The 57671-nt window shown below is 60.1% G+C and carries 55 protein-coding genes, 1 tRNA gene and 1 pseudogene (1 of these 57 running past the window's edge); 19 read left to right on the top strand and 38 right to left on the bottom strand.

From position 1 onward, the window contains the following. The 3 genes in view from MCB86_RS17945 to MCB86_RS17935 are tightly spaced (each overlapping or abutting the next) and all read left to right on the top strand, a layout consistent with a single transcriptional unit that may run on beyond the window. Positions 1 to 448: the 3' portion of a molybdenum cofactor biosynthesis F family protein gene (locus tag MCB86_RS17945; protein ID WP_239611733.1), read on the top strand. Its footprint begins 371 nt before the window's first position; 448 of the gene's 819 nt are visible here — the last part of the coding sequence; the start codon falls outside the window, past its left edge; the stop codon is at positions 446 to 448. Then, positions 445 to 1239, top strand: coding sequence for an SDR family oxidoreductase (locus MCB86_RS17940; RefSeq protein WP_239611732.1), 795 nt, complete (start codon positions 445 to 447; stop codon positions 1237 to 1239). Before MCB86_RS17945 ends, MCB86_RS17940 begins: the two co-directional genes overlap by 4 nt. Further along, on the top strand, positions 1236 to 2003 hold the full coding sequence (locus MCB86_RS17935; RefSeq protein ID WP_045163122.1) for an SDR family oxidoreductase: 768 nt from the start codon (positions 1236 to 1238) through the stop codon (positions 2001 to 2003). The genes MCB86_RS17940 and MCB86_RS17935 overlap by 4 nt, the downstream gene beginning before the upstream one ends. Positions 2004 to 2229: 226 nt before the next feature. Here MCB86_RS17935 and MCB86_RS17930 read toward each other — a convergent pair whose 3' ends face one another. The 7 genes from MCB86_RS17930 to MCB86_RS17900 form a co-directional block, all read right to left on the bottom strand. After that, entirely contained in the window at positions 2230 to 2373 is a 144-nt protein-coding gene (locus MCB86_RS17930) for a hypothetical protein (RefSeq protein WP_155397659.1), read from the bottom strand. A 251-nt stretch (positions 2374 to 2624) separates the two neighbouring features. Next, entirely contained in the window at positions 2625 to 3968 is a 1344-nt protein-coding gene (locus MCB86_RS17925) for an alginate export family protein (RefSeq protein WP_239611730.1), read from the bottom strand. 383 nt (positions 3969 to 4351) lie between these two features. Further along, the gene (locus MCB86_RS17920) at positions 4352 to 4570 is read right to left on the bottom strand and encodes a hypothetical protein (protein WP_239611728.1); all 219 of its coding nucleotides are present in this window, start codon (positions 4568 to 4570) and stop codon (positions 4352 to 4354) included. A 366-nt stretch (positions 4571 to 4936) separates the two neighbouring features. Next, a complete protein-coding gene (locus tag MCB86_RS17915; RefSeq protein ID WP_239611727.1) occupies positions 4937 to 9559 on the bottom strand; it encodes an ATP-binding protein in 4623 nt (1540 codons plus the stop codon). A 144-nt stretch (positions 9560 to 9703) separates the two neighbouring features. Continuing rightward, positions 9704 to 11284 carry a glutamine-hydrolyzing GMP synthase gene (guaA, locus tag MCB86_RS17910; RefSeq protein WP_045163124.1) on the bottom strand — a complete coding sequence of 527 codons (1581 nt, stop codon included), beginning with the start codon at positions 11282 to 11284 and terminating at the stop codon, positions 9704 to 9706. A gap of 111 nt (positions 11285 to 11395) precedes the next feature. Next, on the bottom strand, positions 11396 to 12865 hold the full coding sequence (gene guaB, locus MCB86_RS17905) for an IMP dehydrogenase (RefSeq protein ID WP_045163125.1): 1470 nt from the start codon (positions 12863 to 12865) through the stop codon (positions 11396 to 11398). A 121-nt stretch (positions 12866 to 12986) separates the two neighbouring features. Beyond that, positions 12987 to 13544: a sugar ABC transporter ATPase gene (locus tag MCB86_RS17900; protein ID WP_239611725.1), complete on the bottom strand. Its 558-nt coding sequence runs from the start codon at positions 13542 to 13544 to the stop codon at positions 12987 to 12989. A gap of 147 nt (positions 13545 to 13691) precedes the next feature. Between MCB86_RS17900 and xseA the strand changes: the two genes are divergently transcribed. From xseA to MCB86_RS17880, 4 genes are all read left to right on the top strand, one after another. Further along, the gene (gene xseA / locus MCB86_RS17895) at positions 13692 to 15071 is read left to right on the top strand and encodes an exodeoxyribonuclease VII large subunit (RefSeq protein ID WP_239611723.1); all 1380 of its coding nucleotides are present in this window, start codon (positions 13692 to 13694) and stop codon (positions 15069 to 15071) included. A gap of 36 nt (positions 15072 to 15107) precedes the next feature. Next, positions 15108 to 15926, top strand: coding sequence for a M23 family metallopeptidase (locus MCB86_RS17890; RefSeq protein ID WP_239611721.1), 819 nt, complete (start codon positions 15108 to 15110; stop codon positions 15924 to 15926). A gap of 22 nt (positions 15927 to 15948) precedes the next feature. Next, positions 15949 to 16491 (top strand): hydrolase, encoded by a 543-nt coding sequence (locus MCB86_RS17885; protein WP_239611719.1) that lies wholly within the window; start codon positions 15949 to 15951, stop codon positions 16489 to 16491. A 62-nt stretch (positions 16492 to 16553) separates the two neighbouring features. Then, positions 16554 to 17858, top strand: a complete 1305-nt coding sequence (locus MCB86_RS17880) for a mechanosensitive ion channel family protein (protein WP_239611718.1) — start codon at positions 16554 to 16556, stop codon at positions 17856 to 17858. A 48-nt stretch (positions 17859 to 17906) separates the two neighbouring features. On the opposite strand, the gene MCB86_RS17875 is transcribed toward MCB86_RS17880, so the two are convergent. Beyond that, positions 17907 to 20039 carry a TonB-dependent copper receptor gene (locus MCB86_RS17875; protein WP_239611716.1) on the bottom strand — a complete coding sequence of 711 codons (2133 nt, stop codon included), beginning with the start codon at positions 20037 to 20039 and terminating at the stop codon, positions 17907 to 17909. A 53-nt stretch (positions 20040 to 20092) separates the two neighbouring features. Further along, the gene (locus MCB86_RS17870) at positions 20093 to 20482 is read right to left on the bottom strand and encodes a DUF2946 domain-containing protein (protein ID WP_268988829.1); all 390 of its coding nucleotides are present in this window, start codon (positions 20480 to 20482) and stop codon (positions 20093 to 20095) included. A gap of 297 nt (positions 20483 to 20779) precedes the next feature. On the opposite strand from MCB86_RS17870, the gene leuA reads away from it, so the two are divergent. The 6 genes from leuA (at position 20780) to MCB86_RS17840 (ending at position 26660) form a co-directional block, all read left to right on the top strand. Next, the gene (gene leuA / locus MCB86_RS17865; RefSeq protein ID WP_045163132.1) at positions 20780 to 22450 is read left to right on the top strand and encodes a 2-isopropylmalate synthase; all 1671 of its coding nucleotides are present in this window, start codon (positions 20780 to 20782) and stop codon (positions 22448 to 22450) included. A 220-nt stretch (positions 22451 to 22670) separates the two neighbouring features. Next, positions 22671 to 23729: an NAD(P)-dependent alcohol dehydrogenase gene (locus MCB86_RS17860; protein ID WP_239611714.1), complete on the top strand. Its 1059-nt coding sequence runs from the start codon at positions 22671 to 22673 to the stop codon at positions 23727 to 23729. 105 nt (positions 23730 to 23834) lie between these two features. Continuing rightward, positions 23835 to 24692: a carboxylate/amino acid/amine transporter gene (locus tag MCB86_RS17855; RefSeq protein WP_239611712.1), complete on the top strand. Its 858-nt coding sequence runs from the start codon at positions 23835 to 23837 to the stop codon at positions 24690 to 24692. 98 nt (positions 24693 to 24790) lie between these two features. Then, the gene (locus MCB86_RS17850) at positions 24791 to 25522 is read left to right on the top strand and encodes an endonuclease (protein WP_045163135.1); all 732 of its coding nucleotides are present in this window, start codon (positions 24791 to 24793) and stop codon (positions 25520 to 25522) included. Positions 25523 to 25647: 125 nt separating this feature from the next. Then, complete coding sequence (locus MCB86_RS17845; protein WP_239611711.1) at positions 25648 to 26274, top strand: DUF2238 domain-containing protein; 627 nt, start codon at positions 25648 to 25650, stop codon at positions 26272 to 26274. 5 nt (positions 26275 to 26279) lie between these two features. Next, entirely contained in the window at positions 26280 to 26660 is a 381-nt protein-coding gene (locus MCB86_RS17840) for a DUF2784 domain-containing protein (protein WP_045163137.1), read from the top strand. Between the two features lie 16 nt (positions 26661 to 26676). Here the strand turns inward: MCB86_RS17840 and MCB86_RS17835 are convergent, their stop codons facing one another. The 21 genes from MCB86_RS17835 to trmJ form a co-directional block, all read right to left on the bottom strand. Then, the gene (locus MCB86_RS17835; RefSeq protein ID WP_045163138.1) at positions 26677 to 27471 is read right to left on the bottom strand and encodes an amidohydrolase; all 795 of its coding nucleotides are present in this window, start codon (positions 27469 to 27471) and stop codon (positions 26677 to 26679) included. Then, positions 27459 to 28607: a pyridoxal phosphate-dependent aminotransferase gene (locus tag MCB86_RS17830; protein ID WP_239611709.1), complete on the bottom strand. Its 1149-nt coding sequence runs from the start codon at positions 28605 to 28607 to the stop codon at positions 27459 to 27461. The genes MCB86_RS17835 and MCB86_RS17830 overlap by 13 nt, the downstream gene beginning before the upstream one ends. A 78-nt stretch (positions 28608 to 28685) precedes the next feature. Then, positions 28686 to 30170 (bottom strand): ribosome biogenesis GTPase Der, encoded by a 1485-nt coding sequence (gene der, locus MCB86_RS17825; RefSeq protein WP_045163140.1) that lies wholly within the window; start codon positions 30168 to 30170, stop codon positions 28686 to 28688. Between the two features lie 107 nt (positions 30171 to 30277). Next, entirely contained in the window at positions 30278 to 31426 is a 1149-nt protein-coding gene (bamB, locus tag MCB86_RS17820) for an outer membrane protein assembly factor BamB (protein WP_045163284.1), read from the bottom strand. 4 nt (positions 31427 to 31430) lie between these two features. Then, positions 31431 to 32072, bottom strand: a complete 642-nt coding sequence (locus MCB86_RS17815; protein ID WP_045163141.1) for a tetratricopeptide repeat protein — start codon at positions 32070 to 32072, stop codon at positions 31431 to 31433. Positions 32073 to 32112: 40 nt separating this feature from the next. Further along, the gene (gene hisS / locus MCB86_RS17810) at positions 32113 to 33396 is read right to left on the bottom strand and encodes a histidine--tRNA ligase (protein WP_239611707.1); all 1284 of its coding nucleotides are present in this window, start codon (positions 33394 to 33396) and stop codon (positions 32113 to 32115) included. A gap of 14 nt (positions 33397 to 33410) precedes the next feature. Next, a complete protein-coding gene (gene ispG, locus MCB86_RS17805; RefSeq protein ID WP_239611706.1) occupies positions 33411 to 34523 on the bottom strand; it encodes a flavodoxin-dependent (E)-4-hydroxy-3-methylbut-2-enyl-diphosphate synthase in 1113 nt (370 codons plus the stop codon). Between the two features lies 1 nt (position 34524). Next, positions 34525 to 35514, bottom strand: a complete 990-nt coding sequence (locus tag MCB86_RS17800; RefSeq protein WP_239611704.1) for a RodZ family helix-turn-helix domain-containing protein — start codon at positions 35512 to 35514, stop codon at positions 34525 to 34527. Further along, positions 35514 to 36269 carry a type IV pilus biogenesis/stability protein PilW gene (pilW, locus tag MCB86_RS17795; protein WP_045163285.1) on the bottom strand — a complete coding sequence of 252 codons (756 nt, stop codon included), beginning with the start codon at positions 36267 to 36269 and terminating at the stop codon, positions 35514 to 35516. The genes MCB86_RS17800 and pilW overlap by 1 nt, the downstream gene beginning before the upstream one ends. Positions 36270 to 36280: 11 nt before the next feature. Beyond that, positions 36281 to 37429, bottom strand: coding sequence for a 23S rRNA (adenine(2503)-C(2))-methyltransferase RlmN (gene rlmN / locus MCB86_RS17790; RefSeq protein WP_239611702.1), 1149 nt, complete (start codon positions 37427 to 37429; stop codon positions 36281 to 36283). A gap of 20 nt (positions 37430 to 37449) precedes the next feature. Continuing rightward, the gene (gene ndk, locus MCB86_RS17785; RefSeq protein WP_021209485.1) at positions 37450 to 37881 is read right to left on the bottom strand and encodes a nucleoside-diphosphate kinase; all 432 of its coding nucleotides are present in this window, start codon (positions 37879 to 37881) and stop codon (positions 37450 to 37452) included. A gap of 162 nt (positions 37882 to 38043) precedes the next feature. After that, positions 38044 to 38241, bottom strand: a complete 198-nt coding sequence (gene iscX, locus MCB86_RS17780; protein WP_045163146.1) for a Fe-S cluster assembly protein IscX — start codon at positions 38239 to 38241, stop codon at positions 38044 to 38046. Positions 38242 to 38255: 14 nt separating this feature from the next. Beyond that, positions 38256 to 38594, bottom strand: coding sequence for an ISC system 2Fe-2S type ferredoxin (gene fdx / locus MCB86_RS17775; RefSeq protein ID WP_045163286.1), 339 nt, complete (start codon positions 38592 to 38594; stop codon positions 38256 to 38258). Between the two features lie 5 nt (positions 38595 to 38599). Further along, entirely contained in the window at positions 38600 to 40462 is a 1863-nt protein-coding gene (gene hscA / locus MCB86_RS17770; protein WP_239611700.1) for a Fe-S protein assembly chaperone HscA, read from the bottom strand. 41 nt (positions 40463 to 40503) lie between these two features. Then, entirely contained in the window at positions 40504 to 41025 is a 522-nt protein-coding gene (gene hscB / locus MCB86_RS17765; protein WP_239611699.1) for a co-chaperone HscB, read from the bottom strand. Between the two features lie 7 nt (positions 41026 to 41032). Further along, positions 41033 to 41356: an iron-sulfur cluster assembly protein IscA gene (iscA, locus tag MCB86_RS17760; protein ID WP_021209490.1), complete on the bottom strand. Its 324-nt coding sequence runs from the start codon at positions 41354 to 41356 to the stop codon at positions 41033 to 41035. Between the two features lie 10 nt (positions 41357 to 41366). Continuing rightward, a complete protein-coding gene (gene iscU / locus MCB86_RS17755; RefSeq protein WP_045163149.1) occupies positions 41367 to 41759 on the bottom strand; it encodes a Fe-S cluster assembly scaffold IscU in 393 nt (130 codons plus the stop codon). Positions 41760 to 41806: 47 nt separating this feature from the next. After that, positions 41807 to 43021 carry an IscS subfamily cysteine desulfurase gene (locus MCB86_RS17750; protein WP_045163150.1) on the bottom strand — a complete coding sequence of 405 codons (1215 nt, stop codon included), beginning with the start codon at positions 43019 to 43021 and terminating at the stop codon, positions 41807 to 41809. Positions 43022 to 43051: 30 nt separating this feature from the next. Beyond that, complete coding sequence (gene iscR / locus MCB86_RS17745) at positions 43052 to 43543, bottom strand: Fe-S cluster assembly transcriptional regulator IscR (RefSeq protein ID WP_045163151.1); 492 nt, start codon at positions 43541 to 43543, stop codon at positions 43052 to 43054. Positions 43544 to 43724: 181 nt separating this feature from the next. Next, positions 43725 to 44501, bottom strand: a complete 777-nt coding sequence (gene cysE / locus MCB86_RS17740; protein WP_239611697.1) for a serine O-acetyltransferase — start codon at positions 44499 to 44501, stop codon at positions 43725 to 43727. Beyond that, entirely contained in the window at positions 44501 to 45277 is a 777-nt protein-coding gene (gene trmJ, locus MCB86_RS17735) for a tRNA (cytosine(32)/uridine(32)-2'-O)-methyltransferase TrmJ (protein WP_045163153.1), read from the bottom strand. The genes cysE and trmJ overlap by 1 nt, the downstream gene beginning before the upstream one ends. Positions 45278 to 45427: 150 nt before the next feature. On the opposite strand from trmJ, the gene suhB reads away from it, so the two are divergent. After that, the gene (suhB, locus tag MCB86_RS17730) at positions 45428 to 46243 is read left to right on the top strand and encodes an inositol-phosphate phosphatase (protein ID WP_025242617.1); all 816 of its coding nucleotides are present in this window, start codon (positions 45428 to 45430) and stop codon (positions 46241 to 46243) included. 53 nt (positions 46244 to 46296) lie between these two features. On the opposite strand, the gene MCB86_RS17725 is transcribed toward suhB, so the two are convergent. From MCB86_RS17725 to queA, 6 genes are all read right to left on the bottom strand, one after another. Continuing rightward, positions 46297 to 46830, bottom strand: a complete 534-nt coding sequence (locus MCB86_RS17725) for a glycine zipper 2TM domain-containing protein (protein ID WP_045163154.1) — start codon at positions 46828 to 46830, stop codon at positions 46297 to 46299. A gap of 79 nt (positions 46831 to 46909) precedes the next feature. Further along, positions 46910 to 47818: a protein translocase subunit SecF gene (gene secF / locus MCB86_RS17720; protein ID WP_239611695.1), complete on the bottom strand. Its 909-nt coding sequence runs from the start codon at positions 47816 to 47818 to the stop codon at positions 46910 to 46912. 12 nt (positions 47819 to 47830) lie between these two features. Beyond that, positions 47831 to 49699 (bottom strand): protein translocase subunit SecD, encoded by a 1869-nt coding sequence (gene secD, locus MCB86_RS17715; protein WP_045163156.1) that lies wholly within the window; start codon positions 49697 to 49699, stop codon positions 47831 to 47833. A 67-nt stretch (positions 49700 to 49766) separates the two neighbouring features. Next, the gene (yajC, locus tag MCB86_RS17710; RefSeq protein ID WP_021209500.1) at positions 49767 to 50096 is read right to left on the bottom strand and encodes a preprotein translocase subunit YajC; all 330 of its coding nucleotides are present in this window, start codon (positions 50094 to 50096) and stop codon (positions 49767 to 49769) included. Between the two features lie 41 nt (positions 50097 to 50137). Continuing rightward, the gene (tgt, locus tag MCB86_RS17705) at positions 50138 to 51253 is read right to left on the bottom strand and encodes a tRNA guanosine(34) transglycosylase Tgt (RefSeq protein WP_196298686.1); all 1116 of its coding nucleotides are present in this window, start codon (positions 51251 to 51253) and stop codon (positions 50138 to 50140) included. Between the two features lie 14 nt (positions 51254 to 51267). After that, positions 51268 to 52317: a tRNA preQ1(34) S-adenosylmethionine ribosyltransferase-isomerase QueA gene (gene queA / locus MCB86_RS17700; protein WP_239611694.1), complete on the bottom strand. Its 1050-nt coding sequence runs from the start codon at positions 52315 to 52317 to the stop codon at positions 51268 to 51270. A gap of 116 nt (positions 52318 to 52433) precedes the next feature. Here queA and MCB86_RS17695 point away from each other — a divergent pair. The 3 genes from MCB86_RS17695 (at position 52434) to MCB86_RS17685 (ending at position 53767) form a co-directional block, all read left to right on the top strand. Beyond that, positions 52434 to 52520, top strand: a tRNA-Leu gene (locus tag MCB86_RS17695). A gap of 440 nt (positions 52521 to 52960) precedes the next feature. Then, positions 52961 to 53173 (top strand): cold-shock protein, encoded by a 213-nt coding sequence (locus MCB86_RS17690; RefSeq protein WP_003284681.1) that lies wholly within the window; start codon positions 52961 to 52963, stop codon positions 53171 to 53173. 96 nt (positions 53174 to 53269) lie between these two features. Next, positions 53270 to 53767 carry an RDD family protein gene (locus MCB86_RS17685; protein WP_045163158.1) on the top strand — a complete coding sequence of 166 codons (498 nt, stop codon included), beginning with the start codon at positions 53270 to 53272 and terminating at the stop codon, positions 53765 to 53767. Between the two features lie 143 nt (positions 53768 to 53910). Here MCB86_RS17685 and lptG read toward each other — a convergent pair whose 3' ends face one another. Both lptG and lptF read right to left on the bottom strand, forming a co-directional pair. Continuing rightward, a complete protein-coding gene (lptG, locus tag MCB86_RS17680) occupies positions 53911 to 54972 on the bottom strand; it encodes an LPS export ABC transporter permease LptG (protein WP_239611692.1) in 1062 nt (353 codons plus the stop codon). Further along, positions 54965 to 56086, bottom strand: a complete 1122-nt coding sequence (lptF, locus tag MCB86_RS17675; protein ID WP_239611691.1) for an LPS export ABC transporter permease LptF — start codon at positions 56084 to 56086, stop codon at positions 54965 to 54967. The genes lptG and lptF overlap by 8 nt, the downstream gene beginning before the upstream one ends. Before the next feature lie 352 nt (positions 56087 to 56438). Here lptF and MCB86_RS17670 point away from each other — a divergent pair, with 352 nt between their 5' ends. Continuing rightward, a complete protein-coding gene (locus MCB86_RS17670; RefSeq protein WP_239611689.1) occupies positions 56439 to 57140 on the top strand; it encodes an SOS response-associated peptidase family protein in 702 nt (233 codons plus the stop codon). Between the two features lie 132 nt (positions 57141 to 57272). Next, positions 57273 to 57671 (top strand): annotated as a pseudogene (locus MCB86_RS17665) (hypothetical protein); the annotation flags it as partial.

Raw genomic sequence — 57671 nt, 5'->3', positions numbered from 1 at the left:
ACGTGCGCTCGCCGGCGAGCCTCTGACAGGCGTGGAGGTGCAAATCCTGCACGGCAGCCTCAACGACGCCAGCCGTGCCAGCCAGTGCCATCACCAACCAACCGATCAACTGGTGGGCCTGCGCAACCGTTACCGCTACAGCCCCACCGAGGTCTATGACCATATCTACCTCAACGAGCAGTTCTACACCTGGATGTGCCTGAAGGGCGTTGAGAAAGGTCTGTGCGACACCGACCGCTGCCATTACATCGCGATTGCACCGGAGCTGTTCCTGTTCGTATGGCGCGAAAAGATCGTACCGACCCTGGGGCTGGTGCTGATTGACCTGAAAGCCCATCGCAGCGACGGCAAAATCTTCGGTTATGCCGGGGAAGACTTCACCCAGGTGTCCAACTTCCCTGTCGCGTCCCACTGCCAGGTGGTCAGCCGCCTGGAGGCGTCTGAATGAGCCAGCGCACCCTCCTGATTACCGGGGCCGGCACCGGCATTGGCGAAGCCTGCGCGCGGCTGTTCGCGCAGGATGGCGCTAATGTGGTGCTGGTCGGCCGTCGGCGCGAACCGCTGGAACGGCTTGCAGCGGAAATCGGCGGCCTGGTCCTGGCCGGCGATGCCGCCAGCAGCCAGGGCTGGCAAGCGTTCATAGCGCAGATCCGTGAGCGCTTCGGTGGCCTGGACGGTGTCGTCGCCTGCGCCGGCGGGCTCGGCCCGGGCAGCGCCACCCAGACCAGCGACGAGGTCTGGCACATGGCCATGCGCAGCAACCTGGACAGCGCCTTCCAGACCGCACGGGCTTGCATGCCCTTGCTGGCCGAGCGACGCGGCAGCCTGGTGCTGCTTGGCTCCATCGCTTCCTTGGCGGCGGGTCCGGAAGTGTGCGGCTACACCACGGCCAAGCACGCCCTGCTGGGGCTGAACCGTTCGCTGGCCCGCGACTTCGGTCCGCAGGGCGTGCGGGTCAACTGCGTCTGCCCGGGCTGGGTGCGCACGCCGATGGCGGACGAGGAAATGCAGCCGCTGATGGACCACTACGGTGAGGATCTCGACGCCGCCTATGCCCGCGTCACAGCGGACGTGCCGCTGCGCAGGCCAGCGACCTCGGAGGAGATCGCCCGGGTCTGCCGCTTCTTGCTCGGCGAGGACGCCTCGATCATTACCGGTGCCACGCTGGTGGCCGATGGCGGCTCCACCATCGTCGACGTGCCCACTCTCGCTTACGACCGCATGGGGATTGCGCAATGACCGGGAATCAGACCTTCGCCAACCGCATCGTCTTGGTCACCGGCGGCGCACAGGGGATCGGCCGTGGCATCGTCGAAGCCTTCGCGCGCCGCGGTGCCGAGGTGGTGATCGCCGACCGCCAGGCCGACGCCGCCGAGGCGCTGGCCGAGACGCTACGTCAGGAAGGGTTGGCGGTCCGCGCGCATGCCGTCGATCTGGCCGATCTCGCCGCCATCGATGCCCTGTTCAAGGTGCTCGACGGGCTGGATGTGCTGGTGCACAACGCCGCGTACTTCCCATTGGTCAACTTCACCGACATCACCCCAGAGGTGCTGCAACGAACCCTGGATGTGAATCTGGCCGCGCCCTTCTGGCTGACGCAACGCGCGCTGCCGCTGATGCAAGCGCGTGGCGGCGGCAGCGTACTGATGACCTCCTCGGTGACCGGACCGCGCATGGCCTATCCGGGGCTCGCGCACTACGCGGCCTCCAAGGCAGGCGTCAACGGCTTCATCCGCGCCGCGGCGCTGGAGCTGGCGCCCTACAACGTGCGGGTCAACGGCGTCGAGCCGGGCATGATCCAGACGCCAGCGATGGACAACCTCGGCGACACGGCGCTGGCCGAGCACATCGCCGCTGGCGTGCCGCTGGGCCGTCTCGGCCGCCCAGCCGACATTGCCGAGGCGATGGTATTCCTCGCATCCGAGGGCGCCGGCTACATCACCGGCCAGACCATCGTGGTCGATGGCGGCGCCACGCTGCCGGAGGTACGGCCGGCGGGCTGAGCGTCCGGCTGGCGACCTCAGACAAGCGGGAGCAGCAGGTCGCATTGCCCCGTACCTAGCTTTCGAAGTACGGGGTGATGATTTCCCAGCGCCCGCCTGGCGGTCCCAGGCCCGCAGACCGAAGATCGAGCCTGCCGCCCTTCCCATCGCAGTCCTGCGTGTACTGCCCCGCATCTCCGGGAACGGTGGCGCATCGCATCAATCGTCAGGGCGGGTTCCAGCCCCTTCAGCGCACGCCCAAAATCTGCGGACGGACGCTGTAACCGTGGGCTCCGTAATGCGAGTAGTGGAACAGCCGCTGCATCTCGTTCGGCACCAGCCAGCCCACATCGCCCGGCGCATAGAACAACCGCCCCACTGCCGAACGCATATCTCACGGCCACCGTTGCCTTGGGCTGGAAGGCACCGTGCGTGCCGATGGACTTGAGCAATGCGACGGGTCATTGATTCAGATCGAAACGGCGGCGGATTACCACGGCAAGGCCCCTGATGTAGCTTTGCGCCAGCCAAAGAAAAAGGCGCTGGCTAACCAGCCAGCGCCTTTTGGGGTCCGTCAAGCGGTGTTCAGCCGCATCGGGACGACGTGGCGATGCCTTCGCGCCACACCTGGTGACTCGCCGATCAGAACATGGTCACGACCAGCAACTGTCCATACAGGTTGGTGTCGTCATTGCCGATCTGGCTGCCGCCGTTGGCCAGGCTTTCGTTCGGCTTGTAGAAGCCCACCACCGGAATGATGAACAGATTGTCCCTGGCTGCCCACTCGGCATACAGGTCGATTTCCTTGCCGCCCAGGTCGGCGAACGCACCGGCATTCGAATCGATCGTTTCGAAGCGGTACATCAAGGCGCCAACCGTCAGGTTTTCCGCAGGGGCGGCCTTCAAGCCGATGTGGTGAACGCGCGTGTTGCTATTGAACGGGCCGGCATAGTTGGAGGCGACTTCGCCTTGGAACCAGGTGCCCAGTGCACGGCCGTTGCCGTAGAACAGCGGGTCGTAAGCGTCGGAGAAGCGGCTGTAGCGGTAGTTGACGCTCGGTGACCAGGTCACGTCGGAGAAGGTCCAGCCGGCTTCCAGATACCAGGCGTTCTCGTTGCCGGCATTCTTGTCCTGATAGGCGTATTCGCCAGACAGGAACAGATTTTCGATGCCGGCGTTGCCCTGCGCCCGCAGGCTGTAGGTCTTGATGCCCTTGCGGTCGACGAAGTCGAAGTCCTCGTCGGTATCCAGCACGTCGAGGTAGGTAAGGCCCACGGTGCCCTTATCGGTGACATTTTCCAGCGTAGCCACCGCCATTTCTGGCCGCCCCTGGGAGCGATTGTCGGATTTGAGCCACATCAGATCGCCGCGCAGGCCCTGCTCCCCTCCAAGCCGCAACACTGCCGTCTTGTCGAAGGCTTTACGCGGGGTGATGTAATAAGCACCGCCTCGGTCGAGCATCCCGTCCGCCACTTCCCGGCCGAAATTGAGCGCATCACCGGAAACCAGAAAGCCGTCACCGATCACGATATTCTGCCGGCCGAAAGAGACATCCACACCGTTTTCGCCCAAGGCCGCGAACCGATTGCCCGAGCGCCAACCGAGGTAGGCGTCCTCGATCTTGGTGGTGCGCTCGCTACCGTTGGACCAGCCCGCCGCATCACCGTCACCGAAGGTACCGGAGCTGACCCAGTTGAGCGCGCCGTATGCCTGATCCCCGGAACCGCTCAGCCCCTGCGAGAAGCTGAAGCCGTACTTGAGATAGGCCTCCTGCCAGGATGAAGAACCTTCTGCCAAGGTGCCGGATTGGCCATAGTTCTCGCCGCTGTGGAACAGCCCGACCATGGCTTCCAGGTCAGCGTTGATTTGCGTGTCGCCCTGGTTGTACAGCTCGTAAGCCCAACCCTGGCCGCTGGCGCAAACCAGCAGCGCTGCACTGCCCGCGCGAATGGACTGGGCAAGCTTGGTACGCGATAGCCTATGCATTCGAAGAATCCTTGTTGTTGTGTTGTTCAGTTCCGAGGGCAATGGCGATGCCGCTCGATGCCACGGCGGCTCGAACGCTCCTTGTTGGCCATATGGCGGCCGGAGCTTGGGGGGAGTGTAGGGAGGGGGCGCAGGCAATTATTTCCTGTGGCTGCCAGATCCTTGATTACCGATGCCACCGCGAATGCCGTCGCGCAAAGCACTACAAGAGGATGGAACGGCGCTCCGTCAAAGCGCCGCTCAATCGGTCAGGGTGTCTTCGGGACAGAGCCAGAGGCATACATGTCCGCAACGATCCGCCAGCCCTGCGGCATGCGCTCCCAGACGAACAGGCTTTTCATCTGGAAGGGCTCGCCCGCGTTGGGCTGGACATTCCAGGTCACCTACGTATAAGCGCTGTCCGCACCCAGCGGTGTGACGCGATCCAGCCGGATAGTGGCGGTGGTGCTGTCGGCGACCAGCGACTCGACCAACGAGGTCAGTGCTTCGGTACCAGTGAACAGCGGTTCGGTCTGCTCGCCGGTGATCTCCGTTTCTGGCACATAGACCTTGGCAACGATGCCCTTGGCATCGTTCTGCTCCCAGCGAGCCTCAACCACCATCAAAGACGCCTTTGGTCTCGATAGTAAACGGAGCGTATGAACATGATGTTCGGTTCCACCGCCGAGCATTCCGCTTAGCGGCGTTACTACCGATAGATGCAGTGAAGTATTTTCCTAAGAGTCGATACGTTGCGACGATCTCTCGATAGGTACCGATAGTCCCCCGACGGGCCTGATTTTCACTCCCTCTCTAATTAAGGAACTACGCCTTCCAAGGCAACGCCGGTAGAAAGCTGACTCGTGAACACGGGCAATCAGGGAAGGCATCAGCCCGAAGATTATCGGTTACCAATGGGAATACCTGCTCATCTAAGCGGTGAGAGTCTGGAAACCGGGCAGGATGCCGCAGCGAATGACTTGAGCCACTTAACGACGCAAAGCAAATGCTGCAGCGTCCTCTGCGCCATAAACCTCAGCGTCAAGCAAGCGCTCATAGATCGTCATCGCACGAGTTTTGACTTCTAGTGGTGAGCGCTGAAGTGCAATCACAAGCCCTATAAATTCGCCGTCGTACAACCCTCCAACGGTCTTATCTGGCGATGTACGTGCAAGCTCAGTTGCAGCCTCTGCGATATGAAGCACCAGCATCTCAAAGCTTGGATAAAGCAACAGGTGCTGAAGCGAGCGTACAAGCAGGCGCCCCATCGACTCTTTAAGCAGATCATTATTTACTGCAACAGAGGCCAGCAAGGCACGCGTCATCTCGTCAGGAGGCAATCGCTCGCCACGATCGACCGCTGTAGACAGAGCATGAGCCTCGAACCCGCTGACAATGCTGGCGACAGAAATGAGGTAGGCATGCGAGCGGCTTCGAATATCGAGATCAAGTTCACTCCACCCCGCAGCAGCCGCAAATAACACGCCAGACCTGGCAGAAATATCATTCCCAGCCATCACCGCTTCGACTATCTCGCCCATACCACAAGAAGCAGTACCATCGACAATCACGCTAGCAGCAGAGAACTCACCACCAATCTGCCTAAGCTTATGATCGCTATGACTGAGCCAGAAGTTGACAATCTCCTGCTGTAGGCTCGTATGCATGCGAACGCGTAGGCGCCACAACGACTGAACTACTGCAGCATCTTCAAACGTTGCAGGGAATGCTCGCCAAATCGCTTCAATCAGACCGCTGACTCTGGCAGCGTCCGCCCACCAGAGCTCATGCGACCTAAACGCTAGGATCGCAGTCCAAACCTCGGGATCTTCAGGATGAGTAACGTGTAGTTCCAACTCCGCGAGCCAACCATCACAATCCACGCCGTCACGATGGATATATCCCGCAGCGATCGCTGACAGCAGCGTGAAATTGCGCTGAGGGAGAAAATGCATCCCGCCGCCCCGGCCAAATAGCATGGCTTCAGGGCGTTGATCTGGTTTCTCATTCCGCTCACGATTGGATTTATTAAGCTCGCCATGACGTAGTGTTTCTGCGGCCAACACATTGGGGTCGCGCTGCAGCCAACCCCTGAGCAACTCGATGTCACGACCCTCAAGACCTTTCAGGCGTTTAGCGAGCGCCTCCATGGCGCTGGCAACATCGTGGCGAAAGCTAGTCAACGAAAAGCCACGGGATTGAGCATCCCAAATCAAAATTTTTAGTGCCTGAGCGTCAACTGCCGCAACTGCCGACAACTCCCTAATTGCTGCGCCCGTAACCTGCTCGTGCAGATCCGGTTGTAAACGCGGAATGATACGAAGAGCACGATCTGGAAACGACTTCGCAAACGCGGCAAAAGCCCGAGACAACTCAGTTACACCGCCTTTTTGCCAGTGTTTCGGGTGCTCATGGCGGCCAGTATGGTCGTTGACTTCATCGAGCATTTTGATAATCGCATCGTCACTGGCTTTCGCCATCTGATCGTGGCTCATGGGTGATCCAACGAACTGCGCCATCCTCCGACCTCCACGCTTTGCTTGTAGCGCGGGTTGTTCGACCTTCCACTCCTCAACTTGCCTACGACGACGGGCCGTCAACACTTGTACTGGTAGCTCGGCAAGCAAACGCAATCGTCGCTCATCAGACCAACGAAGCAACTTCCTCCGCTGAGCAGGATCTCGCTCTTCCTGTAAGTCCTCCTTCCAAGGCTCCCAGGACTCGATATAGTCGCGAATCCGCTCAATATCACCGAGGGAGAGGTAAGGAGTGATCAGAGCTATCAGATTGCTTGATGACCAGCCGCAGATCATCTGGCCAACACCTTCTTCATCGTCGAACGTGTCACTACCTAGATTAAGGCGTCGTTGATCTGCGAGAAGGAACGCGAGCGCATACTCATTAAGAAGTGCCGGATTTGCCGCCAATGTATCGGCAACTAGTGACTGAACCTCGTCAATTTCTACAGTCACGACAGTAGCAAGCAAGGTGCACGCCCCATCCGGATCAGAAACCGCTGACTCTTCGAGCACACTCCGCAGGAGTTGCGTCAAATGCCCCTCGCCACCGTCATATTTCCAATCGTATGGAACATATATCGATTGCGGATACCGATGCCCAGGCCGTCCATCAGCAACCTCTCGCGATGCCACCCCGACAAACCAAGGCAGGAGCCGCTCGGCACAATAGAGCGGTGCGGCTGCCGCAATCTTTTCAGCGCCATAAACCCTGATGCCGTTGTGCCGATCCTCAGGCTGCAACGTGGCCCAAAATGAGATGACATCCAAAGCAACGCGGGTATTACCGTTCTCATGCAACGTCTTGGCGTAATGGGATATCGCCCAATCTGCCAACACCGTTCGATTAAAGATCGTACGGACATGGGCGATAGCACGGTCGGTCGCAATACCAGAACGCTCAAAGAGACTAAACACGTCTCCGTCATGTGAAGCATCCGACCAATAGCGGTCGACCAGATCCATAACTTGGCTCGAGTCCTCAGCGACTTCTCGAGCGAGCAGCATGCTTGCATTCCAGCTATGCTTTTCGTCCTGCAAAAGAAAAGGAAGGAGCGGCAGCAATCCTGATCTCCAGCGCGGCCATCTTAACGCTACCTGCCTGAATGCCCGATCTGCAAGCGCATGATCGTTACGCGCCATCCAATCGACCCAAGCAGTATCACTTACGCTCGGATCATCGGCACTCGCCAAGTAATCGGCCACAAGATGGCGCAGATGCCTGCGTGTCTTGGGGTTAGGTAGCAACAAGCGAATAGCCACTTCATAGGAAGCCATATCAACCCTTCGCATTTGCTCGAGGCCGCGCAAGATTGTCCCCCGCGCGAATAATCCTTCCTGGCGGCTCCATGCGTAATCAGCCAACCCTTGTGCGGTTCGGAGTGTCTTAGCCTGAAAATCATCGAGCCATGACTGATGACTGAAGCCGATGCTGGCATCTTCGCGGATGACGATGCCAATCGACTCGGACCAACGCAGCATCTCACTGTAGTCCGGGTGATAGTGAGCGGCTGGCCGCCAGAGGCTCTCATGCTGTGTCATGTCAGTTGCAAGCTGGCGCAAGAACGCCATACACGAAACTCGCGCTGCACCTGCGGGCAGCTTCTTGTCGAGCCATCGATCAAGCAGGTTTGCTGCTGTCAAATCAGCAGGACTCAAACCAGACTTGGCAAGATCGACGTATATACCGAGAGCAAAAGCTGTACGCAGCGTCTCTTTGAGACTATCCGGCACCACCGTAGCGTCAATACCGAGCTCACCGAGCAGCGCCGATATCCGTTCGAACGGCGGCAGGGAAAGCAGTAACTCATCCGCGTCAAGCAACCTAAATCGGGCGTCGAACTTCGCCTCAAATGGTCGCGAAGAAACGATGACATGGATGGGGAGTTTGTTGCCCTCTTGACCCTCTGCCTCCTGCAGACGAGACGCAAGGCGCAGTAAGACCTGCATGCGTTGTGAACTCTGATCCATCACTTCACTGACAGCGTCAAGCTGATCGATGATCAGTACAACCGGGGCTTCAACCGCCAGCGAGAGAAGCTCCTGCTCGATATCACCTGACATGCCAAGATCGCGAGCGAGGTCGGCGAAATCCACAATATTTGGGCTAAGCATGTCGGCCTTTATCGCTAGCACAATCTGGCCGCGAGCTTTAAGGGCACAATACAGCTCAGCGAGAAGTGCTGACTTGCCAGTCCCTGCCCCTCCGACGACCAGCGTGGAGCCTGCAGGATGCTGATTGATCCGCTGAAGCAGATCGTCGAACTCTGATCGCTCTATGTGCTGCCCCCAAATCAGTTGAGGCCAGTCGGCCAGACCGCGCGACCCACGCGTAATGTCTTCCTCAACATCAGCTCTAGTGAATATCTCTATGCTCTTTGAAACCAAGCCGACTGCAGCGAACCGAGCCTCAATCATGGCCTCGGCATCTTCCACAGCCACGACAAGTTGAACTTTGAAAAACCGCTGACGGACAGCAGGGATACCTTCCAATAACGCGTCGAGGTCGACTGGCCTAAGAAGCTCATATTTCAGGCTCTTCAGGGCCATACTGATGCCTGGCATGACAGCCTCGATCCTCAGCGTCGAGAATGCCTCATACTTTTTAATGACGTCGGCAACCAGACCTAAAAGCTCTGCCTCATTGGCAGTTAGCCAAGTCTGTGGCGCCTCGAAAAAATCGGCTGCTGTACTTGCAGGATCCGAAGCAAGGGCAAGAATAAATCGGAAACCGGCCGGGTCTGGCATAAGCGCCGGTTCAAGCACGACATTTAAAAGGAACTTGATTACCTCACGGAGCGAGTCCGGCCGGGTGAAGCCAGCCTTAACCTTTTTGCACTGAATAAGCCCGACTGGCTGTTCATCCTTCGTGAGCCAAACATCCCGCCCTTGATCAGCTCCCGTGACCATCAAGCGAACATTGCTATACCAAGCAGATAGTGGCCCAGGTTCCTGATAGATGCTGTACAGAAGGAGTTCAAAATCAGCATCCGACAGCGCAAGGTAATTTGCCCTATCCGGCCCGACGCGCCCCTCGTCTACAGCTTCGACTTGAGCATATGCAGCATCAATTTCGTCAGATGTTAGGAGTTTCATTCAGGTCTTCCATGTTTGACGATCTCCAGCCACCTACGGATAGCTGCCACTACCGCTGTACGATTATTTCACCAACGAGAATACGCCACTAGCGCAGGCATGAAAAAACCGGCCGAAGCCGGTTTTTTCATCAATCCCGTAGGATTATTCCCACTCAATCGTCGCCGGCGGCTTGCTCGATACGTCGTAGGTGACGCGGGAAATGCCTTCGATCTCGTTGATGATGCGGTTGGAGACCTTCTCCAGCAGCTCGTAGGGCAGATGCGCCCAGCGTGCGGTCATGAAGTCGATGGTTTCCACTGCACGCAGCGCGACGACCCAGGCGTAGCGGCGGCCATCTCCCACCACACCCACGGATTTGACCGGCTGGAACACCACGAAGGCCTGGCTGGTCTTGTGGTACCAATCGAAATTGCGCAGCTCCTGGATGAAGATGTGGTCGGCGCGACGCAGCAGGTCGGCGTATTCCTTCTTCACCTCACCGAGGATGCGTACGCCCAGACCCGGGCCGGGGAAAGGATGGCGATAGACCATGTCGTACGGCAGGCCCAGCTCGAGGCCAATCTTGCGGACTTCATCCTTGAACAATTCGCGCAGCGGCTCGACCAGCTTAAGGTTCATTTCCTCCGGCAGGCCGCCAACGTTGTGGTGCGACTTGATCACGTGGGCCTTGCCGCTCTTGGCACCGGCGGACTCGATGACGTCCGGGTAGATGGTGCCCTGAGCGAGGTACTGGATGTTGTCGAGCTTGCTGGCCTGGGCATCGAACACGTCGATGAAGGTGCGGCCGATGATCTTGCGCTTCTTCTCCGGGTCGGCTTCGCCAGCCAGATTCTCGAGAAACTGCGCTTCGGCATCGGCACGGATCACCTTGACGCCCATGTTCTCTGCGAACATCGCCATTACCTGGTCGCCTTCATGCAGGCGCAGCAGGCCGTTGTCGACGAATACGCAGGTCAGCTGATCGCCGATGGCCTTGTGCAGCAGCGCCGCGACCACCGAGGAATCGACACCGCCGGACAGGCCCAGCAGCACGTTGGCCGAACCGACCTGATTGCGCACCTGCTCGACCAGATCTTCGACGATGTTGGACGGCGTCCACAGCGCTTCGCAGCCGCAGATTTCCAGCAGGAAGCGTGACAGGATGCGCCCGCCCTGACGGGTGTGGGTCACTTCCGGATGGAACTGCACGCCGTAGTAACGACGCTCGTCATCACCCATCGCGGCGATTGCGCAGCTCGGGGTGCTGGCGAGGATATGGAAGCCTTCCGGCAGGTCGGTGACCTTGTCGCCGTGACTCATCCAGACGTCGAGGCCGAACACGCCGTCGTCGTCCATATGATCTTCGATGCCATCGAACAGCTTGGACTTGCCGACCAGATCGACCCGCGCGTAGCCGAACTCGCGCTCATCGGAACCCTGCACCTTGCCGCCGAGCTGCTCGGAGATGGTCTGCATGCCGTAGCAAATACCGAACAGCGGCACGCCCAGGTCGAACACCGCTTGTGGCGCGCGCGGGCTACCTTCAGCGTGAACCGACTCCGGGCCGCCGGCCAGGATGATGCCGCGCGGGTTGAAGGCACGGATGTCCTCGTCGCTCATGTCGAACGGATGCAGCTCGCAATAGACGCCGATCTCGCGAACGCGACGGGCGATCAGCTGGGTGTACTGGGAACCGAAATCCAGGATCAGGATGCGGTGGGCGTGAATGTCAGGATGAGACATGGGCTTTCCTTCGGAAAGAGCTTGAAGCTGAAGCCGGAAGCTGGAAGTGCAAGCCGAAGTCATCGCCTCGGCTTCCAGCTTCCAGCTTCCAGCGCCTGTTAAAGCGACGGATCAACCCACGCGGTAATTGGGCGCTTCCTTGGTGATCTGCACGTCATGTACGTGGGACTCGGCCATGCCGGCGCCGGTGATGCGCACGAACTGCGGATGGGTCCGCATATGGTCGATGGTCGCGCTGCCGGTATAGCCCATGGAGGCGCGCAACCCGCCCATCAGCTGGTGGATGATCGCGGCCAGCGAACCCTTGTACGGTACGCGGCCTTCGATGCCCTCGGGCACCAGCTTCTCGGCGCCGGCAGAGGAATCCTGGAAGTAGCGATCCGAGGACCCCTGCGCCTGGGACATCGCGCCCAGCGAGCCCATGCCGCGATAGGCCTTATAGGAGCGGCCCTGGAACAGCTCGATCTCGCCTGGAGCTTCTTCGGTACCAGCGAACATCGAGCCCATCATCACCGCGTTGGCGCCAGCAACGATGGCCTTGGACAGGTCGCCGGAGAAACGGATGCCGCCGTCGGCGATCATCGGCACGCCGGTACCTTCGAGGGCGGCGGAGACGTTGGCGATGGCGGAGATCTGCGGTACGCCGACACCGGCGACGATGCGGGTGGTGCAGATCGAGCCAGGGCCGATACCGACCTTGACCGCGTCGGCGCCGGCCTTGACCAGGTCCAGTGCCGCTTCGGCGGTGGCGATGTTGCCGCCGATGACTTGCACCTGCGGGAAGTTTTCCTTCACCCAACGCACGCGATCCAACACGCCGCGCGAGTGGCCATGTGCGGTGTCGACGACGATCACATCGACACCGGCAGCAGCCAGTGCCTCGACACGCTCGGCAGTATCGGCGCCAGTACCAACGGCCGCGCCGACACGCAGACGCCCCTGGTCATCCTTGGACGCCAGCGGGTAAGTCTTGGCCTTCTCGATATCACGGAAGGTGACCAGGCCGCGCAGATGGAAATTGCTGTCGACCACCAGCATCTTTTCGATGCGGTGCTCGTAGAGTTTGGTCTTGATCTCTTCGAGGCCGGTGCCTTCCTGTACGGTGACCAGCTCTTCTTTCGGCGTCATGATCGCGGCGACCGAATCGCCGGCATTCGGCGTAAAACGCAGGTCGCGGCCGGTGACGATACCGACCAGTTCCTTGCCGGACACCACTGGAAAGCCGGAGAAGCCCAGCTCATGCGCCTTGCGCAGCAACTCGCTGATCTTGGTTTCCGGCGTAACCGTCACCGGGTCATGGACGATGGCCGTCTCGTGACGCTTGACCTTGCGGACCTCGGCGGCCTGCTGCTCGATGTTCATGTTCTTGTGGATGATGCCGATGCCGCCTTCCTGCGCCATGGCGATGGCCAGGCGGGCTTCGGTGACGGTGTCCATTGCAGCCGAAACGAGGGGAATGTTCAGCTCGATTTCGCGGGTCAGGCGGGTCTTGAGACTGACATCCTTCGGCAAGACCTCGGAATAACCCGGGATCAGGAGAACATCATCGAAAGTCAGGGCTTCTTGGCTGATACGCAGCATGGCGGGGGCTCCCAGGCGGGAAAAAGGAAGCGCGGCATTATACCGAGCACGGGCGCATGGCTCAATCAAACAATGCGCCGCCGCGGCACGAATGAACAGCGTAGAGACACGTCACGCGTCGCTAGTAGGCGACTTCCACCAACGCCAACGGATACCCCAGCCGCTCAGTGAACTCCTCGATGAAGGAGCGGCGGAAGTACCGGCCTGGCCAGTTGTTGAAGATGAACCCCAGATCCGAGAAACCGCAGGGTTGGCTGAAGGGGAAGCCGTTGATGTCGTCCTCGTGCCCGCACTCCGGGCAGATGAAATTCTCCGTTTCGCCCGGCATCCACTCTTCTAGATGCTCCAGCAGCGCTTCGCCGATCTGCTTGCGACACTCCGGGCAGCGCGCTCGCCCTTCGAAGCCACGCTCGGGTGTATAGATGCAGCGATCGGTGATGATTTCCAGGCCGTTGCGCTCCCGTTCATAAGGCAGCAAGGCGGCGCCAGCCGGCTCCAGTACCTCGGCGGCGCGCGGACCGATGCCGTAGGCCAGGCGGCCCGGCGCCGAACCGCACGCGGACAGGTGCGGGGCGATGATGCCGCGCTCCACCAGCCAACGCTGGATTACCCGTGCGCGCGACTGGGCGCCCGGGTAGCTGGAAATCTTCGGCACGATGATGAACTGCTGATCACTCATGGACGCTACGTCTGAAGGAAAGCGCGCAGCTTAATCGGCCATCGCCGCAGGTCAAGCCGTAGCCATGGCGGTCCCGACATCTACGAACCTTGCAACAAGGCACCGGTACGGATGAAGCGCCCAGCGTCTTGCCGTATCATCGCCGCCATGCTCAAAGACCCTTTTCAACGCCTGAACCTCGACCGCGAAGTGCTGACTGTCAGCCAGCTCAACGGGCGCGCCCGGCTGCTGCTCGAAGACGTGTTCGCCCAGGTCTGGGTGGAGGGCGAGATTTCCAACCTGGCCAAGCCCGCCTCCGGCCACATCTATTTCACCCTGAAAGACAAGAGCGCCCAGGTCCGCTGCGCGCTGTTCCGGCAGAACGCGCTACGTGTGCGGCAGGCCCTGCGCGACGGGCTGGCGGTGAAGGTGCGTGGGCGGGTGTCGTTGTTCGAAGGGCGTGGTGACTACCAGTTGATCCTCGACAACGTCGAGCCTGCGGGCGATGGCTCGCTGCGCCTGGCGTTCGAAGCATTGAAAGACAAGCTCAGTGCCGAAGGCCTGTTCGACGCCGCCGGCAAGCGCGCCCTGCCCGCTCATCCACGGCGCATCGGCATTGTCAGCTCGCCCACCGGAGCGGTGATCCGCGACATCATTTCGGTGTTCCGCCGGCGGGCACCGCACGTGGCCCTGACCCTGGTGCCGACGCCGGTACAGGGCCGCGAAGCGACCGCGCAGATCGTCCGTGCGCTGGAGCTGGCCGATCGCGGAGACTTCGATGCGCTGATCCTGGCGCGTGGCGGTGGCTCGCTGGAAGATCTCTGGTGCTTTAACGAGGAAGTGGTTGCACGGGCCGTGGCGGCCTGCGTGACACCCATCGTCTGTGCCGTCGGGCATGAAACCGATGTTTCCATCGCCGACTTCGTGGCCGACGTCCGCGCGCCGACGCCCTCCGCCGCCGCCGAATTGCTGGCGCCGAGCAGCGAAGACCTACGTCAGCGGCTGCATAGTCTGCGTCAACGCCTATTGCTGCGGATGCGTGATCGCCTGCATCGCAACAGCTCGCAACTGGAAGGTCTGACCCGACGCCTGCGCCATCCAGGCGAGCGCCTGCAACAACAGGCCCAGCGTATCGACGATTTAGAGCAGCGGCTTTTGCGCGGTATCGATCGCCGCCTCTGCGCGGGCCAGGAACGCCTCGCGCGGCTGGATACTCGCCTGGCTGCGCAGCATCCCGGACGGACCCTGCATCTGTTGCGTCAGCGCCTCGAGCACCTGACCGGGCGTATGCCACGCGCCATGCAGGAAGCGCTGAAAAGTCGCCGACAGCATTTACAAGGGCTGGCCCAGACCCTGAATGTGGTGAGTCCGCTGGCGACCCTGTCCCGCGGTTACAGCATTCTGCTCGACGAACGAGGGCAGGCGATTCGTCGCGCCGACCAGACTCAACCCGGCCAGCGCCTGAAGGCTCGCCTGGGAGAAGGCGAACTGGATGTTCGTGTCGAGGACAATCATCAGACGCCAGTGACGTTGTCGCTGCTGGACTAGCGCACTGGCCGCAACCCGCTCATCACAGGAATCACCATGCGTTTTGCCTTAGCCCTGCTGCTGTGTTTCGCCCTTCCCGTCCACGCCGAAGGTTTCCTGACCCGTCTGCTGAACAAGCCGGTGCCGGGCGGCGTGGCGGTGATCGGCCTGGGGGATGGCACCGAGGCGCCCAACGTGCGTTATGAAGGTAAACCGGTCCTGGTGGTACGCGAAGAAGGCCAACGCTGGATCGCCATCGTCGGGCTCCCGCTGACGGTAAAGCCCGGCCAGCAGCAGCTGGAAGTGAACGGCACCGCCCGAACCTTCGCTGTTGGCGCTCGTGAATACCGCGCGCAGCACATCACGCTGAAAAACAAGCGTCAGGTCAATCCCAACCCCGCCGATCTCGAACGCATCCAGCGCGAGCTGGACGAACAGACCCAGGCCTACCAGCAGTTCAGCGCCCGACAGCCGAGCAACCTGTTGTTCGACAAGCCGGTCGACGGCGCCCTCTCGTCGCCGTTCGGGCTGCGCCGCTTCTTCAACGGTGAGGAGCGCAACCCGCATTCCGGCCTGGATTTCGCCGTCCCGGCCGGCACCCCGATCAAGTCACCTGCCGCTGGCAAGGTGATCCTCACGGGCAACTATTTCTTCAACGGCAACACCGTGTTCGTTGACCACGGTCAGGGACTGATCAGCATGTTCTGCCACCTGTCGAAGATCGACGTAAAGGTCGGCGACGAACTGGCCCGCGGCGCGGTGCTGGGCAAGGTTGGCTCCACCGGCCGGGCCACGGGGCCGCATCTGCACTGGAACGTCAGCCTCAACGATGCGCGGATCGACCCATCGATTTTCATCGGTGCATTCAAACTCTGAATCCACTTTCAAGGACAACGACATGCTTATCCATGCGCAGGACTCCACGCTGCTCGTCATCGATATCCAGGAACGGCTGTTTCCCATCATCGAAGACAACACGGCGCTGGCCGAGCACAGCACCTGGCTGATCCAGATCGCCCAACGCGTCGGGGTGCCGGTCCTGCTCACCGAGCAATACAGCAAGGGCCTGGGGCCGACCATCGCGGCGCTACGAGACGGCATCGACGCGGACTCGATCATCGAAAAACTGCACTTCTCCGCAGCGCGCGACGGTGAGCTGTTCAAACGCCCAGGAGGCGAACGCCGGCAGTTCATCGTGTGTGGTGCTGAGACGCACATCTGCGTCCTGCAGACGGTGCTCGACCTGCTCGCGCGCGGCCATCAGGTATTCGTAGTGGAGGAAGCTGTCGGCTCGCGCCGCGCCCGCGACAAGGCCCTGGGGCTGGCGCGGATGCAACAGACTGGCGCCAGCATCGTTTCGCGGGAGATGGTCGCCTTCGAGTGGATGGAGCAGGCCGGCACCGACCTCTTTCGCAGCATCAGCCGCGAATTCATCCGCTAAGCAACGCCCCCGCAAGGGCAACGCTGCAGCAGTCACATTCGATCGGACGGAGAAATGATCCCATGCAGGAAGACCTGAACGTCTGGCTGGAATGGCTGAGCGAGCATGCCGAGTTGCAGACCCTGGTAGCCAGCAGTGCGCTGATATTCGCAGCCTGGCTCGCCAACTGGGTAGTCAAAAGGATTCTGGTGCGCGGTCTGTACAAAGTACTGCGCCGCGCTCGCGAAACCGAACTGCAGGACTTCGGCATCATCCGCCGTTTATCGAATATCGTACCGGCGCTAGTGCTGTCGATCGGCGTAAACACCGTACCGGGCCTGCCGGAAGCCGTCGTCACGGTGGTACGCAATGTCTGCGGTGGTTTCATCGTGCTGACCATCGCACTCGCCATGGGCGCGCTGCTGGACATCATCAACCTGCTCTACCAGCGGCGCGCCGATGCGCATGTCCATCCGATCAAGGGCTACCTGCAGGTGGTCAAGATCATCCTCTACGCCGTCGCCACCATCCTCATCATCGCCACGCTGATCGACCGCTCACCGCTGATCCTGCTGTCCGGACTCGGCGCGATGGCAGCGGTGTTGATGTTGATCTTTCAGGACACCATCCTCTCGCTGGTGGCCAGCGTACAGATCTCGTCGAACGACATCATTCGGGTCGGCGACTGGGTCGAGATGCCGCAACTCAACGCCGACGGCGAGGTCGTCGACATAGCCCTGCACACGGTGAAGGTGCAGAACTGGGATAAAACCATCACCAACATCCCGACCAAGCGCTTCATCAGCGATTCGTTCAAGAACTGGCGGGGCATGCAGCAAAGTGGCGGTCGAAGGATCATGCGCAGCCTTTATCTGGATCAGCAAAGCGTGCATTTTCTCGACCCCGAAGAATGCGAGCACCTGCACCGCTTCAACCTGCTGGATGACTACCTGACCGACAAGCGTCGCGAAATCGACGAGTGGAATGCCAAGCTCGAGAAACGCGGCAAGGAGCCGGTCAATACCCGACGCATCACCAACATCGGCAGCTTCCGGGCCTACGTGGAGCGCTACTTGCGCAATCACGGCGGGATTCACCAGGGCATGACCCTGATGGTGCGTCAGCTCAGCCCGACGGCGGACGGTCTGCCAATGCAGATCTACTGCTTCACCAACACGGTGCAGTGGGTCAGATACGAAAGCATCCAGTCGGATATTTTCGACCACCTGTTGGCCATCCTCCCCGAGTTCGGCTTACGTGTGTTTCAGCACCCGAGCGGCGCCGATATGCGTGAGGGCTACGGCTCGGTCAGCCAGTTGCTCAGCCGACCGCTGCCCGGCCAGCACCAGCCCGACAAACACGGCGAAGGCCAACGGCTGGAAGGTTGAGGGAGTCGGGAGCGCCGTGTCGCATGCCCTCCCGAGTTCCCGACGGCGTCAGAAGCTCATGTCCACCCGCGCCCAGTAGGTTCGGCCGGGTTCGTTGATGCGGGTATCCGCGGCATAGCCGAAGCCGGCGCTTCCCGCCTGGTTAAGGTGCTCGCTGTACGTCTTGTCGAGCAGGTTGTCGATGCCGGCACTGAGCTTGTAATGCATATTCACGCGATAGGCGCCGTTGAGCGAGAACACGCCGAACCCGGCGCTATCGCCAAAATCCTTGCTGGTGACGTTGCCCTGCCCTTCTGCGATCCGGGTCTGCTTGGCCACCAGGCGCCACATGCCCGCCGCACTCCAGTCGCCCTGCTCATAAGTCAGCCCCAGTCGCCCTTCCAGGGGCGGAATCTGCGGCATGGGGCGATCGTCCGAACGATTCTTGCCCCAGGCATAAGCCAGGCTGGCATCGGTCTTCCAGTTCGGTGTCAGCCGGTAGCTGGCGCCAAGCTCACCGCCCATGATGCGCGCGTCGATGTTATCAACCGAGGTGCTGGTCATCATGCCCATCGGCACATAGTTGAACAGGATGTAGTCGCGCACCTGCCCGACGTACCCCGACGCCCACGCGGCCAACGGCCCCTGCTCGTACTGAATGCCGACATCCAGCTGAGTGGTTTTTTCCGGCTTGACCGTTTCGAATGCCTGGATACTGCCAGCGGGCCCGGTGCTGGCGGAAAACAGCTCCCAGTAATCGGGGAAGCGCTGAGCATGACCGAGTCCTATGTAGGCGGTGGCGGGGATATCGTTCAGGTCATGTTCATAGCGCAGGAACGCACTGGGCAAGGTATCGCTGCGCTCGTGATCGGCGCTCGGGTTCACCCAACTACCACCCATGGTCGTGGTAAACCGCTGCCGATAATCCTTGGCAGAGGCTCGGTCGAGACGTGCACCAGCGATTACCCGGTCATCCATGGCCGCATTCCAGGTCAACTCCGCGAAAGTCCCGTAGTTGTGGAAATCGGCGTCCTTGCTCCAGCTCGCCCGTTCATGACGGGTGTAGCCGGTCATCATGCTGAATGCCGAGGAGCGTTTGCGATGTTCATTGGTCTGGGCGTCAACCCCCGCGACCAATTCGTAGGCGTCCCATACCCAGGTGCCGGCCACTCGGCCGCCCAGCGTTCGACGATCGACATTGCTCGCCATGGGGTTGCCCATCATGCCGGTGCCTGACGGCCTACGCAGGCTGAAATTGTCCATTACATGGTCGGCATAGTTGTAGTAGAGGCGCGCCTCGATCTTTTGTAGCACCTGGCCCAGGTTCTCGCGCTCGAAACGCAGCCCCAGGCTCTCCCGCTCGAATTGGCTACCGTCCATTCCGCGTCCCGCATAAGCGGCTTCGCCGTCACCGACGCCGGCAGTTAGCTCCAGCAGCGTGTCGGCATCGGGCGTCCAGCCGATCACCAGATCGCTGCTCCACTTATCCCACTGCGAATGGACCCGGTCACCACTGCCGTCGCTGTAATCATCGGAATCCGAGCGGTTCGCCAGGAGTCGGACATAGCCCTGATCGTTGCCGGCCGCCGCATCGACGCTGCGATCGAAACGACCATCGGATCCGATCAGCAGGCTTGCATCGACGCGACCGCCGAGTTCGCTGAAGCGTTCAGGCTCACGTTCGAAGAGAATGGTTGCAGCGGAACCACCCGGCCCCCACAACACGGTTTGCGGTCCCTTGACCACGGTGAGCCGGTCATAGCTCTGCGGGGTTATGTAGGAACTGGGGGAATCCATGCGACTCGGGCATGCACCGAGCATCACCCCACCGTTGGTGAGCATGTTCAGTCTGGAACCGAACATGCCGCGAAACACCGGATCGCTGTTGGAACCACCGCCGCGCACTGCGGAGAACCCTGGAATCGTCTGCAGGTAATCGCCTGCATCGCTCGCCGGCACGGGCTGACGAGGAAGTTTCGGATCCGTAACCACGGTCAGCGGTGATTGTTGCGCCACACCAGTGATGACCATCGGCGTGAGTTCGATCGATTGATGTTGATGCGCTTCGGTTGCCATGGCATCGCTGGCAAGACTACCCAGCAGGGCCAGGTGAGCCAGTCGCCAATGCAGACGCGACGGCTGCAGGGCAAAGGTGGCGGACAGGCGCGGACGCGCCAAGCAGACAAGCGTGTTCTTGGACATACAGAGATTTCCACATCTGGATATTCGGACGCCGCGCACTGGCGGCTCGGAGATCAGCTGTGGACGGCGGGCGGTGCACGCGGATAGCCGGCGCCACCACGCGGCGCGGGCGGCAGCGGCCGTTGTGGACGCAGCCGGGCGTATGACGGCGCGTAGTAGGGCATCGCCATCTGGACGGTGAGCACCAACGCCGGGCTCAAGGTCAGCAACTCGCAGTAGCCGCACAGATCGAGCGCCGACAACCAGGCCGGCTCAGCGGCATTGGCCCGCTGGGGTTGGTGCCCGGCTTGGGCGTGCGCGTGATGGGAAGATTGGGCGATAGGTGCGGCAATCGACGACGTCAGTCGCGAAGCCGAATAAAGCGGACCGACATGAATCATCAGCATGGCGAAAAGGCCAAGCCATAAACCCGATGTGAGGTGCGCTTTACGAATCACGGAAATCCTTGCATGCGGGCATCCGCCCTGTCCGTTCAATCGGGGCGAATGATGGCACGGCTCGCCACCCCCGTTGAGTGCGACCCGGAGCCGCAACCTCTTAGCAATCCAATGCATGCTTCTGCGGCGCTAAAAGAACCAAATATCCGTTTATCGAACTTTTTTGAAATAAAACATCAATTTTATGCAAGCTGTTGCAATGAACCGTCGCCAGCTACTAAATTCGAACCATCAATCCGTATCGATCCACTCTGTCTTGCTTCCCGACCCACTAGGTTCGGAGAGCCGCTCAAGGAAAACGCCATGACCATGCTCAAAGATCCCTCGAAAAAATATCGGGCTTTTCCGGTCATCAACCTGCCCGACCGCACCTGGCCATCGCAAACTATCACCCGCGCACCGATCTGGCTGAGCTCCGATCTGCGCGACGGCAACCAGTCGTTGATCGAACCGATGGACGCCGGCAAGAAGATGCGCTTCTTCAAGACCCTGGTGCAGGTTGGCGTAAAGGAAATCGAGGTGGGCTTCCCCTCCGCATCGCAGACCGACTTCGACTTCGTTCGTGAACTGATCGAAGGTGGCCACATTCCGGACGACGTGACCATCCAGGTGCTCACTCAGGCCCGCGAAGATCTGATCACCCGCACCTTCGAGTCGCTCAAGGGCGCCAGGCGAGCCATCGTCCATTACTACAACGCTACCGCGCCGAGCTTCCGCCGCATCGTCTTCAATCAGGACAAAGCCGGCGTGGTGGGAATCGCGGTCAACGCCGCGCAGGTCGTCAAGCGTCTGGCCGACGCCGCGCCGGAGACGGACTGGCGTTTCGAGTACTCACCGGAAGTCTTCAGCTCCACCGAGACCGATTTCGCTGTCGAGGTATGCAACGCGGTCATCGAGGTGTTCCAACCGACGCCGGCGAAGAAACTGATCCTCAACCTGCCGGCCACCATCGAAGCGGCTACTCCGAACATCTACGCCGACCAGATCGAGTATTTCGGCCGCCAGATCAACAAGCGCGACAGCGTGCTGATCAGCCTGCATACCCACAACGATCGCGGCACCGGCGTGGCTGCCACCGAGCTGGGCCTGATGGCCGGCGCCGATCGCGTCGAGGGCTGTCTGTTCGGCAACGGCGAGCGCACCGGCAACGTCGATCTGGTGACCGTGGCGCTGAACATGTACAGCCAGGGCGTCGATCCGCAGCTGGACTTCTCGGATATCGACGCGGTGCGCAAGGTCGTCGAGGAATGCAACCAGCTGCCGGTGCACCCACGGCATCCCTATGTGGGCGATCTGGTCCATACCGCATTCTCCGGATCTCACCAGGATGCGATCCGCAAAGGCTTCAGTCAGCAGGATCCTGATGGCGTCTGGGAGGTGCCCTATCTGCCGATCGACCCGGCCGACATCGGCCGTAGCTACGAGGCGGTCATCCGCGTCAACAGCCAGTCTGGCAAGGGCGGCATCGCCTATCTGCTGGAGCAGGAATACGGCATCAGCCTGCCACGGCGCATGCAGATCGAGTTCAGCCAGGTGGTGCAGAAGGAAACCGATCGCCTCGGTCTGGAAATGAGTGCCAAGCAAATCTATGCACTGCTCGAGGCCGAGTATCTGCACGCCAGCACACCCTACATGCTCAAGAGCCATCGTCTGCAGGAAGAGAACGGCACCAGCGCGGTGGATGTGGAAGTGGCCAGCGACGGCGAAGTCATGCATTGGCGTGGCATCGGCAAGGGCCCGCTGGAAGCCTTGGTCGCCGGGTTGCCGGTCAAGTTGGAGATCATGGATTACCACGAGCACTCGATCGGCGCCGGCAGCAACGCCAGGGCTGCGGCTTACATTGAAGTGCGCCTGGACGGTGAACGCTCGCTGCACGGTATCGGCATCGACGAAAACATCACCACCGCCAGCATCCGCGCGCTGTTCAGCGCATTGAACCGTGCACTGCGCGAAGCGACGTCCAAAGCCGCCTGAGGTTGGACGGCGAGCCCTGAATGGGCTCGCCGTTCAGGTTTGCGCTTGTGCCTGGGCGCAACGGCTCCTCGGGCCCATCGCCATATGCAGGTCGTATCCATAGCCGCTCTCCCCCGTTCCAGCAGGAACGCATCATTCATCAGCAGAATCGTGCAACCGCTCCGCGGCCATCGGCACTAGGATTGATTTTCCGTCCAGACCGTCAGTCCAAGGAGCCGCCATGAGCAACGCCATCGGTTACGCCGCCCACGATCCGAGCACGCCGCTCGTTCCCTATTCGTTCACCCGCCGCGACGTCGGTCCGAACGACGTAAAGATCGATATCCTCTACTGCGGCGTCTGTCATTCCGACCTGCATACCGCCCGCAACGAATGGAACAACACGCTCTACCCCTCGGTCCCCGGCCACGAAATTGTCGGGCGGGTAACGGCCGTTGGTGATGCAGTCAGCCGCTTCAAGGTCGGCGAAATCGCCGGCGTCGGCTGTCTGGTCGACAGCTGTCGGACCTGCCCGTCCTGTGACGAGGGGCTTGAGCAGTACTGCGAGAACGGCTTCACCGGCACCTACAATGGCCCGGCATTTGGCGGTGGCGAGAACACCCTTGGCGGTTACTCGGACAATATCGTGGTGGATCAGCAATTCGTTCTGCGCATTTCCCATAGCGAAGACAAGCTTGCCGCCGTCGCGCCGCTGCTGTGCGCCGGTATTACCACCTATTCGCCGCTGCGTCAGTGGAAGGTAGGCCCCAGCCAGAAAGTCGGCGTGGTCGGCCTCGGTGGCCTCGGCCACATGGCGGTGAAGATCGCCAATGCCATGGGCGCGCGCGTGGTGCTGTTCACCACCTCGCCGGACAAGAAAGAAGACGCCCTGCGCCTCGGCGCCAGCGAGGTGGTGGTATCGAAGAGCAAGGACGAGATGGCCGCGCATCTGAACAGCTTCGATTTCATCCTCAACACCGTGGCGGCGCCGCACAACCTCGATGCCTTTCTGAGCTTGCTCAAGCGTGACGCGACCATGACGCTGGTGGGTGCACCGGCCTCACCCCACCCGTCGCCCAGCGTCTTCGGGCTGATCTTCAAGCGCCGCCGCCTGGCCGGTTCGTTGATCGGAGGCATCGCCGAGACGCAGGAAATGCTCGATTTCTGTGCCGAGCACGGCATCGTTTCGGACATTGAGATGATCGAGATTCAGAACATCAACGAAGCCTACGAGCGAATGCTCAAGAGCGATGTGAAGTACCGTTTCGTCATCGACATGGCCTCGCTGAAGGCGGCCTAAAACTCCTGGGCCGAGAGTGCCTGCCATGCAACGCCCGTTGCTGGCAGGTCTTTCCTCTTTTCAACCGAACCGCTATGGTCGCCGGCCTTCTGCTGAGGAGCCGGCATGCGCTACCTGATCTTCGTCACTTTGCTCTGGGCCTATTCTTTCAACCTGATTGGCGCCTATCTGGCCGGGCAGGTGGATAGCTATTTCGCCGTGCTGACACGGGTCGTCCTGGCCGGCATCGTGTTCCTGCCGCTGACCCGCTGGCGTGGCGTCGAGCCGCGCTTCATCGCCGGCGTGACGTTGGTGGGCGCGCTGCAGTTCGGAGTCACTTATCTGTGCCTGTATCTGAGCTTCAACGTGCTGACCGTGGCCGAAGTGCTGTTGTTTACAGTGCTCACACCGTTGCACGTGACGCTGATCGACGATGCGCTCAATCGCCGCTTCAATCCCTGGGCGCTGGTAGCAGCAGCGGTTGCTGTACTTGGCGCCGGACTGATTCGCTATGACGGGATTTCCAGCGATTTTCTCGGCGGTTTTTTACTGATGCAGTTGGCCAACTTTACCTTCGCCGCGGGGCAGGTGGGCTACAAGCATCTGGCGCAGCGGTACCCGTCCGATATCCCGCTTTATCGGCGCTTCGGCTATTTTTTCCTCGGTGCATTGGTGATCGTGCTGCCAGCCTGGCTGCTGTTCGGTCACGTCGACAAGCTGCCGACCACGGCGAGCCAATGGGGCGTGCTGATATGGATGGGGGTGCTGGCGACCGCGCTCGGCCAGTTCTGCTGGAACAAGGGCGCAACGTTGGTCGATGCCGGCACCCTGGCAGTGATGAACAACATGGCGGTGCCGGTCGGGTTAGTGCTCAATCTACTGTTCTGGGGCACGGAAACCAACCTGGTACTGCTCGCCATCGGAGGGCTGATTATTCTCGCCTCGCTGTGGATCAATCGCCTGGGCCGTAAGCAGGCCCAATGACACTATGTAACTTACTGTTATATATAGGTTTTATGGATTAGCAATTAAGATAGCGCACCCCGCATGGATGCGATTCTCAGTCAGTCGTCGAGAACCCCATGCGCCGTTACAGCTTGCTTTTGCTCGTCCTGTTTTTATCATCAACCGTGCATGCCGATGCGCCACGCACCTTTCGCGAAGCGAAGAAGCTGGCCTGGCATATCTACGCTGAACGGCCAGTGGACTTCTACTGTGGCTGCGCCTTCAAGGGCAGGCGCATCGATCTCGCCAGTTGCGGTTACGTCCCTCGCAAACAGCCCAAGCGTGCGGCGCGCGTGGAATGGGAACACATCGTTCCCGCCTGGGTGATCGGCCACCAACGCCAATGCTGGCAACAAGGCGGGCGCAAACATTGCACTTCGAGTGACCCGGTGTTCAGCAAAGCGGAAGCCGACCTGCATAACCTCGTTCCGGTGGTCGGTGAGGTCAACGGTGATCGCAGCAATTACGGCTTCGGCATGCTCAGCGAGAAGCCAAGCCAATACGGCGCATGCCCCTTCGTGGTGAACTTCAAGCAGCGCACCGCCATGCCGCCGGCGTACAGCCGTGGCGCTATCGCCCGCACCTACCTGTATATGAGCGATCGCTACGGGCTGCGTCTGTCGAAGCAGGACCGCCGACTCTACGATATCTGGAATCGCCAGCATCCGATCACCGAGTGGGAACGGTGGCGCAACCGCAGCGTCGCTTGCGTACAGGGCAATGCCAACCGCTATGTGGGCGCAGTGGATCTGAATCGCTGCGGCAAATCGATTTCTCGTTTTCCAGCGACACGCGCCGGGCGGGTCTGAGTGAGTCGCCTGGCAAGATGCCCTAAGAAGCCGGGCAATGACCGTTCACCGCCCGCTCGGATCTTGCGTGGCGCCGCGCATGCACTGCATGCTGGCAGCTTATCCGGCCACCATGGCGACGCCCGATGCAGGACAAAACGCTCTACGCAACCCTGGCCCTAGCGGTTCTGCTGGCGCTGATCGCCTCAGGCATCGCTCCATACGACCGCGCGACCTGGCTGCTGGAAGTCGCGCCGGTGCTGATCGCGATCCCTGTCCTGCTATTCAGCTACCGGCAATTCCCGCTTAGCCGTCTGCTCTACGTTGTGATCGCTATCCATGCGCTGATATTGATCCTGGGCGGCGCCTACACATATGCCCGGGTGCCACCAGGGTTCTGGGTACAGGAGTGGTTCGATCTCAGCCGAAATCCTTACGACAAGCTCGGCCATTTCATACAAGGCGTGACACCTGCCCTGCTCGCACGGGAGATCCTGCTGCGCCTCGGCATGCTTGCGCCCGGAAAAATGCTGGGGTTTCTCGCGCTCTGTGTTGCGCTGGCATTCAGCGCCTTCTACGAACTGATCGAGTGGTGGGTAGCGCTGATCGCCGGGCAAGGCGCGGAAGACTTCCTCGGCACCCAGGGCGACCCCTGGGATACCCAGTCGGACATGTTCATGGCGCTGCTCGGTGCGCTGCTGTCGGTCTCCTGGCTCGCGCATACTCAGGATCGACAGATCGCCCGACAAGCGTTACCGAGCCCGCGAGCATAGCTGTCATGCTCCATCGCCTCGCCGCCGATGCGGTGCTTATCCTGCACCTCAGCTTTATCGTTTTCGTCTTGCTGGGCGGCTTGCTGGTGGCCTGGAAGCCCCGCCTGCTGTGGCTGCATCTGCCGGCGGTAGCCTGGGGCGTTTTCGTCGAATTGAGCGGACGTCTGTGCCCGCTCACCGACTGGGAAAACTCGCTGCGGCATCTGGCTGGTGAAGCCGGATACGAGACCAGCTTCGTCGAGCAGTATCTGCTGCCGCTGATCTATCCGAGCTGGCTGAGCGTACCAGCGCAATACCTATTGGCCGCTATAGTGGTGTTCGTCAATCTGTTGATTTATGGCTGGCTGATCGCGCGCTGGCGACGCAAGACCGCACCGCCAAGCTGACAACCGCGACGCTGGGCTAGACCTTCAGTTCGAATGCGTCGCCGTCGTGATACGCCGGGAACTTGCTGCGGAACGCGGCCAAATCCTGGGCGCGTAACGTGGTTCGGAACACGCCGTCAGCAGCGCCCACTTCCAGCAACGGATCCCCCAGATAATCCAGCACCTGGCTATCGCCACTGTAGGGGTAGCCCTTGCCGTCTTCGCCGACTCGATTCACAGCCGCAACATAACATAGGTTCTCGATCGCCCGTGCCGGCAGCAGACGGTTCCAGGCGTCGCGCCGGGCAGCAGGCCAGTTGGCGGTGTAAAGCAGCAGATCGGTGTCGTGCGGATCGCGACTCCATACCGGGAAGCGCAAGTCGTAACAGATCAAAGGCCGCACATGCCAGCCGTTGAGCTCGAACAAAGCCTGTTGCTCGCCCGCCGTGTAGTGCTTGTGCTCACCCGCCATGCGGAACAGATGGCGCTTGTCATAGTGCGAAATCTCGCCGTTGGGCCGCGCCCAGAGCAGGCGGTTGCGATGACTGCCGTCTGCGGCTTCGATGATCACGCTGCCGGTTATCACCGCGTCCATACGCGCCGCCTGCTCACGCAACCAGGCGTAAGTCGGCCCTTCCTCGGGCTCGGCCAGTTCCGATGAGTTCATCGAGAACGCTGTAGTGAACATTTCCGGCAAAACGATCAGGTCGGCCCCACGCGCCTGTTCGAGCAAACCGACAAACCGCTCACGGTTGGCAGCCGGGTCCTGCCAGACAAGGTTCGTCTGGATCAAGGCCAGTTCGAGGTCTGGCAAATCGTTCAGATCGCGCATAGCCGCTCCGCTGCCTGACGCAGCGTCTCCTCTCGTTTGGCGAAGCAGAAGCGAACCAGTCGCGATTTTGCAGGAGGCTTTTGGTAAAAGACCGAAATCGGGATGCTGGCCACACCGTGCTCACGGGTCAGCCATTCGGACATGGCGACGTCGTCGAGATCCGGTCGAATAGCCGAATAGTCGGCCAACTGGAAATAGGTGCCCGCCGCGCGGCGGAAGCCAAAACGCGAGTCAGCCAGCAGATCGCAGAACAAATCGCGCTTGGCCTGGTAGAACGCCGGCAAGTCGCTGAGGTGTTCCGGATGCGCCGCCATGAAATCGGCCAGCGCCCACTGCAAGGGTGTAACGCCGGTGAAGCTGACGTACTGGTGAACCTTTCGTAGTTCGCTGCTGAGTGCGGCAGGCGCCACCACATAGCCGGTTTTCCAGCCGGTGACGTGGTAGGTCTTGCCGAAGGAACTGATGACGAAGGCGCGTTGATAAAGTTCTTCATGGCGCAACACACTGGCATGCTCGCGGCCGTCGAAAACCAGATGCTCGTACACCTCGTCGCTGAGTAAATAGATGTCCCGCTCGCGGATCAGATCGGCCAGCCGATCGAGATCTGCCAGGTCGATCAGTGCGCCACTGGGATTGTGCGGCGTGTTCAGCACGATCATCCGCGTACGCGGTGTAATCGCATCGGCCAGCTTCTGCCAGTCGATGGCGAAATCCGGCAGGCTCAGCGCCTGGTGGATGCAGATCCCGCCAGCCAGCTCCACCGCTGGCTCGTAACTGTCGTAGCAGGGATCGAAGACGATCACTTCGTCGCCAGGGCGGATGACCGCATGGATCGCACAGAAGATCGCTTGCGTCGCACCTGGGGTGATGGTGACTTCGGCGTCGGCGCTGACCTGGCGGCCGTAGAGCGATGCCACCTTGAGGGCGACCTGCTCGCGCAGCGCCGGCAGGCCGGCCATGGGTGCGTACTGGTTGTGCCCGGCCATGACATGGCGGGCGACGGCTTCACGCAGCGCATCAGGCCCGTCAAAGTCCGGGAAGCCTTGCGACAGGTTCAGCGCGCCGGTCTGAGCCGCCAGATGCGACATGGTGGTGAAAATGGTGGTGCCGACATTGGGCAGTTTGCTGGTGATCATGAATTCGCTCGGAGCTGAAAGTTGGAAGCAACGAGCCGGAAGCAAGACACTGCCAGCTCACGGCTTCCATACTTGAGGCTATCGTTTGTCGCGGCGCTTCTTCTCGGCCTTCTTGTGGTGCGACATGAGGCGGCGCTTCTTGTTTACCTGCCGGTCGGTGAGGGTGTTTTTTTTGCCCTCGTAGGGGTTTTCGCCACCCTTGTATTCGATGCGGATCGGCGTACCGACCAGCTTCAGCACACGCCGGTAGGTGTTCTCCAGATAGCGGGTATAAGACTTGGGAATCGAGTCGACCTGGTTGCCGTGAATTACGATCAGAGGCGGGTTGGCGCCGCCCAGGTGCGCATAGCGCAACTTGATCCGGCGACTGGCCACCATCGGCGGCGCATGCTCACGCACGGCGTCCTCGAGGATCTGCGTCAGGCGGCTGGTGGGCCAGCGGGTAACGGCCGAGGTGAACGAGGCCTGCACCGACTTGTACAGGTTGCCGACACCGGTGCCGTGCTTGGCGGAGATGAAGTGGATATCGGCGAACTCGACGAAGAACAACCGGCGTTCCAGCTCGGTCTTGACGTAGTCACGCTCGCTCGGCTCCATGCCATCCCACTTGTTCAACGCAATCACCAGCGCCCGACCGCTCTCAAGAACGAAACCGAGCAGGTTGAGATCATGCTCGACCACCCCTTCACGCGCGTCCATGACGAAGATCACTACGTTGGAGTCCTGGATGGCCTGCAGCGTCTTGACCACGGAAAACTTTTCCACCGCCTCGAAGATCTTGCCGCGACGACGGACGCCGGCAGTGTCGATCAGGGTGTATTTTTCATCGTCGCGTTCGAACGGGATGTAGATGCTGTCGCGCGTGGTACCGGCCTGATCATAGACAATGACCCGCTCCTCACCGAGCATCCGGTTGACCAGCGTCGACTTGCCAACGTTGGGGCGGCCAATGATGGCGATCTTGATGCCATCCTTTTCGCTCGGTCCGGGGATGCGCTTGAGCTCCTGCCCCTCCGCAACGACCTCGCCCTCTTCCGCCTCGCCTTCTGCTTCGGTTGTCTCGGCGTTGTCCTTGGGAAAGACACCGAGCGCCTGCTCCAGCATATGGCTGATACCGCGACCATGGGCGGCAGCGATCGGCAGGGCATCGCCAAGCCCCAGAGGGCTGAACTCCGCTCGGGCAATGTCCGGATCGATGCTGTCGACCTTGTTCGCTACCAGGAAGTGGCGCTTGTTCATCTTGCGCAGATGCTCAGCGATCATCTGATCGCCAGGGGTCATGCCGGCACGCGCATCGACCATGAACATCACCGCGTCGGCTTCCTGCATCGCTTGCAGCGACTGCTCGGCCATCTTGGCGTCGATGCCTTCTTCGTCTCCGGTCAAACCACCGGTATCGATGACGATGTAGGTGCGGCCCTGCCATTTGGCCTCGCCGTACTGGCGGTCACGGGTCAGACCGGCGTACTCCGCAACAATGGCGTCGCGACTCTTGGTCAGACGGTTAAAGAGAGTGGACTTACCCACGTTCGGGCGACCCACCAGGGCGATTACGGGAACCATTCGGCTCTCCACTGCGATATTTCAGAAAACACGAAGGCCGCTGCAAAGCAGCGGCCGAATATTAGTGCCCCGCCCAAGCGGAACAGCAGACAGCTGAAATGAAGCCGTCAGTCCGCCTGGCGAATGGTCAACGCGACAAGCTTGCCGTCATTGCCGTAAGCATAAAGCCAGTCACCCTCGACGACCGGACGGGCACGCACGCCGTCGCTGTCGATACGGGTCCGGGCAACGAAACGGCCGTCGACCTGACTCAGAAAGTGTAGATAACCCTCCTTGTCGCCGACTACCACGTAACTGGAAAACACCGCCGGAGCGGAAAGCTGACGCCGCAGCAGCGAGTCGTTGTTCCACAGCACTGAAGTGGACCGCTCATCGATGCCCATGACAGTGCCATCGGCCTGACTCACGTAAACACTTCCGTAGCCCAACGCAACACCGGTCGCCGTCGACGCATCGCGCTGCCAGAGGATTCGACCGCTTTCCATATCCAGCGCCGCAGCACGGCCTTGGAAGGAGGCGACATACAAGGTACCGCCGGAGAGCAGCAGTCCGCCGTCGATATCGACGACACGCTCGAGTTCGGAACGGCCTTGCGGAACGGCAACGCGCTGCTCCCAGATCGGTAGGCCACGGCTGGTGTCCAGCGCCACGACCTTACCGCTGGAAAGACCGGCGATCGCCAGCTGATTGGTCAGCAAGGGGGCACCAGTACCCCGCAGGGTGAGCACCGCCGGGGAGCTTTCATAGCTCCAACGCTGCTTGCCGGTGTCGATTTCCAATGCGATCACGCGGTCGTCCTGGGTTTGAACCACCACTACATCGCCGTTCACCGCGGGCGCGGCAAGGACCTCACTGCTAACCTGACTGCGCCAGCGCTCTTCTCCGGTCGAGACATCCAGGGCCAGCACTTCGCCACGCAGGGTGCCGACCAATACCAGGCCATAGCCTGCCCCAACAGCGCCGGAGATCGGTACGTCCAGATCGTTTTTCCAGTTGACCTTGCCCGTGGTGCGATCCATCGCAACCACCAGGCCTTCAACATCAGCGGCGAATATTTCGTTGCCGTAGACGACAGGTGCCAGAAGGTTATAGGTCTCGCCCTGGCCTTCGCCAATCGAGCGACTCCACTCCTTGTTCAACTGTATCTCGGCGTCGAACTTGACCAGTTCGGCGGGTTCGGGTTCTTTCTTGTCGTTGCTGCTGCAACCAGCAGCCAGGACGGCCAGGGTCAGCAGTGCGGCAGTTTTCCAACGCATCAATTCACGCCTCTCCACGAGCCAGATCGTCCAGTTTCAGCTGCAGGCCACCGATCGCGGCATCCTGCGAAAGCAGTTCTTTTGCCTTGGAATAGGCGGCATGAGCCTCATCAGGACGACCCAACTTGACCAGGAGATCACCACGCAACTCTTCACGACTGGCGCCGAACGCTTCGACTGCCTCGCCCTTGAGTAGTGCAAGCCCCTCTTCGGCCTTGTCCTGCGCCGCCAGGATGCGCGCGAGACGCTGGCGTGCCAGCTCTTCGAGCGTCCTGTCGGCAGGCTTGTCCAACACACGCCGTAGCTCTGCCGCGGCCTCGTCGAGACGGCCGGTCTCCACCGCTACCTTGGCCACGAACAGGCTGCCGTACTGGGCGTAGTGCGAGCCTGCGAATTCCTTCTGCAGCAGATTGCCCAGACGCGAAACCTCGGCGGTATCCGCCCCATCCTGCTCCAGCGCGACATTGAGCAATTGCTGATAGAGCGCCGAAGCGCCCTGTGCCTGGTTGAGCTGATGTTTCTGCCAGAACTGCCAGCCGAACACCAGCACCAGAGCGAGTAAGCCCCCCAACAGCAAAGGCTTGCCGTTACGCTGCCACCACTCCTTGATTTGCGCCAGCTGTTCTTCTTCGGTACCCGAGGTCACACTGTCACTCCTTACATTCGCTGAATTCAGACCTGTCCGTTCAAGCCAGACAGGCAGCCAGACGCTCGGGTAGAGCATCCCAGGCAATGCTTTGTTGTTCGCTGTCGTCGCGCAGCGGCTTGCAACCTACCACGCGCCCGGCCAGTTCGTCGTCACCCAGAATCAGCGCGAACCGCGCACCGCTCTTGTCAGCCTTCTTGAACTGGCTCTTGAAGCTGCCACCGCCGGCGTTGACCAACAGGCGAAGGCCCGGCAAGACATCACGCAGGCGTTCAGCCAGCGCCAGCGCGGCCAGCTCGGCCGCCTCACCGAAGGCGCAGATGTAGGCGTGCGCCGGCTGGTTGAGCGCCTCGGGGACGAGCTCTAGAGTTCCCAGCAGCAGCACCAGACGCTCTATGCCCATGGCGAAGCCGACACCGGGCGTCGGCTTGCCGCCGAACTGGCTGATCAGACCGTCATAGCGACCGCCGGCACAGACGGTACCCTGGGCGCCCAGCTTGTCAGTCACCCACTCAAACACGGTGCGGCCGTAATAATCCAGGCCGCGCACCAGTTTGGGATTGATCTGATAGGCAATTCCCGCCGCCTCGAGTCGCGCCTTGAGACCGTCGAAATGCGCACGCGACTCGTCGTCCAGGTAGTCGTGCAAGGTCGGCGCATCGACCAGCAATGCCTGGGTCTGGGCGTTCTTGCTATCCAGGATGCGCAGCGGGTTGCTGGTCAGGCGACGCTGGCTGTCCTCGTCGAGCTGCTCGAAATGTTGCTGGAGATAGGCGACCAGCGCGTCCCGGTAGGTTTCGCGTGCTTCGCTGGAGCCCAGGCTGTTGAGCTGCAGCGTGACCGCGTCGGACAGGCCGAGCGACTTCCAGAGTCGCGCAGTCAACACGATCAGTTCGGCATCGACATCCGGCCCCGGCTGGTTGAAAACCTCCACGCCAATCTGGTGGAACTGGCGATAACGGCCCTTCTGCGGCTTTTCGTAACGGAACATGGGGCCGGCATACCAGAGCTTCTGCACCTGACCGCCTCCGGTCATGCCGTGCTCGAGCACAGCACGGACGCAACCCGCCGTGCCCTCGGGGCGTAGCGTCAGCGATTCCTCGTTCCGATCGAGGAAGGTATACATCTCCTTGTCGACCACATCGGTACCCTCACCGATGCCGCGGGCAAAAAGATCAGTAAATTCGAGGATCGGCAGACGGATCTCGCTGTAGCCATAGCTGTCGAGCAGCTGCGCGAAGGTCGTTTCCAGGTAGCGCCAAACCGGCGTCTGTGCCGGCAGAATATCGTTCATGCCACGAATGGCTTGCAGGGACTTGCTCAATTCGGTTCCTTAAATCAGCTACGCACGATCAGCGCGGCATCGTTCTCGACCTTCTCGGCGGCCTTGCGACGAATCAGCTGTTCCAGTTCGTCGACCAGATTCTCGTTGTTCAGCTTCTGCGCCGGCTTGCCGTCGATATAGATGAGGTTGTTCGGCGTGCCGCCGGTCAGGCCGATATGCGCTTCCTTGGCCTCTCCCGGGCCGTTGACGACGCAGCCGATCACCGCAACGTCCATCGGCACCAACAGATCGTCGAGCCGCCCTTCAAGCTCGTTCATGGTCTTGACCACGTCGAAATTCTGCCGCGAGCAGCTGGGACAGGCGATGAAGTTGATGCCACGCGAGCGCAGGCGCAGCGATTTGAGAATATCGAAACCGACCTTGATTTCCTCCACCGGATCGGCGGCCAGAGAGATGCGGATGGTGTCGCCGATACCTTCGGCCAGCAGCATGCCCAGCCCCACCGAGGATTTCACGGTTCCAGAGCGCAAGCCACCAGCCTCGGTAATTCCCAGGTGCAAGGGTTGCTCGATCTTATCCGCCAATAGCCGATACGCAGCCACCGCCATGAACACGTCGGAGGCCTTAACGCTGACCTTGAAGTCGGGGAAGTTCAGCCGGTCGAGGTGCTCGACGTGTCGCAGCGCCGACTCAACCAGCGCCTCGGGCGTAGGTTCGCCGTACTTTTTCTGCAGGTCCTTTTCCAGCGAGCCGGCATTGACGCCGATGCGGATTGGAATACCTCGGTCACGCGCCGCTTCGACTACAGCCCGCACTCGATCCTCTCGCCCGATATTGCCCGGATTGATGCGCAGGCAATCGACACCAAGCTCGGCAACGCGCAAAGCGATCTGATAGTCAAAATGAATGTCTGCCACCAAAGGTAGGTCGACGCGCTGCTTGATCTTGCCGAACGCCTCGGCCGCCTCCATCGAAGGCACAGACACGCGAACGATATCGGCACCGGCATTCTGCAGCCGTTGGATCTGCGCAACAGTCGCGTCGACGTCGCAGGTTTCGGTATTGGTCATGCTTTGTACGGCGATAGGCGCATCGCCACCGACCGGTACGTTGCCGACCCAAATCTTTCGGGTATGACGACGCTTGATGGGGGATTCACTATGCATATTACTGTCCGAGCTTAAAGCGCGCAGTTTCGCCACGCGTTTTGCCTGAGAGACTGACGGCTTCGCCGTTGAAGCTGACTTGCACACCAGAAGCGAAGCCCAGATGAACGTCCAATGGGGTTTTGCCGACCAGGGCGCGACTGGTGCCGGCTTTCCCCAAACCGCTGTAGAGCACTTTACCCTCGGCATCGGTTACCCGGGTCCAGCAGTCCGCCGTGTAATCCAGCGTGATGCGGCCTTCTCCAGTTGCGACAGTCTCGGCGTCGGTCACCGGTGTCGTACCGGTATCGGCCTGCGGAGCAGTGATCGGTGCTTCGCTCGCAGGCACGGCTTCGACAGCCTCCTCGGGCGCATCGATAGGTGCTTCGGCTTCCGGCTGCTCATCCGGCGGCAGGGTTTGTTCATCAGAATCCTGCGCTTCGTCATCCGTCGTTGACGACGTCGAATCGGTCGGCTCGCCGGTGGCGAGCTCAGCGGGCTCGTCGGCACGATCGAGCAGATGAATCTCGGTAGTACCGTCTGCCGCCTCGACCTCGATTCGCTCCAGCGGCGCAACCGCACGACTTGCCTCGTTGCGGGTCGTACGGTCCTGCCACCAGAGAAAAGCGCCTACGGCAATCGCCAGCGTCAGAATCAATGTAAAAAAACGCACCATGCTTCTCGAAAGACGCACGGGCTCGTCGATGTGTCCGAGGCTGTTGACGCTACTGCCAGTCGCATCCGTACCGGTATGCTGGTCGAACTGCTGTACAAGACGGTTCTGATCCAATCCCAACAGTTTTGCATAGGCACGCACGTAACCACGAGCAAAGGTGTGGCCAGGCAGCTGACTGAAATCGCCGGCCTCGATCTGGCTGAGCGAGCGCTCCGACAGATTAAGCTGTTTAGCCACCGAAGAAAGCGTCCAGTTCTTGTTCTCGCGCGCGGTGCGAAGCGTTTCGCCTGGGTTAGTCGAGGTCGGCGCAGCGGCTTCAGAATGTGGCGCTATCATCATTGCTCCGAAAGAAACTGTTGATATTCAGGCGTACCCGGATACAGGCGTTTGAGCTGTAGACCAAGGCTTGCCGCCTGATCTCGGTCCTGATGAATTTTCGCCAGACGAATGCCTAGAAGGAGGCTGCGGGAATTCTGCTCGGAAAGACTGCTGAAGCTATCGTAGTAACGCTTTGCCGGGACATATTGCTTGTCCTCGTACGCCATGACTGCCAGTTCAAGCAGAGCACGTGGCTGTCGGCTGTCGAGACGCAAAGCACGGGTAAAATAGGTTTCGGCCTGCTCGCGCTGCCCGAGCTTCAGGGCAGTCATGCCCATGTTCTGAAAGACATGCGACCGACCGGAATAGAGATTGTCCTCGGCTGCCTTTGCGAAGCGCTCCATGGCTTCCTGATAGCGCTTCTGCTCGAAGAGAAAACTACCGTAGTTGTTCAGAATACGCGCATCGTTGCGGCTGGATAGCGCCTTGCGGTAATGCTCGTCAGCCAGCTGGTTTTCCATCTCGTTCTGGAACACCAGCGCCAGCGCCGCGTGCGCATCGGCACTGTTCGGGTCCAACTCGAGTGCCTTGCGTAGCGGCGTCTTGGCCCGGGACGCCTCGCCTTGCTGCAAATAGCCGATACCCAGCTGAATGTAGGCGTCTCGCGCTTCGTCACGTCCTTCCGAGGTCCGCATGGGATTGCCCGATCCGGAAGATACACAGCCAGCCATAAGGCCGACGAGCAAAAACAGCAGCGCAACGCGCAAGGTCATCAGCATCCCCCTCAGGAACGGTTCGTAACAACAGACGTCGTCGCGGGCTCGGACTGCAGCTCGCGCACCGCGATATAGCGCTCGCTTCGGCGGGTTCGATCCAATACCTGCCCGACCAACTGACCACAGGCGGCATCAATGTCCTCACCGCGCGTGGTGCGCACTGTCACATTGTGCCCGGCTTTATGCAGGATGTCCTGAAAACGACGGATCGCATTGTTGCTCGGCCGCTCATATCCGGAATGCGGAAAGGGGTTGAATGGGATCAGATTGATCTTGCAAGGAATTTTGGCCAACAGCGCGATCATTTGCTCGGCATGCTCGGGCTGATCGTTGATGCCCTGCAAAAGCGTGTATTCGATTGTGAGAACGCGCTTTTCACCCAGATTGGAGATGTAGCGCTGACAGGCGGCCAGCAGCATCTCCAACGGATATTTTTTGTTGATGGGTACCAATTGATCACGCAATGCATCGTTAGGTGCGTGCAGCGACAACGCCAGCGACACATCGATAACCTTGGAGAGTTCCTCGATCATTGGTACTACGCCGGATGTCGAAAGCGTCACTTTTCGTTTGGAAATACCGTAGCCCAGGTCGTCCATCATGATCTGCATGGCGGCCACGACATTGTCGAAGTTCAGAAGCGGCTCACCCATGCCCATCATCACCACGTTGGTGATAGCGCGATCGACCTTCGCCGGTATGGTGCCGAACGATTTATTGGCAATCCACACCTGACCGATCACCTCGGCAGCGGTGAGGTTGCTGTTGAAGCCTTGTTTGCCGGTCGAGCAGAAACTGCAATCCAAGGCACAACCGGCCTGGGAGGATACGCAGAGCGTGCCGCGTCCGCCCTGGGGAATGTAGACGGTTTCCACGCAGCTCCCCGAGGCCACACGTACCACCCATTTACGGGTGCCGTCGGTAGAGATGTCTTCGCTGACAACCTCGGGGCCGCGGATCTCAGCAGAGGCCTTGAGCTTTTCGCGCAAGGCCTTGCCGATGTTGCTCATGGCGTCGAAATCATCGACGCCGAAGTGGTGAATCCATTTCATGACCTGGCCGGCACGAAAACGCTTCTCCCCTATCGAATCGAAGAAGCTTTCCAGCTGAGGCTGGGTCAGCCCCAGCAGGTTTACTTTACCGGTCGTAACAGTCATCTGAATTCACCTTCGCCAAATCAGCGAATGCGGGCACACACTTCGGTGGCGGAGAAGAAATAGGCGATTTCGCGAGCAGCAGAGGCTTCAGAGTCAGACCCGTGAACAGCGTTTTCGTCGATGGAAACGGCGAAATCGGCACGAATGGTGCCCGGAGCGGCTTCTTTCGGGTTGGTGGCGCCCATCAGCTCACGATTCTTGGCAATGGCGTCTTCGCCTTCCAGCACCTGAACGATGACCGGGCCGGACACCATGAAAGCGACCAGATCCTTGAAGAACCCGCGCTCGCTGTGCTCGGCATAGAAACCGCCCGCTTCACGCTCGGACAGTTGGACCATCTTCGAAGCGACGACGCGCAGACCGGCCTTCTCGAAACGGGAAGTGATCTCGCCGATTACGTTCTTGGCGACGGCATCAGGCTTGATGATGGAGAAGGTGCGTTGCAGGGCCATTTGAAAACTCCAGAAAAGGATTGGGTTAAAGCGAACGAGTAAACCCGCGAATTATACGCGGGTCCCGATTGAAATTATAAGAGCGGCTGTACGCCGCTTAGCGCAGAGTCACCGAGAGGCTGTATCGACGTTACATGCATACAGCACTGTCGAAACCGGCCTCTAGGCTTCTTCTATCCAGGCGGCCTGGATGGCTTCGAGGACTTTCTCGCCGCCGCGTTGCGGGTCGTCGGCAAAATCCGGCAACTCGACGACCCAGCGATGCAGCTCGACGAAGTTTACGTAACGGGGATCCACATCCGGCTTACGCTCAGCCAGTTCGATCGCGATGTCCAGCACATCACCCCATTTAAGCGCCATGCTTCACCTCGCCCTCAATGACCTTCGGAGACCTGGTTGATGGTGTATTTCGGAATCTCGACCACCAGATCTACATCCGCAACGGCTGCCTGACAGGACAACCGAGAGCTCGGCTCGAGGCCCCACGCCTTATCCAGCATGTCATCTTCCAGCTCGTCAGAGGCCTCCAGCGACGCAAAGCCCTCACGGATCACCACGTGACAGGTCGTGCAAGCACAGGACTTTTCGCAGGCATGCTCGATATCGATACCGTTTCGCAGCGCGGCATCGAGCACCGTCTCGCCAGGCTGCGCCTCCACTACAGCCCCTTCGGGACAATGGTCGGCATGGGGCAGGAAAACAATTTGCGGCATCTGGGTCATTCCTCGATATCGTTAAGCCGCCGTCCGGCCAATGCAGCCTTGACGGTGGAATCCAGCCTGCGCGCGGCAAAGGCATCGGTAATCTGGCTCAGGCGCTTGACTTGGCGCTCGATCGCCACACCGTCCTGGCTATCGAGCAGCTCCCGCAGAACCTGCATCTGCGACTCGATCGACACACGTTCCTCCTCGCTGAGCAAACGCTCGCCGTCCACCGCCAGAGCTCCCTCGACCGCTTCAATCAACCGTTGCGCATCGACTAGCTGTTCGCGCAGCGCACGGGCCGTTTTGTCTTCGCTGGCCTTGTGAAAGGAGTCTTCCAGCATGCGAGCGATCTCACCGTCAGTCAGCCCGTAGGAAGGCTTCACCTGAATGCTCGACTCAATGCCGGACGCCAGCTCACGGGCAGACACGCTGAGCAATCCGTCGGCGTCAACCTGAAAGGTGACACGAATCTTAGCCGCACCCGCCACCATTGGGGGAATGCCTCGCAGCTCGAAGCGGGCCAGCGATCGACAGTCGGCGATGAGTTCTCGCTCGCCCTGCAATACGTGGATCATCATGGCCGACTGGCCATCCTTGTAGGTGGTGAAATCCTGTGCGCGAGCGACTGGGATGGTGGTGTTGCGAGGGATGATCTTTTCCATCAACCCCCCCATGGTCTCCAGCCCCAGCGACAGCGGTATTACGTCGAGTAGCAGGAGCTCTTCGCCATCCCGGTTGTTGCCCGCCAGGGTCTCGGCCTGGATCGCTGCACCGATGGCAACCACCTGATCAGGGTCAATGTCGGTCAGCGGGTCGCGAGCGAACATTTCGCCGACCCGCTCACGGACGCGTGGCACGCGGGTGGAACCGCCCACCATGACCACCGCATGAACGTCTTCGAGCTCGACAGACGAATCGCGCAATGCGCGCCGACACGACTTGAGGCTACGAGAAATCATTGGGTCGACGAGTTCGTTGAAGGTGGCACGAGTCAGAAGACCCTGCCAACCGGCATAGCGCACCTCTACGGATTCGGCATCGCTGAGCTGCTCTTTGGCGTCACAGGCAACTTTCAATATATCTCGCTGCGCCCCTGGATCGAGATCGTCGGACACACCCGCCTGGGCGAGTATCCAGCCAGCGATGGCATGATCGAAGTCGTCACCACCAAGCGCGGTATCGCCACCGGTAGCCAGCACCTCGAAAACACCCTTGGTCAGGCGCAGGATGGAAATGTCGAAGGTTCCGCCACCTAGGTCATAGATCGCTACGACACCCTCAGCCTCACGGTCCAAACCATAGGCGACTGCAGCGGCGGTAGGCTCGTTGAGCAGACGCAACACGTTGAGATTGGCCAGTCGTGCGGCATCCTTGGTCGCTTGCCGCTGCGCCTCGTCGAAGTATGCAGGCACCGTGATCACCGCGCCGACCAGCTCCCCCCCGAGAACCGCTTCTGCCCGCTCTCGCAGTTCGCGAAGGATTTCAGCCGAAACCTCCACCGGGCTCTTGGCGCCCTGTACCGTCTCGATGAAAGGCATTTGCGATTGCCCTTCGCTGAAGCGATAAGGCAGCTGTCCACCCAATTGCTTCACATCACCGACACCGCGTCCCATCAGGCGCTTGACCGAGAGGATGGTGTTCAACGGATCGCTGGCGGCAGCGCGCTTTGCAGCCCGCCCCACCTCGACGCGATCGGCGCAATAACGTACCGCGGAAGGCAGAATGACCTCGCCGTCGGCATCGGCCAGCGGCGCCGTGACACCACTGCGCAACGCGGCCACAAGTGAGTTGGTGGTGCCCAGATCGATACCAACCGCCAGACGACGCTGGTGAGGTTGCGGGCTTTGTCCGGGTTCAGCTATCTGAAGTAAGGCCATTTCTGTCTGATATCGGGCGCAGCGTCTGGGGCTACGCGTGGTTAGTCGTCGAGGCGCTCTTCTAACTGGCGCACTTCCTGGGAGAGCTTATCGAGGAACTGCATCCGACGCACAAGCCGCTCCGCCTCGGCGCGCTGTGATTCATCCTGCCATATGCGCGCAAACGAATCGTTGAGGTCGAGCTGAGCAGCCTTGAGGCGAACCTTGAAAGACGCGACACCGGCCATATCCGCTTCGTCATGCAGCTCTTCGAGCTCTTCTCGCCACTGCATCTGCTGCATGAGGAAAACAGGATCCTGAACGGTAGCCTCCAGCGGCATCTCTCGCCCCTGCAGCGTCAGCAGATAGCGGGCCCGTCGCGACGGGCTTTTCAAGGTCTGATAGGCCTCGTTCAGATTTGCCGAACGCTCGATGGCATGGCGCTGTTCGGTTTCACCAGCATCAGCAAACCGATCAGGATGGACTTTGCGTGCGAGCTCGCGGTAACGAGACGAGAGCATGTCCAGGTCTATATCGAAGGCAGGCTGCAACTCGAACAGCGCGTAATGACAGGGAGTTCCCACAGCGTCCTCAGATATTGAAGCTCTCGCCGCAGCCGCATTCGCCACGCACGTTGGGATTATTGAACTTGAAGCCCTCGTTCAGCCCTTCCCGGACGAAATCGAGCTCCGTTCCGTCAAGGTAAACCAGGCTTTTGGGATCGATGATGACCTTCACGCCGTGGCTGTCGAATACCGAATCTTCTGCGGCCGCTTCGTCAACGAACTCGAGCACATAGGCCAGACCTGAGCAACCGGTTGTACGAACACCCAACCGGACCCCAAGCCCCTTGCCGCGCCCTTCCAGCGAGCGGCGTACGTGATTGGCGGCGGCGGTCGTCATGCTGATAGCCATCGATACCTCCTTACGCCTGTGGTAACCCTTTCTTCTCACGATAATCGCGAACGGCCGCCTTGATGGCGTCTTCGGCCAACACCGAGCAGTGAATCTTCACTGGCGGCAATGCCAACTCTTCAGCCAGCTGGGTGTTCTTGATGGTTTCCGCCTCTTCCAGCGTCTTACCCTTCATCCACTCGGTCGCGAGGGAGCTGGAGGCGATGGCCGAGCCACAACCATAGGTCTTGAACTTGGCATCTTCGATAATGCCTTGTTCGTTGACCTTGATCTGCAAGCGCATTACATCGCCGCAAGCCGGGGCGCCGACCATGCCGGTGCCGATGGTGGGATCCTCAGCGTCGAACTTACCGACGTTGCGGGGATTTTCGTAATGGTCAATGACCTTATCGCTGTATGCCATGGTGCAATCCTCTTTGAATCAGGCTATGCGGAGCTCGACGGATCGGGTCAGTGGGCAGCCCACTCGACCTGCGAGATGTCGACGCCATCCTTGAACATGTCCCATAAGGGTGAAAGCTCACGCAACTTGGTAACCGCCTCGCTTACTTTCTGCGCGGCGTAGTCGACTTCTTCTTCGGTGGTGAAGCGGCCAAAGGTAAAACGGATCGAGCTGTGAGCGAGTTCGTCGTTGCGGCCCAGCGCGCGGAGCACATAGGAAGGCTCCAGCGACGCAGAAGTACAGGCCGAACCGGAAGACACCGCGAGGTCCTTGAGCGCCATGATCAGCGACTCGCCTTCAACATAGTTGAAGCTCAGGTTCAGATTGTGCGGCACCCGCGAGGTCATGCTGCCGTTCACATACAACTCTTCCAAGTGCTCGACTCGCTTGAAGAAACGGTCGCGCAGCTTGGTGATGCGCTCGCTCTCAGCAGCCATTTCTTCCTTGGCAATGCGAAACGCCTCCCCCATACCCACCGACTGGTGCGGCGCAAGGGTACCCGAGCGCATGCCGCGCTCATGACCACCGCCGTGCATCTGCGCTTCCAGGCGTACGCGCGGCTTGCGGCGTACATACAGCGCGCCGACGCCCTTGGGCCCGTAGGTCTTGTGAGCGGAGAAAGACATCAGGTCGACCTTCATGCTTTCCAGATCGATCTCGACCTTGCCGGTGGACTGCGCAGCATCGACATGGAACAACACGCCGCGCGAACGGGTAAGCTCACCAATGGCGGCGATATCGTTGATCGTCCCGATTTCGTTGTTCACGTGCATGATGGAAACCAGCACGGTGTCGTCGCGCAGCGCGGCCTCGACCATTGCCGGCGTGATCACGCCATCTTCACCCGGCTCGATGTAAGTCACTTCGAAACCCTCCCGCTCGAGCTGGCGGGTCGTATCCAAAACGGCCTTGTGCTCGATCTTGCTGGTCACGATGTGCTTGCCCTTAGAGGCATAGAAGTGCGCGACACCCTTGATCGCCAGGTTGTCCGACTCGGTCGCACCGGACGTCCAGACGATTTCGCGAGGGTCCGCATTGACCAGCTCGGCGACTTGCCGTCGGGCATTCTCGACAGCCTCTTCGGCTTTCCAACCAAAAGCGTGGGAGCGCGATGCCGGGTTGCCGAAATTGCCTTCGGCAGTCAGGCATTCGACCATTTTCTCGGCAACGCGAGGGTCGACCGGTGTGGTAGCGGAGTAATCCAGGTAAATCGGCAACTTCATCAGGTATCTCCTATCAGGCAGGCGCCCTGCTCACTCGACGGCGGACGCTTCGATCTTATCCAGGTGTGCATTCTGACCATTGGCTCGTCGCATATCCTGGCGCAGAGCTACTTCCTGAACCTCACGACGCATCACCAGGTCGGCCAGACTGATACCGCTTAGAAATTCATGGATCTGTTGGCTCAGATCGCACCACAAATGATGGGTCAAACAGGTGTCGCCCGAGTGGCAATCGCCCAGCCCCTGGCAACGGGTGGCATCGACCGACTCATTGACCGCATCGATGACTTGCGCGACTTGAATGCCAGCCATCTCGCGGGAAAGCTGATAACCACCACCCGGCCCACGAACGCTGGTAACCAAGCTCCCACGGCGCAACTTGGCGAATAGCTGTTCTAGGTAGGAAAGCGAGATGCCTTGCCGCTCGGAAATGTCCGCAAGGGACACCGGCCCGTGTTGCGCATGCAGCGCGAGATCGAGCATCGCAGTGACGGCGTAACGGCCTTTGGTAGTCAATCGCATCGGTTCGCACCAAGCATCATGGTTTGGGGCAAGTATGCAATACCCGACTATTTAGATCAACTATAAGACTGATTAAATCACTCGGACTTTAGCCGTACAAGTAACGCAGCTGGTCGGCGAGGCTCTGTCACCCCGCCAGCGAGAGGCGCCTATGATAGCAGCCCACCCCGTCCATCGCACTTCAAGGACGAGGCTCGTCACCCACGTCTTTGACTTCGGCGAAGTCCTCTTCACGCAACTCAGGCATTTGCTTTGCACAGTAATCGCTGCCAAGAGCAGTCAACGCTTGGCACATGCCCTCCATGCGCTCTTCGACAGCCTGAACGTGATCGAGCAACTGGCCGATGGCACGCGCCACTGGATCGGGCATGTCTTCCGTCACCCCATAGGCGTCGAAACCGATCTTCTCGGCGATCGCCTTGCGCTTGGCTTCCTGCTCGTCATTCGACTTGACGATCACGCGCCCAGGGATACCGACCGCGGTCGCACCGGCCGGAACCGCCCGCGTAACCACCGCATTGGAGCCGACCTTGGCGCCCGTCCCCACAGTGAACGGACCAAGAATCTTCGCGCCCGCCCCGACGATCACACCGTCCTCGAGCGTGGGATGCCGCTTGCCCTTGTTCCAGCTGGTACCACCGAGAGTGACCCCATGATAAAGGGTCACGTCGTCACCGATTTGGGCAGTCTCACCGATGACGATACCCATACCGTGATCGATGAAAAAACGCCGTCCAATCTGCGCGCCTGGATGAATTTCGATCCCCGTCAGCCAGCGCGCCAGGTTCGAATTCATACGCGCCAGCCACTTGCAGTCGTTCAGCCACAACCAATGGGAAACCCGATGAAACCAGACAGCATGCAATCCCGGATAGCAGGTAATGACCTCGAATGCGTTACGCGCTGCCGGATCGCGGTGAAAAACGCTCTGGATATCTTCGCGCATGCGTTCGAACATCAATCAGATCTCCGCTTATGGGGTTCGCCGCGGACGGCTTTCTGGGTTTCGGTAAGAATTCCGCGCAGGATATTCATTTCCAACTTGCTGATACCGCTGCGACCGTAGAGCCTGCGCAGGCGAGGCATGAGATGACGAGGCTTCTGAGGATCGAGAAAACCGATCTCAATCAAGGTCTGCTCGAGATGTCCGTAGTAATGCTCGAGTTCGTCTGCGGTGACTGGCTGCACATCGAGCATCGAGGTGGTTTCGAGTTTCTCCTGCTTGCTTGGCTGATTGTTCGCAGCCAGCCATGCCATACGTACCTCATAGGCAATCACCTGCACGGCAGCGGCAAGGTTCAATGAGCTGAACTCGGGATCTGACGGAATATGGACATGGTATTGGCAACGCTGCAGCTCTTCATTGGTAAGCCCTGCATATTCGCGCCCGAATACCAACGCAACCTCCCCGCCCCTCTGAACCTGCTCCACGCAGGCTGACCCGGTTTCGCGCGGATCCAGCAACGGCCAAGGTATGCGCCGATCACGAGCACTGGTACCGAACACCAGACTGCAGCCCACCAAAGCCTCTTCAAGGGTCTCGACCACCTGCGCTGAGTCCAGCACATCAGTCGCACCCGATGCCCGCGCAACGGCATTCGGGCTCGGAAAGTCCTGGGGGTCCACCAGTACCAGGCGAGACAAGCCCATATTTTTCATCGCCCTGGCCGCCCCGCCAATATTGCCGGCGTGACTGGTATTGACCAGCACTACACGAATGTTCTGAAGCGACACTGTTGTTCTCGACAGGAAAGCAAACCGAAAGCTTACAGGAACGCCCGAGGCCTCCGCTATTGCTGTCCCAATGCGCTCCAACCACGTAACACCCGACCAAGCTTTCTGATAGAATTGCCGGCTTTCTTTAAACGACCAGGTATTTGATCGATGCAGCCCATGCTGAATATCGCGCTGCGCGCCGCCCGTAGCGCCGGCGAAATGATTGTTCGTTCCACCGAGCGCCTGGACGTGATCTCGGTTAGCGAAAAGGACGCGCGCGATTACGTCTCGGAAATCGACCGCACCGCAGAGCAGCTCATCGTTGCGGCGCTGCGCAAAGCCTATCCGAACCACGGCATTCTTGGCGAGGAAGGCGGTTTGCTGGAGGGCAGCGGCGATGGCGCGGATTACCTCTGGGTAATCGATCCGCTGGATGGCACGACCAACTTTCTGCGCGGCGTCCCGCATTACGCCGTCAGCATCGCTTGCAAATACCGTGGTCGCCTCGAGCATGCCGTGGTCCTCGACCCGGTGCGCCAGGAAGAATTCACTGCCAGCCGCGGTCGAGGCGCCGCACTCAACGGTCGCCGCCTGCGAGTTAGCACACGCAAGAGCCTGGAAGGCGCACTCCTCGGAACAGGCTTCCCGTTCCGCGACGGCCAGATGGACAACATGGACAGCTACCTGAACATGTTCCGCAGCCTGGTTGGACAGACCGCAGGCCTGCGCCGCGCTGGCGCCGCCAGCCTCGATCTCGCCTATGTTGCGGCCGGCCGCTACGACGCGTTCTGGGAATTCGGTCTTTCCGAATGGGACATGGCGGCAGGCGCGCTACTGATTCAGGAAGCTGGTGGCTTGGTCAGCGACTTCAGCGGCAGCCACGATTTCCTTGAGAAAGGCCAGATCGTCGCCGGCAACACTAAGTGTTTCAAGGCCGTACTGACGGCGATCCAGCCACACCTGACGCCCTCGCTGAAGCGCTAGAAAACGGCTCAAAAAAAACGCCCAGACGGGCGTTTTTTTCTTTTACAGTCAGCTCACTGCTGCGTCAGCACCAATTGGCCGTCGCGAAACGGAATTTTGCTGCCCGGATCCCGATCCATACGAATCTGACCGATCTCTCCGCCGAGATCATATTTGACGTCGTAACCAACGATCTTGTCATGGCTGTCGGTTACCGTATTGCAGCGGGTTTCAGTAGTGGTGTAGGTGTCATTCGCCTGCATACGGCCCTGTACCTGATTACCGGCATAGCCGCCCCCTACCGCACCGACAACGGTGGCAATCTTCTTCCCATTACCTCCGCCGACCTGATTGCCCAGCAAGCCACCGACGACCGCTCCCACCGCCGTCCCGGCAATTCGATTGCTGTCCTGGATGGGCTTCTGCCGCGTGACGGATACCTCTCGGCAAACCTCACGCGGCGTCTTAATAGTTTCCTTGACAGGCTCAACGGCCAACACTTCGGCGAACTTCGGCCCTCGATCAACCAGTGAATAGGTGGCGAATGCCCCGCCAGCAGTGACGACTACAGCACCCAGAACACTACCTACCAGCATCGACTTGTTCATTTAACTTCCCTTCTTCTGGCGGGCCAGGCCCGCTGCGCCCGTTAGTCAGCGCAGCGGGACAGAAGTTCAAAAAATCAAGTCAGGGCAGCTCGTCCACCTCTTCAACGACAGGCGGAATCAGATCGTCACGAGTAAGCTTCAGCCACACCAGCAACATCCCCGCGACATACACCGACGAGTAGGTCCCCGCCCCGACACCTATCAGCAACGCCAACGAGAAGCCCCAAAGATTTTCCCCACCGAAGAACATCAGCGCACCAACCGCCAGCAAGGTAGACACCGAGGTGGCCAGCGTACGCAGCAGGGTCTGCGTGGTTGAAATATTGATATTCTCCAAGAGCTCCGCCTTCCGAAGAACGCGGAAATTCTCACGAATCCGGTCGAAGATCACGATGGTGTCGTTAAGCGAGTAGCCGATTACCGCAAGCACCGCCGCCAAAACAGTCAGATCAAAAGTGATCTGGAACAACGAGAAGACCCCGAGCACCAGTACCACGTCGTGAAACAGCGAAAGCACCGCGCCCAGCCCGAACTTCCACTGAAACCGGAAGGCGACATAGACGAGGATGCCACCGAGGGCGAGCAGCATGCCCAACCCACCCTGGTCGCGAAGCTCCTCGCCAACCGCCGGCCCGACGAACTCGACACGCTTGACGGTGACGGCACTGGCGCCTTCACCACCACGCAATGCATCAGCAATGCGCTCGCTCATCATCGGATCGTCGCCCGGCATCCTTACCAACACGTCGGTCGTGGCACCAAAGCTCTGCACCACGGCGCCGTCGAAGCCAGACCGGGAGAGCTGCGTCCGCACCTGATCCAAGGGCACCGGCTGCTCATAGGACAGCTCGATCAACGTGCCGCCGGTAAAGTCCAGGCCGAAATTCAAACCTTTCACCGCCAAGCTACCGAGCGAGACAAGCGTGAGCAGTACGGTCAGGGCAAACGCCACATGACGCACGCCCATGAAATTGATTACGCGTTTCATCGTGCTAGCCCCTTAAATCCACAACTTCTTGAGATCGCGGCCACCGTAGATCAGGTTGACCATGGCGCGGGTCACGATGATGGCGGTGAACATGGAGGTCATGATCCCGAGCGAGAGGGTGACGGCGAAGCCCTTGATCGGCCCCGTGCCCATGGCGAACAGGATGCCGCCGACCAGCAGCGTGGTCAGGTTGCCGTCTACGATCGCGGAAAACGCCCGGTCAAAGCCTTCATGGATCGCGCGCTGGATGGACATGCCATTGGCAATTTCCTCCCGGATACGCGAGAAGATCAGCACGTTGGCGTCGACCGCCATGCCCATCGTCAGCACGATACCGGCGATACCAGGCAGCGTCAGCGTGGCGCCCAGCATCGACATCAGCGCTGTCAGCACCACCATGTTGAACAACAGGGCAATCGTCGCCAGGACGCCGAAGAACTTGTAGATCAGCACCATGAAAACCGCGACGAAGAGAAAGCCCCACAGCGCAGCCTCGATGCCGAGCTTGATGTTCTCTGCACCCAAGCTCGGGCCGATGGTGCGCTCCTCGGCGAAGTACATTGGTGCCGCGAGCCCGCCAGCACGCAGCAATAGCGCCAATTCGGATGATTCACCCTGACCATCCAGTCCAGTGATACGGAACTGACTACCCAGTGGCGACTGGATTGTCGCCAGACTGATGATGCTTTTCTCTTCCTGGAAGGTCTCGACGCGCGATTCCTGCTCGACGCCGTCGACCATCTTCTTGACATAACGCGTGACCGGACGCTGCTCGATGAAGATCACCGCCATGCTGCGACCAACGTTGTTGCGGGTGGCGCGGTTCATCAGATCGCCGCCATGCCCATCCAGACGAATGTTCACCTGCGGACGGCCATTCTCGTCATAGCTGGCCTGAGCGTCGGTGACCTGGTCACCTGTGATGATCAGGCTGCGCTCGAGCTGTACGGGAGGGCGACCTTCCTCGCGGAATCCGAAGGTCTCAGTTGTCGCGCGTGATGCGTCGGCCTCGGCGGCCAGACGAAACTCTAGATTGGCGGTCTTGCCCAGAATGCGCTTGGCCTCGGCGGTATCTTGCACACCTGGCAGCTCGACGACGATGCGATTGGCACCTTGGCGCTGAACCAACGGCTCGGAAACTCCCAGCTCATTGACCCGATTGCGCACGGTCGTAAGGTTCTGCTTGATCGAATACTCGCGAATCTCCGCCAGCTTGGCCTCAGTAATTGCCAGGCGCAATACATGCTGTCCATTGCGCTCGCTGGAGGTCAGCTCGAAATCGTTGAAGCTCTTGCGGATCAGTGATTGAGCTGCCGAGAGCGCAGCTTCGTCGGCAAACCCGAGCTGCACAGCGTTGTCCGCCTGGGGGAGACTGCGGTAACGAACACGCTCCTTACGCAGCAGGCTCTTGACCTCGCCTTCATAGACGTTCAGACGAGTCTCGATCGCCTTGTCCATATCGACTTCAAGCAGGAAGTGCACGCCCCCCGACAGGTCCAGACCCAACTTCATCGGGCTGGCCCCCAAGTTGCGTAGCCACTCGGGCGTGGTGGGCGCAAGATTGAGCGCAACCACATAAGCATCACCCAGCGCGCGTCGCACGACATCCTTGGCTGGCAACTGGTCGTCCTGGTTGGCCAGCCGTAACAAGCCGCCACGACCCTGCTCGTCCAGGCTCGCCGCTTTGACCTCGATACCGGCCTCCGCAAGCGCCTTGCTGGCACGATCGAGATCGGCGTCGGTGACGTTCAGCGAGGTTGTAGCACCAGTGACCTGAACGGCCGGATCGTCCGGATACAGATTGGGAGCGGAATAGATGAAGGCAATGCCTAGCACTACTACGATCAGCAGGTATTTCCAGAGAGGGAATCTATTGAGCATGACGCAGCCCGTCTAATGACGCGGGGCGCCTTGCGCGCCCCGTCGTTGGTGTTGAGTAGTAGTCAGCTCAGATGGCTTTCAGCGTGCCTTTGGGCAGCGTTGCGGCAATCGCCACCTTCTGGAACTTCAGCTCCACCGAATCGGAAACTTCGATCACGACGAAGTCATCGGAAACCTTGGTGACCTTGCCCGCGATACCACCGGAGGTAACCACTTCGTCACCCTTCTGCAGGCCGCCGATGAGGTTCTTATGTTCTTTGGCGCGCTTGGCCTGAGGGCGCCAGATCATCAGATAAAAGATAACCAGAAAACCAACCAGGAACAGCCACTCGAAGCCACTACCAGCGGGACCAGCGGCAGCCTCTTGAGCGTAGGCGGCGGGAATCAGAAAGCTCATGTAGCACTCCTGTTGCAGAGATCAGTTTAGTTATGGGTTCGTCACGCAAGCGGCGGCGTTGGCAGGCCGCGCTTGGCATAGAAGGCGTCGACAAAGGCCGCCAATGTACCCTGTTGGATAGCATCGCGTAAACCAGCCATCAGAAGCTGGTAATGACGCAAGTTGTGGATTGTATTCAACATGCTGCCCAACATTTCGCCACATTTGTCGAGATGATGCAGATAAGCGCGGGAGAAGTGTTTGCAGGTGTAACAATCGCAACCGGCATCCAATGGCGAGTCGTCGTGTCGGTGTACGGCGTTGCGAATCTTGATCACCCCACTATCAGTGAACAGGTGGCCATTACGCGCATTGCGGGTCGGCATCACGCAATCGAACATATCCACGCCACGGCGCACGCCCTCGACCAGGTCTTCCGGCTTGCCCACCCCCATCAGATAGCGCGGTTTGTCAGCTGGCATCTGCGGTGGAAGGAAATCCAGCACGCGAATCATTTCTTCCTTGGGCTCACCAACCGAGAGCCCACCGATGGCCAAGCCATCGAAGCCAATCTCACACAAGCCCTCCAGCGAGCGCATGCGCAGCGACTCGTGCATGCCTCCCTGAACGATGCCGAACAACGCCGCAGGACTGTCGCCATGCGCGTCCTTGGAGCGGCGCGCCCAGCGCAACGATAGCTCCATCGAGCGCCGCGCCACCTCCTCATCGGCCGGATAAGGCGTGCATTCGTCGAAGATCATCACGATGTCGGAGCCCAGATCTCGCTGCACCTGCATCGACTCTTCCGGCCCCATGAACACCTTGGCGCCATCGACAGGCGAGGCAAAGTAGACACCCTCCTCCTTGATCTTGCGCATCGCCCCAAGGCTGAACACCTGAAAACCGCCGGAGTCGGTCAGAATTGGTCCGTGCCACTGCATGAAATCATGCAGATCGCCATGCGCCTTGATCACCTCGGTACCCGGCCGCAACCAGAGATGGAAGGTATTGCCGAGGATGATCTGCGCACCGATACCCTCTACGTCACGTGGCAACATGCCTTTCACCGTGCCATAGGTGCCCACCGGCATGAATGCTGGGGTTTCTACCGTGCCGCGCGGGAAGGTCAATCGCCCACGGCGTGCCCTCCCTTCGGTGGCGAGCAGTTCGAAAGACATGTGGCAGGTGCGACTCATTGTGAATCCTCGGGGCTACGGGGGGCCGGATTGCGAGTGATGAACATGGCATCACCGTAACTGAAAAAGCGGTAACCCCTGGCGATGGCCTCAGCGTAAGCAGCCATGGTTTCCGGATAGCCCGCGAACGCCGAGACCAGCATCAGCAGCGTTGACTCGGGCAGATGGAAATTGGTGACCAGCGCATCGACCACATGGAAGGGTTTGCCTGGGTAAAGAAAAATGTCGGTGTCGCCGCTGAACGCCTTGAGTATGCCGTTACGCGCAGCGCTTTCCAGCGAGCGCACGCTGGTGGTCCCGACTGCAATCACCCTGCCGCCGCGAGCACGGCACGCCGCAACCGCATCGACCACACCCTGATCGACCTCCAGCCACTCGCGGTGCATATGGTGCTCTTCTATGCGCTCGACTCGCACCGGCTGAAAGGTCCCAGCCCCCACGTGCAGCGTGACGAACGCGCTCTCGACGCCTTTTTCCTTCAGCGCCGCCAATAGTTGCGCATCGAAATGCAGACCTGCTGTTGGCGCGGCGACCGCGCCCGCCCGCTGCGCATAAACCGTCTGATAGCGTTCACGGTCAGCAGCTTCGTCCGGCCGATCTATATAAGGGGGCAACGGCATATGCCCGACGCGCTCGAGCAGGGGCAGTACAGCTTCATCGAACTCCAGCTCGAACAGAGCGTCATGGCGCGCCAGCATCAGCGCCTCCCCACCGCCGTCGATATGAACTTTCGCACCGGATTTGGGCGATTTGCTGGAACGGATATGAGCCAGCACGCGGCGATCATCGAGCACGCGCTCCACAAGCACCTCAACTTTTCCGCCGGTTTCCTTCTGCCCGAAGAGGCGCGCCGGAATGACCCGCGTATTGTTGAAAACCATCAGATCGCCGGGACGCAGATAATCGAGCAGCTCGGGGAAACCACGGTGCTCCAGCCGACCGGTCGGCCCGTCGAGCACCAGCAAACGGCTGGCACGACGCTCGGCCAGCGGGTGGCGAGCAATCAGCGAATCGGGAAGTTGAAAGGAAAAATCGGAAACTTGCATTTGAAAAAGATCAGCGCGGGGCATCGGGGGCGCAAAGCTTAGCGGAAACACCTCAATCTGACCACGCCGGACGATTGACCGACTCGCCTCGCATCCCTATACTGCGCCGCCACTGTGCCTCGATGGCGGAATCGGTAGACGCAGCGGATTCAAAATCCGCCGTTGGTAACAACGTGAGAGTTCGAGTCTCTCTCGAGGCACCATAATCAGACACCACAGGCAGCCGACAGCCTTTGGTACGGGAACCGCACAGCAGTAGCGGCATCACCCACAGCCCATGCTTCATGTATTGGGCAACGGCAACAGGCTCATCGAGCCCAGCTCAGCAAGGCGCCTGCTCCAGTCGTATTGAACGGTTGTGGCGTCGGCGAATCGCCAGAGCGCCCGCAACACCTGAAGAACGTGCCGATAACGGCGGCGCTTGCAGTGGACCACTCCATGACTCCGAGGGCTTGGCATCGCCCGGCGAGTTATCGTAGAGTGTGCCCACTGTGTTTGCATGGGTCGCCGTTGAATCGTGACCTGGTGCAGTAGATCTTCAGATCCGCTACATCCCGTTCGACTCTTTACTCCTTGCAACCAGTCTCCGCCTCCTGCCCGATGCAGGGGCGCTTCTACTATTGAGTTTCAAGGATACAAAGCTATGTCGAATCGTCAGAACGGTACCGTCAAGTGGTTTAACGACGAGAAAGGTTTTGGTTTCATCACTCCCGAGAGCGGTCCGGATCTGTTCGTGCATTTCCGCGCGATCGAAGGCAACGGCTTCAAGAGCCTGAAAGAAGGTCAGAAAGTCAGCTTTGTCGCCGTACAAGGTCAAAAAGGCATGCAGGCTGACCAGGTTCAAATCCAGGAATAAGCCGCTGCTTCGAAGAGCCCCTGATTGCAATATCAGGGGCTTTTTTATGCGCACGATTCCGTAGAATGCGCAGCTGCCTTTTCCATCGAGACGTCTATGCGCAACCATCCGCTTCGCCCGCAGGGGCAGTTTCCTCCGGCCGGCCTGATTCGCCGACTCGCCGCCCTGTTTTACGACTCGTTTCTCTCGATCGCGCTGATGATGGTCGTCACCCTGCTCTACCAGCAGGTAATTCTGCGCTTCTTCTACGGCAGCGAAGGGCTCAAAGCACTGGCGGAATCTGGAGGCCTGGATATCGATCCCGTACTTTCAACGCTCTTGCTATTCACCGTGTTCGCCTTTTTCGCCAAGTTCTGGACACACAACGGCCAGACGCTTGGCATGCAGGTCTGGGGCGTGCGGATACAGAATGTCGACGGAACCGCGATCGATCTCTGGCAGGCACTGCTTCGCTTTCTGATCGCAATTATGTCGTGGCTCGCCCTGGGACTGGGCTACTGGTGGATGCTATGGGACAAACAGCATCGCACCTGGCACGACATGTATTCGGAGAGCCAGGTCGTTCAATTGCCGAAGAACATCCATAAGAAATAAGCTAGAAGCGAAACAAGCAGCGCTGGGTTGACCACCAAGTCGCCCGGCGCCGTCTCCCGACGCCCCTTCGTCGTCCCGCCTTACCGCTCCTACGACCTATTTGGCTTCCTTGCCTCTGGTCCAGCACCCGTAGCGCCTTCCGGCTATCCCGCACGTCGCAGCAACCAGACACCTGCCAACGCACAAATACTGGCCGGCACCGCCACTGCCAACAAAGGCGAGAAACCGAACACTTGACTGGCCGGACCCAGCAGATCCTGCAGAATGCGGAACACGAAACCGACGATCACACCGGTAAAGATGCGCTGCCCGAGCGTCACCGAACGCAGCGGCCCGAAGATGAACGAGATCGCGAGCAGCACCAAGGCCACCGTTACCGCTGGCTGCAGCACCTTGGTCCAGAATGCCAGCCAGTAGCGAGCGTTGTTCAAACCCTGGTCATCGAGGTAATGGATATAGCGCCACAGACCAGTGACGGACAAGGCCTCCGGCTCCATGATCACCGTACTGACCAGCTGCGGCGTCAGCTGTACGTCCCAATGCTCTTCGGCGGCTTTGGCAATCTCGGTATGGTCACCACGGAAATGCGTCGTGGCGACATCACTGAGCAGCCACTCGTCACCGTCGTAGCGTGCCCGACGGGCAAAGCTTGCCGATAACAGCTGCCGCTGCTCGTCGAAACGATAGCGGGTAACGCCGAGCAACAGACCGCCCGGCTGAACCGCGTTGATGTGCACGAACTCATCGCCCTGACGATGCCAGAGCCCATGCTTGCTACTTTGCGCTTCACCTGAACCCTGTGCCGAGGAGCGACTGGCCTGGGCGACATTTTCGCTCCAGGGCGCCACGTACTCACCAATCAGCACGCCGATCAGCATCAGCAGCAGCATCGGCTTCATCACCGCCAGCACGATGCGCCCGAGCGACACTCCGGCGGCCCGCATGACGGTCAGCTCGCTACTACTGGCAAGCGTGCCAAGGCCGATGAGGCATCCGATCAGTGCCGCCATCGGCAGCATTTCGTAGGCCCGCTTGGGCGTCGTCAGCAGCACGTAAACAGCCGCATCCAACGTACCGTAGCTACCTTTCACATCACCCAACTCATCGATGAAGGCGAACAGCAACGCCAGACCGACGATGACGCCGAGCACGGTCAGAATGGCCAGCAGCACATGACTACCGATGTAGAGGTCAAGCTTACGCATGAGCAGCCCCCGCCATGGCGCGACGCTTGTCGATCGCGAGTCGCAACGGTTCCCAGTAGAGCATCAGCATCCCTATAACAAAAAAGACTCCATGCACCCACCAGAGCCCCAGCGCCGGAGGGATACGCCCCTTGTCCAGCGAACCACGGGCAGCAATCAGCAAGGTCAGGTAAGCCATGTACAGGAGAATGGCAGGCAGCAGCTTGAGGAAACGCCCCTGGCGCGGATTAACCTTCGACAACGGCACCGCCAGCAGCGTGACGATGAATACCAGTAACGGCAACGACAGCCGCCATTGCAGCTCGGACTGCAGCCGAACGTTGTCGCTGCCGAGCAATTCGCGGGTAGGCATCGCCTCGCGCTCGCTCACTTCAACGCTGATTTCCGGCTTGGGCAAAAGCACACCGTAAGTGTCGTACTGGATCGCCCGGTAGTCGGCCTGCCCGGGAGTGCCATCATAGCGATAGCCGTTTTCCAGAATCAGGTAACGGCTTCCATCGGGCTGAATTTCCTGGCGACCGCTCTCCGCGACCAACACAGACAGTCCACGCTGCTTGCCCGTCGCGCTGGAACGGTTGGTTTCGGAGATGAAAACGCCGGCCAACTCGGTTCGATCGGCGGTCAATTCACGGGTATAGGTCACGCGAGTGCCGTCGCGCAGGGTCTGAAAGCGCCCCGGAACCAGCGTATCGAACTCGGTCAACGAGTCCTGCTCATTGAGGATGCGATCCACCTCGGCCACACCCTGCGGTGCTAACCCGAGGCTGAGCCAGCCGACCAGGCCAGCAACCAGCGCCGCCGGTGCCAGACTGTAGGCCAGCAGGCGACGCTGACTCATGCCCGTAGCGGAAAGAACGGTCATCTCGCTATCGAGATAGAGCCGACCGTAGGCCAACAGGATGCCGAGAAACAGCCCCAACGGCAGGATTAATTGAAGAAACCCTGGCAGGCGGAACCCCATGATCATCAGCAGCACCCCCGGATCGAGGAGCCCCTGCGCCGCTTGCGCCAGGTATTTGATGAAGCGACCACTCATGATGATCACCAGCAGCACGGCGCTAACCGCGCTCAGGGTGACCAGCAGCTCACGGGACAGGTAACGAAAGACGATCAAACCGGACACTCCAGGGTTGTCAGGCTCCGGCGGCTACGCTCAAACTAGCCGCCAAGCAGCCGGTCCGCCCGCAACAGGACGTTGGACATCACGCAATACGTACCAACGCCCCGGTGAACGAACCACCGGAAAATAAGCCCGGCATTATCCTGCGATTACTTTCGCGTGTCACGGAAAGACGGGTGCGCGAATTCCCTGAGCGTTTTGACATCGCACGATGCCGAAAACCGCTGGCAAACGCATTATGTGGTACAAAAATTGGTACGGAGCGACGTCCTCTCCGGTCGGCTGATAAGCAGCAACCCGCACCCTACTCGGCGGTCTACTGCTCATCGAGCAGCGAGGCGATGCCATGTGCGGACGAATCACGCAGTACCGTTACCCCATCGAATACATGGAGGCGTTGAGGCTTTCGCTAGTCAGCGGAGTGAGCGCCGAGCCGATCGGCCGCTACAACGTGCCGCCGCAGTCTCGGGTCCAACTGCTGCACCAGGACGAGGATGGGCTACGCATGGAACCGGTCACGTGGGGCTACGCACCGTTCTGGGCGAAAGGGAAGCGGCCACCAGCCAAGAACGCGCGCGTCGAGACGGCGGCAACAGGCAAGTTCTTCAAGAGCATCTGGTCAAGTGGCCGGGCCATCGTGCCGGCTGATGGCTGGTATGAGTGGAAGAAGGACGAGGCCAATCCAAAAGTCAAACAGCCGTACCTGATCCGGTTGAAGACCGGCGAGCCGTGTTTCATGGCCGCTATCGGCCAGTTCCAGCGCGGCGGAATGACTGAGCCGAGAGATGGCGACGGGTTCGTGATTATCACCGCATCGAGCGACGTGGGCATGATTGATATCCATGACCGACGCCCTGTCGTTCTATCGGCAGAGTGCGCGCTGCACTGGATGGACCCGGAGCTGTCGCCAGACGAGGCTGAGGAGATCGCACTCGAACACAGCCTCGGCGTAGAGGAGTTCGACTGGTACCCGGTCGATCGAGCCGTAGGAAACGTGCGGAACGAAGGCGCGCACCTCATCGAGCGGATCACCGACCCTGTGCTGTAGCCGCCCGTCTGTCAGCCTCGAAATTCGAATGCCTCGCCTGATACTGTATATAGATACAGTATTGGGTGACCTATGGGCCGGGATATTTCAGCGCCAGAACGAATAGACGCAGCGCTTGAGCGGTGGCAGAGGATGCTCAACGACGCCGAGATGCTGCGCGACATGCCTCGGATTTTCCGCGACAACTTGCTCACACTGACCGAGGACCTGTTTCGCCGGGGCGTGATAGATGCGCTGGAGCGGTTTGATATGGATGAGCTTGCCGAAGCGGCTTATATGCATGAGGCCGAAGAACTGCAGATCCTGCACAGGTATTTCCTGCACGCCGGCTGCTACGGCATCTACCGTGCCGGCGTGCGCATGGGCGAGCTGCGCTCCGTCCGAGTCTATTTCGGCGCTGACACCAGGGACCGGCGACCCGCCGAGTACGACGCCCGGATAGAACGCACCGCCAACGGCCTAGAAGCCATCTGCAAGCACAAGCGTGTACCCATCGGACACGTCGATGGGAAGCGCTACATTACGGCCACG

Source organism: Pseudomonas sp. KSR10, from assembly GCF_022355455.1.
Taxonomy (GTDB): Bacteria; Pseudomonadota; Gammaproteobacteria; order Pseudomonadales; family Pseudomonadaceae; genus Stutzerimonas; species Stutzerimonas stutzeri_E.
This window is presented reverse-complemented; position numbering and strand designations above follow the sequence as displayed.

Coding starts and splice junctions, on each gene's coding strand:
- MCB86_RS17940 (WP_239611732.1), top strand. CDS start 445: ATGAGCCAGCGCACCCTCCTGATTACCGGGGCCGGCACCGGCATTGGC.
- MCB86_RS17935 (WP_045163122.1), top strand. CDS start 1,236: ATGACCGGGAATCAGACCTTCGCCAACCGCATCGTCTTGGTCACCGGC.
- MCB86_RS17930 (WP_155397659.1), bottom strand. CDS start 2,373: ATGCGTTCGGCAGTGGGGCGGTTGTTCTATGCGCCGGGCGATGTGGGC.
- MCB86_RS17925 (WP_239611730.1), bottom strand. CDS start 3,968: ATGCATAGGCTATCGCGTACCAAGCTTGCCCAGTCCATTCGCGCGGGC.
- MCB86_RS17920 (WP_239611728.1), bottom strand. CDS start 4,570: ATGGTGGTTGAGGCTCGCTGGGAGCAGAACGATGCCAAGGGCATCGTT.
- MCB86_RS17915 (WP_239611727.1), bottom strand. CDS start 9,559: ATGAAACTCCTAACATCTGACGAAATTGATGCTGCATATGCTCAAGTC.
- guaA (WP_045163124.1), bottom strand. CDS start 11,284: ATGTCTCATCCTGACATTCACGCCCACCGCATCCTGATCCTGGATTTC.
- guaB (WP_045163125.1), bottom strand. CDS start 12,865: ATGCTGCGTATCAGCCAAGAAGCCCTGACTTTCGATGATGTTCTCCTG.
- MCB86_RS17900 (WP_239611725.1), bottom strand. CDS start 13,544: ATGAGTGATCAGCAGTTCATCATCGTGCCGAAGATTTCCAGCTACCCG.
- xseA (WP_239611723.1), top strand. CDS start 13,692: ATGCTCAAAGACCCTTTTCAACGCCTGAACCTCGACCGCGAAGTGCTG.
- MCB86_RS17890 (WP_239611721.1), top strand. CDS start 15,108: ATGCGTTTTGCCTTAGCCCTGCTGCTGTGTTTCGCCCTTCCCGTCCAC.
- MCB86_RS17885 (WP_239611719.1), top strand. CDS start 15,949: ATGCTTATCCATGCGCAGGACTCCACGCTGCTCGTCATCGATATCCAG.
- MCB86_RS17880 (WP_239611718.1), top strand. CDS start 16,554: ATGCAGGAAGACCTGAACGTCTGGCTGGAATGGCTGAGCGAGCATGCC.
- MCB86_RS17875 (WP_239611716.1), bottom strand. CDS start 20,039: ATGTCCAAGAACACGCTTGTCTGCTTGGCGCGTCCGCGCCTGTCCGCC.
- leuA (WP_045163132.1), top strand. CDS start 20,780: ATGACCATGCTCAAAGATCCCTCGAAAAAATATCGGGCTTTTCCGGTC.
- MCB86_RS17860 (WP_239611714.1), top strand. CDS start 22,671: ATGAGCAACGCCATCGGTTACGCCGCCCACGATCCGAGCACGCCGCTC.
- MCB86_RS17855 (WP_239611712.1), top strand. CDS start 23,835: ATGCGCTACCTGATCTTCGTCACTTTGCTCTGGGCCTATTCTTTCAAC.
- MCB86_RS17850 (WP_045163135.1), top strand. CDS start 24,791: ATGCGCCGTTACAGCTTGCTTTTGCTCGTCCTGTTTTTATCATCAACC.
- MCB86_RS17845 (WP_239611711.1), top strand. CDS start 25,648: ATGCAGGACAAAACGCTCTACGCAACCCTGGCCCTAGCGGTTCTGCTG.
- MCB86_RS17840 (WP_045163137.1), top strand. CDS start 26,280: ATGCTCCATCGCCTCGCCGCCGATGCGGTGCTTATCCTGCACCTCAGC.
- MCB86_RS17835 (WP_045163138.1), bottom strand. CDS start 27,471: ATGCGCGATCTGAACGATTTGCCAGACCTCGAACTGGCCTTGATCCAG.
- MCB86_RS17830 (WP_239611709.1), bottom strand. CDS start 28,607: ATGATCACCAGCAAACTGCCCAATGTCGGCACCACCATTTTCACCACC.
- der (WP_045163140.1), bottom strand. CDS start 30,170: ATGGTTCCCGTAATCGCCCTGGTGGGTCGCCCGAACGTGGGTAAGTCC.
- bamB (WP_045163284.1), bottom strand. CDS start 31,426: ATGCGTTGGAAAACTGCCGCACTGCTGACCCTGGCCGTCCTGGCTGCT.
- ispG (WP_239611706.1), bottom strand. CDS start 34,523: ATGCATAGTGAATCCCCCATCAAGCGTCGTCATACCCGAAAGATTTGG.
- MCB86_RS17800 (WP_239611704.1), bottom strand. CDS start 35,514: ATGATAGCGCCACATTCTGAAGCCGCTGCGCCGACCTCGACTAACCCA.
- pilW (WP_045163285.1), bottom strand. CDS start 36,269: ATGACCTTGCGCGTTGCGCTGCTGTTTTTGCTCGTCGGCCTTATGGCT.
- rlmN (WP_239611702.1), bottom strand. CDS start 37,429: ATGACTGTTACGACCGGTAAAGTAAACCTGCTGGGGCTGACCCAGCCT.
- ndk (WP_021209485.1), bottom strand. CDS start 37,881: ATGGCCCTGCAACGCACCTTCTCCATCATCAAGCCTGATGCCGTCGCC.
- iscX (WP_045163146.1), bottom strand. CDS start 38,241: ATGGCGCTTAAATGGGGTGATGTGCTGGACATCGCGATCGAACTGGCT.
- fdx (WP_045163286.1), bottom strand. CDS start 38,594: ATGCCGCAAATTGTTTTCCTGCCCCATGCCGACCATTGTCCCGAAGGG.
- hscA (WP_239611700.1), bottom strand. CDS start 40,462: ATGGCCTTACTTCAGATAGCTGAACCCGGACAAAGCCCGCAACCTCAC.
- iscA (WP_021209490.1), bottom strand. CDS start 41,356: ATGGCTATCAGCATGACGACCGCCGCCGCCAATCACGTACGCCGCTCG.
- iscU (WP_045163149.1), bottom strand. CDS start 41,759: ATGGCATACAGCGATAAGGTCATTGACCATTACGAAAATCCCCGCAAC.
- MCB86_RS17750 (WP_045163150.1), bottom strand. CDS start 43,021: ATGAAGTTGCCGATTTACCTGGATTACTCCGCTACCACACCGGTCGAC.
- iscR (WP_045163151.1), bottom strand. CDS start 43,543: ATGCGATTGACTACCAAAGGCCGTTACGCCGTCACTGCGATGCTCGAT.
- cysE (WP_239611697.1), bottom strand. CDS start 44,501: ATGTTCGAACGCATGCGCGAAGATATCCAGAGCGTTTTTCACCGCGAT.
- suhB (WP_025242617.1), top strand. CDS start 45,428: ATGCAGCCCATGCTGAATATCGCGCTGCGCGCCGCCCGTAGCGCCGGC.
- MCB86_RS17725 (WP_045163154.1), bottom strand. CDS start 46,830: ATGAACAAGTCGATGCTGGTAGGTAGTGTTCTGGGTGCTGTAGTCGTC.
- secF (WP_239611695.1), bottom strand. CDS start 47,818: ATGAAACGCGTAATCAATTTCATGGGCGTGCGTCATGTGGCGTTTGCC.
- secD (WP_045163156.1), bottom strand. CDS start 49,699: ATGCTCAATAGATTCCCTCTCTGGAAATACCTGCTGATCGTAGTAGTG.
- yajC (WP_021209500.1), bottom strand. CDS start 50,096: ATGAGCTTTCTGATTCCCGCCGCCTACGCTCAAGAGGCTGCCGCTGGT.
- tgt (WP_196298686.1), bottom strand. CDS start 51,253: ATGTCTTTCGAACTGCTCGCCACCGAAGGGAGGGCACGCCGTGGGCGA.
- queA (WP_239611694.1), bottom strand. CDS start 52,317: ATGCAAGTTTCCGATTTTTCCTTTCAACTTCCCGATTCGCTGATTGCT.
- MCB86_RS17690 (WP_003284681.1), top strand. CDS start 52,961: ATGTCGAATCGTCAGAACGGTACCGTCAAGTGGTTTAACGACGAGAAA.
- MCB86_RS17685 (WP_045163158.1), top strand. CDS start 53,270: ATGCGCAACCATCCGCTTCGCCCGCAGGGGCAGTTTCCTCCGGCCGGC.
- lptG (WP_239611692.1), bottom strand. CDS start 54,972: ATGCGTAAGCTTGACCTCTACATCGGTAGTCATGTGCTGCTGGCCATT.
- MCB86_RS17670 (WP_239611689.1), top strand. CDS start 56,439: ATGTGCGGACGAATCACGCAGTACCGTTACCCCATCGAATACATGGAG.